This is a genomic window from Candidatus Benthicola sp. (assembly GCF_058719085.1).
The window spans coordinates 1-57,259 of sequence record NZ_JBZQEK010000138.1 but is presented as its reverse complement, the minus strand read 5'-3'; the positions used below and the strand labels follow the sequence as shown (position 1 = coordinate 57,259).

Below are 57,259 nucleotides of genomic sequence, written 5' to 3'. Positions count from 1 at the left end.
TCCGAGCCGTCGCGGATCTCGCCGGCCGCGTGCTCACGCGGGAGCGCCGCACGGGAGTCGACGTGCTTCCGGCAGGCGGGGAAGGCGTGCCCGCGCCGGCTCCGGGAGATCACCGGTGACCTTCGATCGATCGCGACCGCCCCGGCCCGCGGCTGCCTCCCCTCTGCCCGAGCACGCCCGGGTCCGCGGGGATCTCCCGAACGGAGTGGACCTCACGTACGTGCGTCGGGACACCCTGCCCGGAGTCATGCTGGCCCTGGCACTGCCCGCGGGGTCCGCATCGGTCGGGGTGGATCGCGCCGGTCTCGCGTCGTTGGTGGCGAAGGTGATCCCCGAGGGCGCCGGCGGACGCGACTCGCGGGAGATGGCCGAGTGGATCGATCGGCTCGGGGCGCAGCTCACGGTATCGGTCGGGTATGACTCGATGGTCTTCCGTCTTCACGCCCTGACGGAGACGCTCGAACCGGCGCTGGATGTCCTGGCTGCCGCCGTCCTGGCCCCCGACTTCCCGGAATCCGAGGTGGACCGCTGCCGGGCCGAGCGCCTCGACGCGATTCGACGGGCGAGGGACGAACCGTCGGACGTTTCGACCGACCTGCTCGCGGAGGTGCTGTTCGGCGACCATCCGTACGGTCGCCTGCCACGCGGCCGACGGAGCACGGTGGACGGTCTCGGACGAGCGGACCTGGTGACCTTTCACGCCGACCGTTTCGACCCGCGTTCTGCGACGCTGGTGGCGAGCGGTCGGGTGCCGCACGACTTCGAGGAGCGGGTGGCGGACCGGTTCGGATCGTGGTCCGGCGTCGGGGGCGAAAGCGTGCTGCCCGGGGACGTCGAGGGTGGCGATTCGGCGCGCATCGTGCTGGTGGACCGGCCCGGCAGCCGCCAGTCGGAGATCCGGATCGGGGGAATCGGTCTCCGGAGAGGCGACCCGGAAGAGGCTGCATTGCGGGTGGCCAACGCGATCCTCGGCGGCCTGTTCAACTCGCGTCTCAACCTGAATCTGCGGGAAGACAAGGGGTGGACCTACGGAGCGCGCTCGAGCCTTTCTCTGCGGAGGGCCCGAGGACCGATCGTTCTGAGCGCGGCGGTGGAGACGAGTATGACGGCGGCGGCCGTCCGCGAAATGCTCCGCGAGGCCGCGCGGATGGGCGATGCGCGGCCTTCCGCCGAGGAGATGCGGACCGCCGCAGGAGCGCTCACCCGATCGCTGCCGCTGCGCTTCGAGACCAGCGCCCAGATCGTGGGGCGCATCGTGGAGGAGAGAGTCTACGGACTGCCTTCCGACTACTGGCGTCGGTTTTCGGCGACGATCGAGGCCGTGACGCCGGAGCAGGTGCGAGACGTTTCATCTCGACTGTTGAATCCGGAGGCTTTTGCGGTGGTGGTCGTCGGCGACGCCGGGGTCGTACGTTCGGATCTGGAGTCGGTGGGCACGGTTCAGCTCCGCTCGGCACCTTGAGTTTCGGGGTGTTTTCGGTTATTTTTGGCTTGAATCCACGGTGATCGATTGAACGAATCAGGGTCGGACCGGGGGGCCGCGGCGCTGCGGAGGAGTCGTTCCGTGTTCCGCGGCCGCGTTCTCGATGTTCGGGAGGACACCGTGCGATTGCCCAACGGCAGCGAGGCGGTCCTCGAGGTCGTTCGGCACCGGGGCGCGGCCGCCGTGTTGCCCGTGTACCGTGCGGATGAGTGTCCTTCGGGAACCGGTCCGGACGTCGTATTGTTGAAGCAGTACCGATACGCGGCAGGTTCCACGCTCTGGGAGGTTCCGGCAGGCAAGCTGGATGACGGAGAGTCCCCGGAGCGTTGCGCGAGACGGGAGCTGGAGGAAGAGGCGGGAGTCGCGGCGGATCGGCTGATTCCGCTGATGCCGCTGCTGACCACGCCGGGCTTCTCGGACGAACGGGTCTACCTGTTCCTGGCCACCGGGCTCCGGGATGGCTTGCAGGAACTGGAGGAGCACGAGGTCATCGAGTGCCACCGCATGGCTCTCGCCACGGCGGTCTCGATGGTCGAGTCGGGCGAGATCGTGGACGCGAAGACGGTCTGCCTCGTGCTGATGGCGGCTCTCTCGCCGGAGTTGTGGCGCGACTGAAGGCGCGATGCGCCCGGAGGTCCCGCGCCGGCTCCGGCCGCAACAATCGAGTCGCGGCGGGTGTCAGAAGGACAGGGGAAAAGATCAGGGCCCGGTGATGACTGCGCCGGGAGATTCATAGAGAAGCGACAGACGATGGTGGAGTGGCCCGGCGGTGCTTTCGGGACCGTCCAGCGGTCGCTTCCGGGCGGAAGACCGGGGAATGCGGGAGGACACCATGATCAAGGCGAACCGATCCGTGGAGCTCGATAGATCTTCGTCGCGCGTCGAAAAGCGCGTCGTCCGCTCGGACCTGAGGGACATGGATGATGCGGCGCTGGTGGCCGAGTATCTCGGAGGCCGGCGGCACGCGTTCCACGAGCTCGCCGAGCGATACCACACGCGTCTCCTGAACTTCATCTATCGGACGATCGGAGACCGGGATCGGGCGGAGGACCTGGTCCAGGAGACCTTCGTGCGCGTGTACCGGCACCTTCACCGGTTCGATCCGACCAAGAAGTTCTCGACGTGGATCTATACGATCGCCAGCAACCTGGCCAAGAACGAGCTCAGAAACCGTTCCCGGAACCCGCTCGTGCTCTTCCAGGCGATCAAGAAGCACTGGGAGGCCGATCATCGGCCGCTGCAGTGGGAGGACAGCTCCTATTCGCCGGATGACCTGTTCCGGAAGCGCCATCTCAGGGAGCAGGTCGAGAAGGCGGTCACCGAGCTGCCGGAGCATCATCGGGTCGTGTTCGTGCTGCGCGAGATGGAAGGGAAGACGTACGAGGAAATCTCGGAGATCACCGGTGTCACCCTCGGGACGGTCAAGTCGAGGTTGAACCGGGCGCGCAACAAGTTCGCCCAGATCATAGGGCCGATGCTCGAGTAGGCGGGCCGTTCGGCATCCAACTCCAGCGCACGGCACAGAGGCGGCTCACGGGCCGCCTCTGTCGCATCCGGGAACCCCGCTTCGAATCCCGGGAACAACCCTTCCTCAGGCGCGTAGTAATCGCACGCTGGAGGCAATCGACCCGATCGGGTCGATGGGCGAAATCACAACGCAGCCGGGCGTTCAAGTATGTCGTGCGACGAGTTCATCGAAGCCTACACGGACTTCCGGGACGGTCTCCTGGATGTCGAAGCGCGGGAGCGGGCCGAGGCACACCTCGCGGCCTGCCCGTGCTGCACCCGTTACCACCGGGTCATGCAGCGCGGTCTCGATCTCCTCACCAGCATCCCGCCCGCCCAGAGCTCCGAAGACTTCATGCCGAGACTCCGTCACCGCCTCTACAACGTCGATTGTGGCGTCACGGAGGGCCGGCGGAGCTTCGGGGGAAGCGCAGCCCTGGTGGGCGTGGCGGCCGTCGGGCTGCTGGCTCTCTTCTGGCTTCCCTTCGCCGCCACGGTTCCTCTCGAGATGGAGTTGCCCGCGGTTTCGGCGCAGTACCCGCCCCCGGGCAGCGAGGACGTTCCGTCGCTCTTCCGCAGCGGTCCGTTCGTGAGTACCCTCCTCGTCGAAGAGCAATCGAATCGCGATGGATATCTCGCGGAGTACGAGTGGCCGCCTCGTCCACAACCCACGTCGGTAGCCATAGAAGCTTCCTACCTCAGGTCGGAGCCCGCGCTCTTCAGCCGCTGAGCCGCCCCATGTGTCTCTCTGAAAGCCCGCGGCGGGGGATCTCTTGAGTCTCGCAGCGGATCGCCGTCTGAGCGCGCTGGTGGACCGGGGCGAGGTGGAGGGCGTGTTCTTCTTCCACGGGGACGCGGAGCGACTGCGAGACGACGCGGCCCGGCTTCTCCTCGACGCGGCCGTCGAACCAGCCACCCGCGACTTCAACCTGGATGTGTACCGGGCCTCCGACGTCAGCCCGGAGACCCTCGCCGCCTCTCTCGCTATGCCGCCGGTGATGGCGCCGCGTCGCGTGGTCGGCGTCTTCGGCGCAGAGCGGCTGACGCCGACGGGCTGCGGCGTCGTCGAGGAAGTGCTGGAGCGGACGCCGCCCGATCTCACCCTCGTCGTCACCGCCTCCATCCCGAAGGGTTCTCGAAAGGCCTTCTATCGGAAGATGAAGAAGGGGGCCGTATCCCTGGAGTGGACCGCTCCCCGGGACGCAGAGATCCCGGGGTGGCTCATCGAGAGAGCCTCCGAGAAGCATGGGCTGACGATCGACGGACGGGCGGCGGAGGCGCTGGCTGCGGCAGTGGGGGCCGACCTGGGGGTTCTCGAGGCGGAGCTGGAGAAGCTCGCTTCCACGGGTGACGGCGGGACGATCACCGTAGAGCAGATCGCGGAGCTCGTGCCCAACGTGCGGCCCGTGAACCGGTGGGCATGGCTCGATGCGGTGGGCGGCCGGGACTACCGCGGGGCTCTGGCGGATCTTCCGGCTCTTCTTGCGGCGCCGGATTCCAACGCCGTGGGCCTGATCAACGCTATGACCGACCATCACCTGCTCCTCGGCCTGGCGGTCGAGGGGGGCGCCAGCCTCGTGGAGCGGACCCTCGTCGAAGTCGGCAAGCCGTACCTGAAGTTCAAGGTCCGCAGCTTCGTCGCGCAGGCACGCCGGTGGACCGGCGAGGAAGTCGATTCCGCCCTCCGGTTGCTCCGGCGGGCCGACGCTCGCGCGAAGACCACGGGAGGCAGGGACCAGGCCGTGCTCGAGGAACTGCTTCTCGGGCTCCAGACCGCTCGAGTGGCCGGGGTTCCGTGAGCGCCCGGGCGAGATTCAGCGCCGGGCAGCGGCGGCGCGCCCCGGCTTCGTGGCGTGTGGCTGCGGCGGTCCCGCTGCTCGCCGCGCTCGCTTCGGCGCCACCCGTTCACGCGCAATCCGGCGCCCTCCTCGACTCGGCCGAACAGGCGGCAGACCTCGGGAGAGTGGACGAGGCACGGGAGTTCCTCGATCGGTGGTTCGCCTCCTCCGAAGCGGCGGAACGCGAGGCCGACGTGGAGAGGGCACGCTTCCTGAGAGCCCGGCTCACGAGAGACCTGGACTCGGCGCGCGTGGACTATCTCTGGGTCGCGGTGCGAGGCGATGAGCGGTTCGGGGCCGCCGCCCGGCTCCGACTCGCTCAGCTCTACGTGGCCGAGGGCAGACCGGATCGCGCAGAGGAGAACCTCGAGCGGATGCGGGTCGACTATCCCGGAAGTCCGCTGACGTTCGAGTCCTGGTTGTGGACCGGCAACGCCAGGTGGGCGGCCGGTGATCGTGCCGGCGCTTGCGCCGCGTGGGAGCGGGCCGCCTCCGTTTCTTCCGGTCCGGGGGACGAATCGGGCCGGGCGCTCGTCCGATCCGCTCTCGAAGATTGCCGCGGGGCTGCCGGCGATCATGGCGGGGCGGAGTTCTTCTCCGTGCAGTTGGGGGCGTTCAGCTCCCGGGAGACGGCGGAAGAGCTGAGGAACCGGGTCGTCGCGTCGGGGCAGGCGGCGCGCGTACTCACGCCGGACGAGGCCGGTGGGCTGTACCGGGTCCGTTCCGGACGTTTTCAGGGCCGGGAGGAAGCGGCCCGCCATGCCGTCCGTCTGGCCGAAGAGGGGTTCGAGTCCATCGTGGTGCCGGAGGAGCGATGAGCCGGGCTGCGACGAACACTCCGCTCATCCAGCAGTACCTGGACATCAAGTCGCGTCACCCGGACTCGATCCTGTTCTTCCGGGTCGGAGACTTCTACGAGATGTTCTTCGAGGATGCCGAGGAGGGAAGTCGGCTCCTCGGGATCACCCTGACCTCCCGCAACAACGGCGGCTCGGGTGACGTTCCGCTGGCCGGAGTGCCGGCGAAGGCGATCGATGAGTACCTCCCCAAGCTGGTGCGGCAGGGTCGGCGCGTGGCGATCTGCGAGCAGGTCGAAGACGCATCCGAGGCGGACGGCATCGTGCGCAGGGAGGTCACGGAGATCGTCACACCCGGGGCCACGCTGGAGGATTCCCTGCTCAGCGCGGGGCGAAACAACTTCGTCGCGGCGATCGCCGGCGAGTCGATGCTGGCCATCGCCACGGCCGACCTGTCGACCGGAGAAGTGGAGGTCCGGGAGTGCGCCCCCGCGGCGCTGGCCGACGAGCTGACGAGGCTGGAGCCCGCGGAGGTGGTCACGGCGACCGGCACCGGCGAGCCGTCGAGCGGTCCGTGGATCGTGACGGAGCGGGAACCATGGCGATTCTCCACGGACGTGGCCTCGGAAGTCGTGAAGAGAGTCTACCGCGTACGCGACGTCGCCGGCTTCGGGCTCGACGGCGAAGAGGCCGGACACATGCTGAGCGCGGTGGGTGCGGTGCTCGGCTACCTGGAGGAAGTTCGGCCCGGCGGAACGGGTCATCTCAAGGTCCCTCGAGTGGAGCGTTCGGGTCATCACCTGCACCTCGACGAGATGACGCGCCGCAACCTCGAGGTGGTGGAGTCGATCCGCGGTGACGGGGGGTCGACCCTTCTCCAGGTGCTCGACCGGACTCGAACGCCGATGGGACGCCGGATGCTGCGTCGGCGTCTGCTGGCGCCCCTGGTGGATCTCGCCGAGATCGAAACGAGACTGGAAGCGGTCGACGAGCTTCACACATCTGCCGGGGACCGGCAGGCCATCCGGGAGGCGCTGAAGGACGTTCAGGACCTCGAGCGGCTGGCGGCCAAGATCGCCACCGGTCGGATCAACCCGCGTGAGCTGCTGGCCCTCGCGCGTTCGCTGCGTGTGCTTCCCCGCATCGTGGAGGCGATCGGGGAGCCCGGGGCGGTCCGCCTGCGTGACCTTCTCCAGGAATTCGACCTGCTGGACGATGTTCGGCAGGCGATCGAGACGGCGGTCCATCCCGAGGCTCCCTCTCTCCTTTCGGCGGGAGGCGTGATTCGCGCTGGCTACTCCGAGGAGCTGGACGAGCTTCGCGAGCTGCGGGATGGGGCGGTGACCTGGGTGGCCGGGCTCCAGCAGAGCGAGCGGGAGGCGACGGGGATCGAAAGCCTCAAGATCGGCTACAACAAGGTCTTCGGCTACTACATCGAGATCACCCGTGCGAACCTGGCCAGGGTACCCGAGCACTATATCCGTAAGCAGACGCTGACCAACGCCGAACGGTACGTCACCCCGGAGCTGAAGGAAGGCGAGGAACGGATCCTCGAGGCCGAGACGGGGATCGAGGCACTCGAAGCCCGGCTGTTCACGGAGCTTCGGGAGTCCCTCTTGTCCGCTACGGGGCGCCTGCAGGCCACGGCCGAGCGCGTGGCGGAGCTGGACGTGCACGCGGCGCTCGCCGAAGTGGCGGAACGGAACGGATATGCGAGGCCGCAGGTGCATGCCGGCTTCGGCTTCGACATTCGCGCGGGACGCCACCCGGTCGTCGAGGAGATGATCGCGCGGGAGGATTTCATCCCGAACGACCTGACGCTGGATCGGGATGCGTTCGCGATGATCCTCACGGGGCCGAACATGGCCGGCAAGTCCACCGTGCTGCGCCAGGTCGGCCTCATCGCGCTGATGGCCCAGAGCGGTTCGTTCGTGCCGGCGGATTCCGCCGCGCTCGGAGTGTGTGATCGGATCTTCACCCGGGTCGGCGCGAGCGACAGCCTCGCCCGGGGCCAGAGCACCTTCATGGTGGAGATGACCGAGACGGCCGCGATCCTCAGCGGGGCCACCGAGCGCAGCCTGATCCTGCTGGACGAGATCGGCCGGGGCACCTCGACCTACGACGGGGTGGCCATCGCCTGGGCGGTGACGGAGTACATCCACGACCGCGTCGGGGCGCGGACGATCTTCGCCACCCACTACCACGAGCTGGTCGAGCTCGCGGACCAGCTGGACGGCGTGACTGCGTGGAACGTGGCGGTGCGGGAGACGGGAGAAGACATCGTGTTCCTGCGCCGTCTCGAACCCGGAGGCTGCGATCGGTCGTACGGCGTGCACGTGGCCCGACTGGCCGGAGTCCCACGCGAGGTGATCGACCGCGCATTCACGGTTCTCCACGAGCTGGAGGACGGGCCCGGCGGAGGAACGCGACTCAGCCATCTCGGGGACAGGGAGCGCGGACAGCTGACGCTGTTCGACCTTCGGCCGTCGAGGGTCCGGGAGCGACTGTCGGAGCTGGACCCCGACCGCATGACCCCCATGCAGGCTCTCCTCGCCCTCGAGGAGCTTCGTCGTCTGGCGGCCGAAGAGGACGGCTCGTGAAGAGGCCCGATGGTGCGGTCCGGCTCTCCATGTCGCGCTGCGGCCTGGGCGCGGCGGGCATCGTCGTTGCGGCATCGCTCGCGGCCTGCGCCGACACGGTCAATCCGACCGCGGGCGGGCTGAAGCTCGGGGTTCAGAACGCTCCTCTCAGGCCGCCGGTGCGGATCGACTCGGCCCAGGTCTTCGAGTATCCCCGTACCGCCTGGTCCCATGGGGCCAGCGGGACTACGGTGCTCAAGATCCTCATCTCGGAGACCGGCGCCGTCGATTCCGCGTTCGTGCTCGAGTCGAGCGGCGACCCGGCGCTCGATTCGGCAGCGATCGCCAACTCGCGACGACTGGAGTGGGAGCCGGCCCGCCGCGGAGGTCGTCCCATCCCGATCTGGGGTCGACTGCCTGTCATCTACCCGCGACCGGAGGACCGTCCCGATGAGCCATAGGGCGCACCCGAAACCGTACGACGACGTGCTCGCGACGATCGGCTGGACACCCCTGATCCGCCTGAACCGGGTCGTCGATGGGGCCCGCACACCGGTGTTCGTGAAGGCCGAGTCGTTCAACCCCGGAGGCTCCGTGAAGGATCGAATCGGGGTCGCCCTGATCGAGGCGGCGGAGGAGGCCGGTCGGCTCGAGACGGGTGGGACGATCGTCGAGGGCACCTCCGGGAACACGGGGATCGGGCTCGCGGTGGCCGCGGCGGTCAAGGGCTATCGCTGCGTGTTCACGATTCCGGACAAGATGAGCGAGGAGAAGATCCGGCTGCTTCGGGCCTTCGGAGCCGAAGTGATCGTCACGCCGACGGTGGAGCCGGACCACCCGGAGTACTACGGGACGGTGGCCCGCCGGATCGCGGACGAGACGCCGGGGGCGTTCTTCGTCGATCAGTTCTACAACCCCGAGAACCCGGCCGCGCACTACCGTACCACCGGCCCCGAGATCTGGGAGCAGACCGACGGTCGGATCACCCATTTCGTGGCCTCCCCCGGCACCGGCGGCACGATCAGCGGAGCCGCCCGGTACCTCAAGGAGCAGAAGCCCTCCGTTCGGGTGATTGCCGGGGACCCGAGGGGATCGGTCTTCGCGGGCTACGCGGAAACGGGAGCGGTCGGGGAGGGAGACGCCTACAAGGTCGAGGGAATCGGGAACGACAAGCTGCCTGCGACGCTGCAGTTCGAATGGATCGACGAGTTCCGGACGGTCGACGATCGCACGGCCTTTCAGATGGCTCGCCGGATCACGCGCGAAGAAGGCCTGTTCGTGGGCGGATCCACCGGGCTGATCGTGCACGTGGCGGTGGAGGTGGCCCGCGAGGTGGATGACCCGGATGGCTGCGTCGTGGCCATCCTGTGTGACACCGGAGAACGGTACCTTTCGAAGGTGTTCAACGACGAGTGGCTGGAAGCGAACGGTCTGGGCGACCTGGTGGATGATGCGACCGCGAGAGCCGGAGCGCCTGCGGGGTCCACGGGTGAGTGACGCGATGAAGGTGGCCGTGGTGCTCGGGGGAACGAGCGAGGAGCGAGACGTTTCGCTCGCCACCGGACGCGCCGTGGTGGCCGCGCTGCGCGAGAAGGGCCACGAGGTCGTGGCCGTCGACCCGGCGCACGGCGTGGTTCCTCGAGAAGAGGAAGCGCGGATGTTCGGCGGCGCGGTCGGAGTGGATCCGCCGAGCGTGGACGCGCTGGCGGCGCTGGGCGGTTCGGCCGTGGGAGCGGCGCTCGCCGAGTTGCCCGCAGTGCGCCGCGCGGACGTCGTGTTTCTCGCTCTTCATGGCGAATTCGGAGAGGACGGAACGGTGCAGGGGCTCCTCGACCTGGCCGGCGTGCCGTACACGGGCAGCGGGTGCCTCGGGAGCGCCGTGGCCTTCGATAAGAGAATCTCCAAGGAGCTGTTCGAGCACGAGGGAGTGCCGACCCCCCGCTGGGCGGCGGAATCGGCCACGGCGGAGGAGATTCTGGCGACCGTGGAGCTTCCCCTCGTGGTGAAGCCCTCCTCCGGCGGGAGCACGGTCGGGCTCTCGATCGTGCGCCGGGCCGAGGAGCTGTCGGCAGCCCTCGATCTCGCGCTCCGGTACGATGACGACGCTCTGTGCGAAGCGTTCATTCCCGGCCGGGAGCTCACGGTGGCCGTCCTGGACGGAGAGCCCCTCCCGCCGGTCGAGATCATCCCGAGCCACGAGATCTATGACTACGAGTGCAAGTACTCCCCGGGACTGTCCCGGTACGAGACGCCGGCGGACCTGTCCGTGACCGAGACGGAGCAGATCCAGGAGCTGGCGGTGAAGGCGTACCGGGCCCTCCGGCAGGCCTCGTACAGCCGGGTCGACTTCCGCCTCTCGGAGGACGGAACGTTCTGGTGTCTGGAGGCCAACAGCCTGCCCGGGCTCACCTCCACCAGCCTGGTCCCGAAGGCCGCGGCGGCGGCCGGAATCCCGTTTCCGGATCTGTGTGACCGAATCGCGAAGTCCGCCGTCCGACGGGCGCGCGGCCGCCGGGACGCGGGCTGATGGGGTTTGCCGACCGGAGGTACGACGCGCGTCGGTCCGGAGGCTACGGGGACGGTGGATATGGATACGGAGGGGGCGGTGGCCTGTTCGGGTACGGTCTGACCCCCTGGGTCAAGCGTCTCCTGGCAGCCAACGTCGCGGTCTTCCTCGCGATCAACCTGCTCGGCCTGGTCTCCTTCGGGGGTGCCGTCGAGATGCTGGGCTTCTCGACCCCGGACCTCCTGCGCCACCCGTGGTCCCCGATCACCTACATGTTCCTCCATGCACCGGGGTTCGGGCACATCTTCTTCAACATGCTGATCCTGTTCTTCTTCGGCCCGCCGCTCGAGCGAGCGTGGGGCGGCCGGGAGTTCCTGAAGTTCTACCTCATCTGCGGGGTGGGCGCGGCCCTGACGTCGGTGCTGCTCTACCGCTGGATCGGTCCCGTCTCGGTGATCGGGGCGTCGGGGGCGCTGATGGGCGTCATGGTGGCCTTCGCTCTCCGGTGGCCGGACGCGCGCGTCCTCGTATGGTTCGTCCTTCCGGTCAAGGTCAAGTACCTCGTGGCCGTGATGATCGGCTTGGATCTCCTGGCCACCCGGTCGGCCATGGGCGGTACGGTCGGGGGCGGAGTGGCGACGTGGGCCCATCTCGGCGGTGCGGCCACGGCCTGGATCTACCTGCGATACGGATCGCGCATCGTCGCGACGCTCCGCCGGGTCGACCCGCGCCGAAGGAAGATCAGCGTAGACCGCGGGCGACCCTCGAGCAGGCCGGAACGCCCGGACAGGCGGCCGCGGCGCGACCGGGGGCTGCAGGGGGACGCCCTGGACGAGGTCGACCGCATCCTGGACAAGATCCGGGAGTCGGGGATCGAGTCCCTGACGGCGGAGGAAAAGGCCTATCTGGACGACATGAGCCGTCGATATCGGGGCACGGAATGATGCGCCCGCGGCCCCTTTCCACGAGACACGGGGTTCTCTACTATGTGGCCCCCTGCTTCTTGGCCCTTCACACTCCGTAGGGGCCTTTGGAGGTGACCCCCGAAAGGAGGTGAGGTACGATGGGTACCGAGTACGGTTCCTCCGACATCAGAAACGTCGCGGTCCTCGGGCATGGCGGCAGCGGTAAGACGACGCTGGTCGATGCCATGTGCTTCATAGCGGGCTCCACCACCCGGCGCGGCTCGGTCGAGAACGGCACCGCGCATACCGACTTCACTCCCGAAGAGCACGATCACGGTATCTCCATCAACCTGGCCGTCGGACGCGCCGAGTGGATGGGCGCCAAGATCAACCTCATCGACACGCCCGGATACCTCGACTTCTTCGGTGAAGTGGAGGCGGGGGTCCGGGTTGCCGACAGCGGCCTGGTCGTCGTGAGCGCGACGAACGGGGTCGAGGTGGGCACGGAGCGGGTGTGGGCCGCGTGCGCCCGACGCTCGCTGCCGCGCATGCTGTTCGTCTCGATGCTGGACCGGGAGAACGCGAGCTTCGAAAAGTGCTTTCACCAGATCCGCGACACCCTGTCGAGCGAGGCGATACCTGTCGAGGTGCCGATCGGCTCCGGGGACGGCTTTCGTGGCATCGTGAACCTGTTCTCCAACAAGGCTCACATCTACCGGGAAGGCTCGGACCGGGGGGAATACGATGAGACGGAGATCCCGGGAGAGCTGCTGGATACGGTCGAACGGTACCGGGAGCAGCTGATCGAGACGATCGCCACCACCGACGACGAGCTGCTGGAGGCCTATCTCGAAGGAGAGGAGCTGGACCGGGAAAAGGTCCTCTCTGCCATGTCCTCGGCGATGCGCCGTGGCGAGCTGTTCCCGATCTTCTGCGGTTCGGGGGACACGGGACGCGGGGTGCGCGCGGCGATGAACAAGCTCGTCGAGCTCATGCCCTCCCCGCTCGAGGCCGGACCCGTGGAGGTGTTCGACGCACAGGGAAACACCTCGGAGCTCGAGCCCTCCGATTCCTCTCCGCTCACGGCCATGGTGTTCAAGACGACCCAGGAGCCCCGGGTCGGCGAGCTCACCTACTTCCGTGTGTTCACCGGGAAGGTCAGCGGAGGCATGACCGTATCGAATCCCGGCCGCTCGATCACCGAGCGTCTTTCCCACCCGGCCGTTCCGGACGGCGAGGGTCGATCCGAGGTGGAGACCCTGCATGCTGGCGATATCGGCGTCATCGCGAAGCTGAAGGACACGCACACCGGGGATACGCTCTGCTCGCAGGGGAAGGACCTGAGGCTGCCGGCCATCCGGTGGCCGAAGCCCGATATCGCCATCGCCATCTTCCCGGCGTCGCGGGGCGAGGAGGACAAGCTCGCGAACGGTCTGAACCGCGTGCACGAGGAGGACCCCACGTTCGTGGCGGCGTTCGATCCCGAGCTCGGACAGACGATCGCACGCGGACTCGGCGAACTCCACCTCAACGTCGCCATGGAGCGGCTCGAGCGGAAGTTCGGCGTGCACGTGGAGACCGAGGCGCCGCGCATCGCGTACCGGGAGACCATCACACGGAAGGCCGAGGGACAGGGCCGGTACAAGAAGCAGACGGGAGGTCGTGGGCAGTACGGCGACTGCTGGCTCCGACTCTCTCCGCGCCCGCGGGGCGAGGGGTACGAGTTCGTCAACAAGATCGTCGGCGGGGTCATTCCGAGTAAGTTCGTGCCGGCGGTGGACAAGGGCGTGCAGGAGGCCGTCACGCGTGGCATCCTCGCCGGATACCCCGTCGTGGACGTGACCGTCGAGTGCTACGACGGTTCGTATCACTCCGTGGACAGCTCCGAGCAGGCTTTCAAGGTGGCGGGGTCGATGGCGTTCCAGAAGGTCGCCCGGGCCGCGAACCCGATCGTGCTCGAGCCCATCCTGGATGTCGAGGTGCGGACCCCCGAGGAATTCATGGGCGAGGTCATCGGAGACCTCAACCAGCGGCGTGGACGGATCATGGGCATGGATGCCGATGGGCACTGGCAGGTCGTGAAGGCGAAGGTCCCGGAGTCCGAGATGTACCGGTACTCCACGGCGCTTCGCTCCCTCACGCAGGGAAAGGGAGCGCACTCGAGGGAGCTGTCCGGATACGAACCTGCCCCGGCCGACGTGACCCAGAAGATCATCGCCGACGCCGAGGCCCGGAAGGAAGAAGAGCACCGCTGACCGCGGTGCTCCGGCACGGAGCGAAAACGCTTGGCAGGACACAGCAAGTGGGCCCAGATCAAGCGCCAGAAGGCGGCCAACGATCAGGCCCGCGGCAAACGATTCTCGAAGCTCGGGCGGGAGATCGCCGTGGCGGCCCGGCAGGGCGGTGGCGATCCCAACTTCAACCCGAGGCTCCGCACGGCGATCGCCAACGCCAAGGCGGAGAACATGCCGCAGTCGAACATCGACCGGGCCGTGCAGCGGGGCACGGGAGAACTTCCGGGCATGTCGTTCGAGGAGACCACCTACGAGGGATACGGGCCCGGAGGCGTGGCCATCTTTCTCGAATGCGTCACCGACAACACGAACCGCACGGTGGCGGAGATCCGGCACATCATGAGCAAGGGCGGGGGCAACCTCGGACAGAGCGGGTCGGTGGCCTGGATGTTCGAGAGGAAGGGGCAGATCTACCTCGATGCGCGGCGCTACGACGAGGAGACGGCCCTGGAATCCGCCCTCGGCGCGGGCGCGGAGGACATGACCACGGAGGAGGGACTGCACGTGCTCACCACGTCGGTCGCCGACTTCCACGTCGTACAGGACGGGCTGCGGGAGAGAGGCATCGAGTTCGAGGAAGCCGAGCTCGCGCTTCTTCCGAACGCGACGGTCGAGGTGGAGGGACGCGAGGCGGAGAAGCTTCTCCGGCTGGTCGCCGCGCTCGAGGAACAGGATGACGTGATCAAGCTGTACTCGAACTTCGAGGTGGATGACGAAGCGTTCGCGTCACTCGAGAGTTGAGCCCGTCCCGCCCGGGACCTGCCCGTTCGAAGCCGCGACTCCCGCGGTGACCTGATCCGTGCGCGTCCTCGGTATCGACCCCGGCTCTTCGGTGACTGGGTACGGCGTGGTCGAAGGGCGCGGCACCCAATGTCGGCTCGTCGAGTGCGGGGTCATCCGATCGCCTCGACGCCGGGATCTGGCCGTCCGGCTCCTTCACATCTACAGTGATCTGCAGGCCTTGATCGAGCGTCTCGAACCGGACTGCGTATCGGTGGAGGGCATCTTCTTCCGGGAAAACCCGCGCACCGCGGTCGTCCTCGCTCACGCGCGGGGCGTCGCACTGCTGGCGGGTGCGCAGAGCGGTCTGCCGGTCATCGAGTATCCGCCGGCGGAGATCAAGAAGGCGGTCGTCGGGACCGGACGAGCCACGAAGACACAGGTGGGTTTCATGGTGCAGAAGCTCCTCGGACTCGCGGAGCCGCCACGACCGGCGGATGCCTCGGATGGCTGCGCCGCCGCTCTGTGCCACATCCTCATCGGCACCGGTCCGCTGGCCCGGCGGAGGACGGACTCGTGATCAGCCGGGTCAGAGGGGAGCTGGCAGCCGTCCGCGGCGACCGGGTCGAGGTCCTGACCGTGGCCGGAGTGGGATACGAGGTCATCATCCCCTCGCGCCTGTTCGAGCGGCTTCCGCCTCCGGGGGGCGAAGTGGATCTGCACACGGCCCTGGTGTCCCGCGACGATGCGCTGGAGCTGTTCGGCTTCGAATCCGTGGTGGACCGGGAGCTCTTCCTGCGGCTTCAGGGGGCTTCGGGTGTCGGTCCGAGGCTGGCCCTGGCCATTCTCGGCACCCTGCCGTCACGGCGCATCGTGAGCGCGCTTCAGAGCCGAAGCCACGAGACGCTGCAGCTGGTGAGCGGCGTCGGTCGGAAGACGGCGGAGCGCCTCGCCCTCGAGCTCGCCGACAAGCTGGAGGACCTGGCGGTCTCGACCGGTGCCGGGCCCGCCGATGAGCCGCTCGAGGGCGGTGTGGCGGCGCTCGAAGCGCTGCGGGCGCTCGGGTTCTCGCACATCGAGAGCGAGGCCGCTCTGCACGCCGCGCGGCGCGAGACCGAAGGCGATGTCGGCACGGAGGAACTGATCCGTGCCGCATTGCGGCACCTGTAGAGCGAACCCCGGGAAGCCCATGTCCGAACGCGTGGAAGTCACGACGCCCCGGTCGCTGGAGGGAGAGATCGGCCAGGAGCGATCCCTGCGTCCCGATCGGCTGGCCGAGTTCGTGGGCCAGGCGAAGGTGAAGGAAGCCCTGGAGGTGTACATCCAGGCAGCCGTCCAGCGCGAGGAAGCCCTGGATCACACGCTCTTCTTCGGTCCGCCCGGACTCGGCAAGACGACCCTGGCGATCCTGATGGCCCGGGAGCTGGACGTGAACATCAAGATCACGTCCGGGCCGGTGCTCGAGAAGCCCGGCGACCTGGCCGGGCTTCTGACCAACCTCGAGCACGGGGACATCCTGTTCATCGATGAGATCCATCGTCTCCGCCCGGTGATCGAGGAATACCTCTATCCGGCCATGGAGGACTACCGGATCGAGATCCGTCTGAGCGAAGGCGCCCGGGCCCAGACGGTGTCGATGAAGATCGAGCGGTTCACCCTGATCGGGGCCACCACTCGTTTCGGGTTGCTCACCGCCCCGATGCGGGCCCGCTTCGGGGTGATCGAGCGGCTGAACTACTACCCCCCGGCGGAACTGCTCGAGATCGTGAAGCGCTCGGCGGAGATCTTCGGGGTCGAGGTCGATGAGGAAGGAGCCGACGAAATCGCGCGGCGTTCCCGGGGGACCCCGCGTATCGCCAACCGTCTGCTCCGCCGGGTCCGCGACTTCGCAGAGGTCCGGGCCGAAGGGCGCATCGATGGCGACACGGCCCGGCAGGCCCTCGAGATGCTGAACGTGGACGAGTACGGGCTCGATGAGATGGACTCGCGGATCCTCCGGGCGATCATCGAGGACTTCGGGGGCGGTCCGGTGGGCCTCGGGTCCCTCGCCGTGGCCGTGGGGGAGGACGCGTCGACCCTGGAGGAAGTCTACGAGCCCTACCTGATCCAGAACGGGTATCTTCACCGGACGGCGCGGGGTCGCGTCGCGACCCAGCGCGCCTTCCGACGCTTCGGGTACGCGGTTCCCGAAGATGGGGATTCCACCCAGGGCGGGCTGTTCGGGGATGAAGGCTGAGGCCGGGTCCGCGCTTCGCACGACCGATTTCGATTATCCGCTCCCGGAAGACCTGGTCGCGAGCCACCCCGCCGCGAAACGGGATGAAAGCCGCCTGCTGGTGATCGACCGCCGGGAGGGGTCCCTCGCCGACCGCCGGTTTCCCGACCTCCTGACCTATCTGAGCCCAGGCGATGCGCTGGTCGTCAACGACACCCGGGTGTTTCCGGCCCGACTCCGCGGCCGTAAGCCCACCGGAGCGCGAGCCGAGGTGCTCCTGCTTCGTCCGACCCCGGGAGAAGAGGGGGGGCGGACGTGGCAGGCCCTGGTTCGTCCCGGAGGGAAGCTGAAGCCGGGCCGCACGATCGAGATCGGGGAGGATCTGCTCATCCGGGTCGAGGATTCCCTCGAAGATGGCAGCCGGCGGGTCCGACTGGAGGGCGCCGGAGATCCGTGGGAGCTGATCGAACGCCACGGCGAGATCCCGCTTCCACCGTACATCAGGCGTTCCGAGGAAGACGCGGACCGGCACCGGTATCAGACGGTCTACGCCCGGCAGCGGGGCAGCGTGGCGGCGCCCACGGCCGGGCTTCACTTCACCCGGCGGCTGCTCGAGCGGATCGAGGAGCTGGGCGTCCGGGTGGTTCCCGTCACCCTCCACGTCGGAGTCGGGACCTTTCGGCCGGTCGACGTCGAGCGGCCGGAGGATCACCGGATGCACGCGGAGGCGTACGAGATCACCGGGGAATCGGCCCGGTCGCTGAATCAGACGCGCGCAGGGGGCGGGAAGGTGTGGGCCGTGGGCACCACCTCGGCGCGTACCCTGGAGAGCGCCGTGCGACCGGACGGGGCGTTCGAGGCGCGCCGTGCGTGGACGGAGCTGTTCATCTACCCTCCGTACCGGTTTCGCGCCGTCGACGGGCTGCTTACGAATTTCCACCTGCCGCGATCGAGCCTGCTGATGCTCGTGGCGGCCCTGGCGGGGCGTGAGCGGGTCCTGGAAGCGTACCGGCACGCGGTGCGGGAACGCTATCGATTCTACTCCTATGGCGACGCCATGCTGGTGATATGAACGACGAAGGCGCGGGAGACCGCTTCCGGATCGAAGGGGCGGACGGGTGCGCGAGAGCGGGTCTCCTGACTCTCGAGCGGGGCGAGGTGCCGACGCCGTGCTTCATGCCGGTGGGGACGCAGGGCACGGTGAAGTCTCTCACGCCCGGGGACCTGGAGGCGATCGGGTCCCGCATCATCCTGGCCAATACGTATCATCTCTACCTGCGGCCCGGCATGGAGGTGATGGCGGAGATGGGCGGCCTGCACCGGTTCATGCGCTGGTCCCGGCCGATCCTTACCGACTCGGGGGGGTTCCAGGTGTTCTCCCTCGCGCGCATCAACCGAGTGGAGGACGAAGGGGTCACCTTCCAGAGCCACATCGATGGATCCCGGCACCTGCTGACGCCGGAACGGGCCGTCGAGATCCAGTCCGTGCTCGGCTCCAACATCATGATGGCCCTGGACGAGTGCCCGCCGGGAGAATCGGACCGGGCCACGGCCCGGGGGGCGCTCGAGAGGACGCTCCACTGGCTCGAACGATGCCGCTCCCGGCATGCTTCCCTCCGGGCCGAGGGCGGGGCGCCGGGTCTGCTGTTTCCGATCGTCCAGGGTGCATCGTTCGGCGACCTGCGCGTGGAGTCGCTGCGGCGGACCCTGGACCTCGGGGACTGGTCCGGCGTGGGGATCGGAGGGCTGTCGGTCGGGGAGCCGAAGAGCGTCACGCTCGAGATGATCGAGGCCCTCGAGCCTCACCTTCCCGACGGCCTCCCGCGCTATCTGATGGGGGTGGGATACCCCGAAGACCTGGTGGAGTCCATTCGCCGGGGCGTCGACATGTTCGACTGCGTGGCGCCGACGCGGAACGGTAGAAACGGCACGGCGTTCACGCGCGACGGGCGGCTCAACGTGAAGCGGGCCGATCTGGCGCGCGACGGGCGGCCGCTGGATCCCGAGTGCCGCTGCGAGCTGTGTCGCCACTACACCCGCGCCTATCTGCGGCACCTCTTCGTGGCGGACGAGCTCCTCGGGCTGAGGCTGCTTTCCCTCCACAACCTCGCGTTCCTGATCGACCTGGCGGCGGATGCCCGGGCCGCCATCCTCGCATCACGGTTCGACGATTGGGCCGACCGGTGGCTGGAGCGATACCGGGCCGGAGCCGTTAAGTTATCTGGCTGAAACCCGACTGAAACCGGACAAGGGGGGCTCCGCCGCGGCGGGTCCCGATCACCAGGAGAAGACAAGTGCTGACCCTCACCCTCCTGCAGGCGCAGGCCCCGGCCGGACCGAACCCGTTCGGTACGGTGTTCATGTTCGGCGCCATCTTCCTGATCTTCTACTTCCTGCTCATCCGGCCGCAGCGGAAGCAGCAGAAAGCGCACGAGGAGATGGTGAAGACGCTGAGCCGCGGCGACGAGATCGTGACCATCGGCGGGATCGTCGGCCGGATCATCCACCTCACGGACGATCGAGTCACCATCAAGACGGCCGAGGACACGAGGCTGGAGATCGAGCGCTCGAAGGTGGGCCGCAAGGCCACCGGAGCGGGAGGAGACGACTGAGCGTGTGGCCATGGCTCCGGTCCGCCGGATGGACGCGGCTGGAGGAGCGCACGTGAGCGTGCGGCCATTGAGGTACCTGGGCGACCCGGTCCTCCGCGAGATGTGCCGCGAAGTCGAGGCCGTCGATGATGAGGTGCGATCTCTCGTCGATGATCTGTTGGAGACGATGTACGCGGCCGACGGGGTGGGCCTCGCGGCGCCGCAGATCGGAGTGCCGCTGCGCGTGTTCGTGTTCGACGTACGCGATGACGAGGTCGAGTCGGGAGCGATCGTGAACCCCCGCATCGTCGAGGCAAGCGGAACGCAGCGGGAGTCGGAGGGCTGTCTGAGCATTCCCGGTCTCGAGGACATCGTGGAGCGCAGCGAGCGCGTCGTGGTCGAAGGCCTCGACCGGAACGGGGATCCCGTTCGGATCGAAGCCGACGGATTGTTGAGCCGGTGCCTGCAGCACGAGCAGGACCATCTGGATGGGGTCCTGTTCATCGATCGGGTCAGCCCCCTGAAGCGGAGGATGTTGCTCAAGAAGTGGTCGAAAATGGAGCAGCCGGGATGATGGCCGGGATGCGTGGCGCGTTCCGACGGGCCGGGAGCGCGGGTTGAAGATCCTGTTCTGGGGCACGCCGGACTTCGGCGTTCCCTCTCTGCGGGCCCTCCAGGAAGAGGGACACGCCGTGGTCGCCGTGGTGACCCAGCCGGACCGCCCGTCCGGTCGGGGGCGAGTGGTGCGGCCCGGTGCGATCAAGGCGGTGGCGCAGGAGGAAGGGATCCCGGTGCTTCAGCCCGAGAAGCCCCGCGGCGAAGCGTTTCTCGCGCAGCTGCGGGAGCTGGAACCGGAGCTTTCGGTGGTGGCCGCCTACGGTGAGATCCTCACGACCGAGGTCCTCGATCTCCCGACCCAGGGGTCGGTCAACGTGCACGCGTCGCTGCTACCCGAGCTGCGAGGCGCGGCTCCCGTCAACTGGGCGATCATCCGGGGCCACAGGCACTCCGGGGTGACCATCATGCGGATGGTGCGGGAGCTCGACGCGGGGCCCGTCCTCTACCGGGTGGCCGTGGAGCTGCCGCCCGACGTGACGGCCGGCGAGCTCTACGAGATGCTCTCGGAGATCGGGGCCACGGCCCTCGTCGAGGCCCTCGCCCAGCTCGAGGCCGGCGTGCTCCGGGAGGAGCCACAGGTTCACGAGGAGGCGACGTACGCACCCAAGATGAGTCGGGAGGGGGCTCGGATCGACTGGCGTCTCCCGGCCATCGAGATCGATCGGTGGGTCCGGGGGTGCGATCCGTGGCCCGCCGCGTGGACCACGCTGAATGGACGCTCGATACAGATCTTCAGCCCGGAGATCGTCGGCGTGCAATGCGACGATCCGCCGGGCCAGGTGGTGGCCGCTGACGCGGACGGCCTCGTGGTGGCCACCGGGTCGGGAACCCTCCGACTTCGGGAGGTGAAGCCCGAAGGACGCGGCCGGATGCAGGCCGAGGCCTGGATCCACGGCCGAGGCGTCGAGGAGGGTCAGGCGTTCGAGTGAACCTGCCGGTGCTCCATGCCGTCGCGACGGATTCGATCGCGTCGGATCGGTCGTTCCCCGCCGTGGCGCGCGACCTTCTCTTCGCCGGTGGCTCCCGGGTCGCCGTTCACCTGCGGCTGAAACGCGTCCCGGCGCGAACGCTCTACGACCTGGCCCTCGATCTCGGCACCACGGCGAGCGAGACGGACGGGTGGTGCGTGGTGAACGGGCGGGTGGACGTGGCGCTGTGCGCAGGCGCGCAGGCGGTTCAACTTGGGGCGGGCGCGATGCCGATCCCGGCGGTCCGACGCCTCGGAGGCGACGGGCTCGCCATCGGAGCCTCGGTGCACTCGGGGGATGCGGCGCGCAGGCGGGTGGAGGAGGGGGCCGACTACCTTGTCGCGGGGTCGGTGTTCGACACGCCCACGCACCCGGGAGCCAGGCCGGCCGGATTGGAGCTGATTACCTCGTGCCGTCGTGCGGGGGTTCCGGTGATCGCGATCGGAGGCATTGGGCCGCCGAACGCGGAAGCCGTCATTCAGGCTGGCGCCTCGGGCATCGCGGTGGTGCGCGCGGTGTGGAGTTCGGCCGATCCGGTCGCGGCGGCCGCGAGGTTGCTGGAGCAGTTGCCCGAGCTCGGCGGACTCGAAGAGGGGACCCCGTCGACGACCGGGCGTCCGGTGCAGGGAGGAGTTTGAGCGTGGTCGAGATCGAGGTCAACGGAAAGAGCCGGGAGATTCCCGTCGGCCGGAGCGTCGCGGACCTTCTGCGCGACCTGGAGCTGGACGGTCGCCTCGTTGTCGTGGAGGTGAACCGGCAAATCGTCCGACGCAACGAGATCGAGGACGTCGCGCTCCAGGCGGGCGATCGCGTCGAGATCGTCCACTTCGTGGGCGGCGGATAACCATGGGCATGCACATCGAGTCACTATCATGAATACGAGTATGAAGGCGGAACCCGTCCCGGACCCGGCGCCGCTTACGATCGGCGGCCGGGTGTTCCAATCCAGATTGATCGTCGGGACCGGGAAGTACCGGGATGCCGCGCAGACCGTGGAGGCCCTCCGCGCGTCGGGTGCGGAGATGGTCACCGTCGCCGTGCGGAGGGTCGATCTGGATGCTTCGCGGGAGGAAAGCCTCCTGTATCACCTGAGCCCGGAGGAGTTCTTCCTCCTTCCGAACACGGCCGGCTGCTACACGGCCGAGGACGCGGTCCGCTACGCCCGGCTCGGACGCGAGGCGGGCCTCAGCGACTGGGTCAAGCTCGAGGTGATCGGAGACCAGGAGACGCTGCTTCCGGATACCGAGGCGCTTCTCGAAGCGACCCGGACGCTGGTGAAGGAGGGCTTCACGGTCCTGCCGTACACCAACGATGACCTGATCACGGCCCTGAAGCTGCAGGAGGCGGGGGCGGCGGCCGTCATGCCCCTCGCATCCCCGATCGGCAGCGGGCTCGGACTGCTGAACCCCTTGAACATCCGGCTCCTCAAGAGCCGCCTGGACGTACCCGTGATCGTGGATGCCGGCGTCGGCACGGCATCCGATGCATGCGCGACGATGGAACAGGGAGTGGACGGGATCCTCATGAACACCGCTCTCGCGGCGGCGGCGAGGCCGGTGCTGATGGCCCGGGCGATGCGCCAGGCGGTCGAGGCCGGCCGGGCTGCATGGCTTGCCGGCCGAATGCCGAGGCGCGAGTGGGCCGTTCCCTCGAGCCCGTCTACCGGCATGCTCGATTGAGGTCGGGGAAGGGACCGGTGGCCGCCGTGGACGATCCCCGGCTCGCCGCGTTTCACATTCTCGGCGACACTGCTCGCGGACAGTTCGCGGATCACGCAGCGGAGCGTCGCCTGCACGATCTGTCTCCGGCCGATCGGGCGCTCGGCCTCGAGCTGGCGTATGGGACGATCCGCCTTCGCGCCCGTCTCGACGCCGAGCTCGAGGGATTGCTGGACCGGCCCCTCCGGCGGCTGGACCCGGCGGTGATGCGGTGGCTCAGGCTCGGGCTGTACCAGCTTCGTGAGACCCGGATTCCGAATCACGCAGCGGTGGATCAGACGGTCCGAGGCCTGAAGCGAAGCGTCGGCCACGGACCGGCGGGCCTCGTGAACGCGGTGATGCGTCGGGCGGCTCGCGAGGGACGCCAGCCGGCTGCCTTTCCCGATCCGGAGGCCGAGCCGCTCGAGTGGCTGGTGACCTGGGGGTCGCACCCGGAGTGGCTGGTCCGCCGGTGGCTGCGACTCTGGCCGCTTGCCTCGGTTCGTCGTCTGGTGGAGAATGATAACCAGCCACCCCCGGTGACCGTTCGAGTCCTCGGCGATGACGGTCTCGAAGGCCCGGACCTGTCTTCCGACGAGGGCGTGAGGCTCGTCCGGGAGAGCGGCTGGAGAGGGATGTTCCGGGTGGTCGAGGGGAGACCGGATCAGGCGCTTCGGGCGTTCCCGAGCGTCGTGCAGGATCCCGCCGCCGCCGCCGTGGTAGACTACGTGGGAAGGCGGCTCGAGCCCCCCGTGCTCGACGCGTGCGCGGCGCCCGGTGGCAAGTCCGTCGGCCTCGCGTGGGCGAGCGGTGCGCGTCCGTTCGTGGCTGCGGATGTGAGCGGAACGCGGCTGAGCCGGCTTCGGGACACGGTGCGGAGACTGGGGCTGGACCTGTCGTTGATCGTGTCCGATGCCCGCGCCCCGGCGATCGAGGGGGCCGGCACGATCCTGCTCGACGCCCCGTGCAGTGGGACGGGAGTGCTCAGGCGGCGCCCGGACGCCCGGTGGCGGCTTCGAGAGGAAGGACTGCTGTCCCTGGTCGCCCTGCAGGGGCAGTTGCTGGCTGCTCTCGCCGAGCGCGTGCGGCCCGGGGGATTGCTGGTCTACGCCACGTGCTCACTGGAGCCGGAGGAGAACGAGGAGCAGGTGGACGGGTTTCTCGAGCGGTTTCCCGATTTTCGACGGGAGCCGCCCGAGGAGGGCCGGCTGAGAGCCGGCGCGATCGACGCCCGGGGCGACCTGCGCGTGACGCCGTGGCAGTGGGGCACCGACGGAGCCTTCGCGAGCCGGTTGCGGCGGCGGGAGGGCTGACGGGTCGTGGAAGAAAGGGGAACGAGAGGATGAGCTACAGACGGCGCCGCGGGTTGGGCGGCGGCAAGGGAGCCAGGGGAGACGACCGGGGGCGCGAGGCCCCGGCCGGCCGGCCCCCGACCTCCGCCGGTGCGGCGGATGGAGAGGCGGAGGATCGAACCGCCGCCGGCGCTGCGGAGCCACGCACGCCGACGCTCGAGGAGCTGTTCGCCCCGAGGACCGAGTCGGTGGAGGGACCGAAGCGGAGGCGACACGGAGGTCGCTGGGCCCTTTCGGCGGTCATCGCGGCCGCCTTCTTCGGCGGCGGCTACCTCGCGGCGGCCCAGTGGGTGTTCCCCGAAGGTCGACCCGCCGAGGATCCTTCGCTCGTGCAGGTGCCCGAGCTCGTGGGGCTGACCGAGGACGAGGCACAGGGCCGCTTGGACCGGATCGAGCTCGAGTACACGGTCCGTTCGGGCATCACCCACCCGTTGGCTCCCGAGGGAGCGGTGCTGGCCCAGGACCCCCTTCCCGGGCAGTACGCCAGGCCGGGCGCCCCGGTGTACGTGACCGTCAGTCGCGGGGCGGAATCGCACGTGCTGCCGGATGTCTCCGGGCTCTCCGAGCGCCAGGCGGCCATCGTTCTGGAGAGACTGGGCTACGGCGTCGCGGTGGAACGCATCACCCATACGCTCGAACCCGGCCGGGCGGTCACGACCCGCCCGGAGGCGGGCACGGACCTCGCCGTTCCGGCGGAGGTGACGCTCGTGATCAGTGAAGGCCGCCCCGTGGTCCAGGTCCCCGAGCTCGTCGGCCGACACATCGATGACGCCCAGAGCGCTCTCTCGAGCGCCGGCCTCGAGCTCGGAGCCATCACCTACGACCCCCAGGCCTTCGAGGCTCCCGGACGGATCGTGGGCCAGTATCCGCCGGCTGGATACAGCCTCAGGGAAGGAGAGAAGGTGGAGGTCCGGGTGGCAGGGGACGTCCAGCGCGTCGATCCCACCCGGCGCTGGTTCGAGCGCGAGACGCCGGAAGGGTGAGAACGGTGACGCATCCGTGAACTGGCAATCGATCGTCCGCGACCACTGGCCGTACAAGCTGGCCGCCTTCTTCATCGTCTTTCTCCTGTGGCTCGATCTGACGTCGGGCGAACGACAGTCGCAGGAGGTGGCGACCCGCCTGGTGATCGACGTGCAGGACTCGGCCTGGGTGCTGATCGACGCTCCGGAGGAGGTCATCACCACCTTCCAGGGACGGAACCGGGATCTGATGGCGGTCATCGGCGAGGGTCCGGAGGTCCGGGTGGCGATCCGCGAAGTTTCGGCCCCGTTGATGCGCGTGGCCCTCGAACCGGACCAGGTGGTGTACGATCGGGAGCTGGGGGTTCGGGCCACTCTGGTCGTGCCGACGTCCGTGGAGCTGCAGTTCGAGGAGCTGACCGAGCGTCGCGTCCCCGTCGTGCCGGATGTGCTCACGATGCCGGCCATGGGGTTCACCGTGCTGCGGCCGCTACTCGTGGAGCCCGACAGCGTGACGGTCCGCGGCGGGGCGTCCCACGTCGAGTCGATCCGACAGGTGGCCACACGCCAGGTGTCTCTCGAGGAGCTTCGTCATTCCGTCATGAGGGACATTCCGCTGGAAACCCCCGCTGGAGCGCCGGAAGTCGTGCTCGTTCCGCCGAGCGTCCTCGTCACGGTACCGGTGGACTCTCTGGTGGTGCGACAGGTACGCGTGCCCGTTCGTGCGCCGGCGTCGCTGCGCGGCGCCGTGCGGCTTCAGCCCGACTCGGTGGACGTCGTGGTACGGGGCGCGGCCGGCGCCGTCCAGAGGCAGATCGACACCATGACGGAGGTCACGGTGCGACTGGAATCGATTCCGGGCGCCCCACGGCTGGTCCCCGTCATCGTGGACCTCGCCGCGGAGGGATTCGTCTCGGCATCTCCGCGTCCCGAAGAGGTGACGGTCCGGCCAGCAGGACCCTGACCCGTGATCTTCACGGGGGGTCCGGTCCTCGGGATCGAGTCGTCGTGCGACGAGACGTCCGCGGCGGTGGTCGAACGGGGACAGGTTCGCGGCCACGTGATCCTCTCCCAGGACGCCCACGCGGTGTACGGCGGAGTCGTGCCCGAGATCGCGGCGCGACAACACCTCGCGCATATCGACGGGGTGGTGAGCCGCACGCTGTCCGACGCGGGCCTCCGCCCGGAGGAGATCTCCGGGGTGGGTGTCACAGCGGGACCCGGACTGATTGGAGCGCTGCTCGTCGGAACCAACTGGGCCAAGGGCTTCGGGTACGCCCTGGGCGTGCCGGTGATCGGGGTGCACCACATGGAGGCCCACCTCTTCGCCAACTCGCTCGATTCGCCGGAGGCAGCCCCTCCGTTCGTGGCACTGCTGATCTCGGGGGGCCACACACTGCTGCTGCATGCCGCGGCCTGGGGAGAATACTCGCTGCTCGGGAGCACGCGGGACGATGCGGTGGGAGAAGCCTTCGACAAGGTGGCGAGGCGTCTCGGACTGGGCTTTCCGGGCGGGCCCGAGATCGAGAGGTTGTCCCGGGAGGGGCGCGCGGGAACGTACCGCCTTCCGCGACCCATGCTGTCGACCGGGGATGGACCGGAGGACGCGGCGTACTTCGATTTCTCGTTCAGTGGTCTGAAGACGGCTGCGTCCCTGCTCATCGGCGAGCTCGAACGTGAGCCGGACGTCGATCTGGAAGCGGCGCGAGCCCACGTGGCGGCCGAGTTCCAGGAGTCCGTGGTCCAGGTGCTCGTCGAGAAGACGATACGGGCCGTGGAGCACACGGGATGCCGGCGGGTGCTGCTCGGGGGCGGGGTCGCTCGCAACGGCGTGCTTCGGGATCGTCTCGCGGCGGCCCTGGACCCGGATGGGGAGCTGTTCGCTCCCTCTCCCCGTCTGGCGACCGACAACGCCGCCATGGTCGCCCGACTGGCGGAACACAGGCTGAAGGTCGGCGAGATCGCCGGGCTGGATCTGAATGCGGATCCGGCGCTCCCGTTTCCGGGCCTCACCTAGCGCGAGGAAAGGCACCGCATGTTTCCCGAATTGATCACGCTGGATCTGCCCGTCCTCGGCCGCTTCACCATTACGTCGTTCGGCGTGATGATGGCGGCCGCCTTCCTGGGCGGGTACCAGGTGATTCGCCTCGAGCTTCGACGGCGGGGGAAGGACGAGCAGCTGGCCGGAGACATCCTCCTCGGTGCGCTGGTGGGAGGAATCCTCGGAGCCAAGATCTACTACGTGCTCCTGAACTGGCCTCTGACGGTCCGGGACCCCCTCGGGATGCTCTTGAGCCGCGCCGGGCTGGTCTGGTACGGCGGCCTGATCGGCGGCTCGCTCGGCGTCATCTGGATGATCCGCCGCAGAGGTCAGCGAGTGGCGGAGATGGCCGACGTGGTCGCACCGGCCCTGGCGCTCTCTTACGCGCTGGGCCGCCTCGGTTGCTTCCTGGTCGGCGATGACTACGGCCGTCCCACGGAAAGCTGGGTCGGCATCGCCTTCCCGGAGGGGTCGCCGCCATCCACGGCCGGAAACCTGCGCCGAGCGTTCGGCGTCGAGATACCGGCCAGTATTCCCGACGGTCAGGTGCTCGCGGTCTATCCGACGCAGCTGTTCGAGGTCGGCATGTCCCTGCTGATCTTCTTCGTCCTGTGGCGCCTGAGGTTCCGCGACCGGGCCGCGGGATGGCTCTTCTCCCTGTGGCTCGTGCTGGCCGGCGCCGAGAGGCTGTTCGTCGAGTTCTTCCGCGCCAAGGACGATCGTTTCTTCGGTTCTCTTTCGCTCGCCCAGGTCCTGAGCATCGGGCTGATCGCGCTCGGGGCGTGGCTGATGGTCCGGCTCGGAGGCGGCGGGAAGGAGCCTGCACGGACGTGAGATCCGTCCGGCGCGCGGTCGTGGCGGCCGTCGCCCTGGTCGCGATGGTGTCGAGTCAGGCCACCGCCCAGTCCTTTTCGGATCCGGAGGTCACGAAGATCGACTTCCGGGGCAATGAAGCCTTCTCGGACCGCGAGCTGCGTGATGCGATTCTGACCTCGGCGACGCACTGCCGTACGTTTCTCTTCATCTTTCCGATTCCTCTCTGCCCGCTGACGGACTGGGGCATGGCTCACGTGCGCGAGTACCTGGACGAGGGCGAGCTGCCCCGGGACGTCCTCCGCCTCCGCCTGTTCTACCGGCAGCGCGGATTCCGCTCCTCGACCGTGGACACGGCCGTCGTCCGGCAGGACGAACGCGTGAGCATCGAGTTCGACATCGTGGAGGGTGAGCCGACCCGGATCCGTGAGCTCTCCGTCGTCGGGGGGGATGATCTCGTCGACTCGGCCACGGTCGCGTCGGATCTCGACATGCAGGTGGGGGATCCGCTGGACCTGGTGGCGCTGGGGGAGGGGGAGAGGCGACTCGCCGAGCGCCTCCGGAAGGAAGGGTACGTCAACGCGCAGGTTCTCCGGGAGTACTTCATCCCCGCCGACAGCCGCGAAGCGGACCTCCGGCTGCGCATCGAGCCGGGCCCGAGGGTGCGGATCGGCAACGTGTCCATCGTCGGCTCGGGACCGGTGGGAGACGGGGTGATTCGGGAGCTCCTCCGGTTCGAGCCCGGTGAGTGGTTCAACGAGGACCGGATCGTGGAGAGCCAGAGGAGCCTGTACGGCCTCGCCGCCCTGAGGTGGGCCAACATTTCCTCCGAGAGGCGTCCCGATACGGACACCCTCATCGACCTCCGGGTCGAAGTCGCTCCGGCCCCCAAGCGCTCCCTCCAGACCGGAGTGGGGCTGCAGACCGACGAGTGCGTGCAGGCACAGGCACGTCTCACCTACCGCAACTTCCTCGGGGACGCGCGCATCCTGCGGTTCACCGGACGCGTATCCAACGTGCTCGCCTCCGAGCTCCAGGGCGAGTTTCCCTGCACCGACGTGAGCCCCGAGGAGGTCTATCAGAAGCTGGACTATCTGGCCGAGGTCGGGTTCGAGCAGCCCGTGTTCTCGGACGGTCGAAACAACCTGCGTGCGAGCGTCTACACGGAGCGGGAGACCGTCCCGGATCTATACGTGCGCAACGCGACCGGCGGGCAGCTGTGGTTCAGCCGCCGACTCCAGAGCACCATGCAGCTCACCCTCGGCTATCAGCCCGCGCTCACCTCCTTCGATACCGAGTCGGCCGACATCTACTTCTGCGTCAGCTTCGGCGTTTGCGACCCCGTCGACATCGAAGTGCTCACGGCCGCGAACTGGCTGTCCCCCGTGACGGCCCTGTGGACGTTCGATCGGACCGATGATCCGTTCGCCGCCACGCGTGGAGGGTACCTGGCGGTCGAGGTGGAACAGGCCGGAGATCTCACCCTGTCCGACTACCAGTACACCCGGGGGACCATCGACGGAGCGTTCTTCCGGCGATTGAGCTCCACCGTCGTCGGTGGCCTCCACGTCCGGACGGGCGCCCTCCTGCCCTACATCGGCAACCTCCTGGATGACGATGCGAGCACCAACGACCCGGTGGTGCATCCCCAGAAGCGCTTCTTCGCCGGTGGTCCGCAGAGCGTTCGCGGCTTCGCCACCAACCTCCTCGGTCCGACGGTCCTGGTGCTCAACGACCAGGATTGCCAGGGATACGTCGACTTCCAGCAGTGCGCCGCCGACGTGCCGCCGACCACGTTCAGCGAGCGGCCGCTCGGCGGTAACGCCGTGTTCGAGGGGAGCCTGGAAGCCCGACTCCGGGTGGGACGACAGTGGACCCTCGCGGCCTTCCTGGACTTCGGCCAGGTGTGGGAAGACATCGATTCGCGGACCCCGATCGTGGCCACTCCCGGAGCGGGCGTTCGCTTCCGGAGTCCGGTGGGCCCGTTGAGACTGGACATCGGGTACAATACGACCGGCACCACCCTGAAGCCGGTGGTGGTAGTGCTGGACGACGGCTCGATCGTGGAGATCGAAGGCGCGGTGGAGTACAACCCGTTCACGTACGACGACCCTTCTCTCGTCACGGAGGTGTGGCGCCGGATGCGGCTCCAGTTCTCCATCGGCGAGGCGTTCTGATGGAGGCGCCGGCATGAGGCCGCGGAGGGATCGTCCGGTCGGGAGGGACCTGGGCCTGCATGGACCTCTGGGCATGCCGCGTCGATTGTGGCACGCGCTCAAGGTACTCGGTCGGTCTCTCGCCCTCTTCATCGGACTCGCCAGCCTCACCTCGGCGGGCGCCGTGCTGTGGCTCAGCCAGACCGTGGTCGGGCGGGCCGTGGTCGCCGAGCGGATCGAGGGCCTTCTCTCCGGAGTTGTGAACGGCGAGGTGCGGGTGGGCCCGATTCTCGGCGGGAACATGCTCACCCGGGCGCACCTGGCCCACTTCGAGATCCTCGAGTCGGACGGTACGCCGTTCGTCAGCCTGGACAGCGTGAGGGTTCAATACAATCCGCTCGGCTTTCTCGTGGGGGCGTACCGCTTCCACGAAGTCGACGCCGTTCGAGCACGGATATCGTTGATCCAGGCAGAGGACGGCGAGTGGAACTTCGATCGCCTGTTCGGCGACGACTCGTCGCAGCCGGACGCCGGGGAAGAACCAGCCGCTCCCGCCGATTCGACCGAATCGCCGGGTCGCACCCGCGTGTTGCTCACCGACCTCAACATCGGAGACGGAACGCTTCGGGTGACCACTCCGTGGGCGGCCGATCTGTCGGGGGCCGCGAGGGACTCGGCCGTCGCCCAGGGCCTTCGCGGCGACCGGCTGTGGCGCATTCGGAGGGCCGGCCCGGAGCGGTGGGTGAGACAGATCGAGCTCGACTCGCTGTCGGGGGGCTTCCCGCTGCTCCGCCTGGTCGATCCGGTACGTCCCTTCCGGATCGAGGCCGCCGGTGTCGCCACCTCGGCCGCCGTCGTGACCCAGACCCTGGCCGTGTCGCAGTTCGATGGCAGTGCCACCTTCCGCGATACGATCGCCGTCGAGATCGACCGTTTGCGGACCTCCGACAGCGATTTCTCGGGGTCCGGATGGATCGTCCCCTCGTCCCCCGAGCAGTTCCGCTTCGGACTCGAGGCGGATCCGCTCAGCTTCTCGGACCTCCGTTGGATTCCCGTGCCGATGCCCGCGGAGGGGGGTGGACCGGCACGCCTGGATCTGTGGACGCGGGGCGAGGTGATCGTCGTGGACGTGTCGGGCGCCGATGCGCGCTCCGGGGACTCGCGTCTCCGGGGCTCGTTCGTCATCGCCCTGGAAGAAACGCCACGGTTCGAGAGTCTCGACGTCCTCCTGCAGCCCCTCCGGGTTCGCCTGGTGGACGAAGTGCTGGGGCGGGAGTCCCTGATCGACGGCTACATCAACGGCGCGGTCACCGGAGAGGGGCCGCTGGACCTCGTCCAGTTGCAGGCGGATCTGACGCTGACCGACGTGGCCGGCACCGCGGCCCCGTCCTTCGTCACGGCGTCGGGGGGTCTGGCGATCGTGGAGCCGCGGGACATGGAGGATCTGGAGCTCACCTTCCTCGAGTTCGAGCCCCGCTGGACGGAGATCGTCGGGATCACGCACGAGGCGACGGGCCGTCTGGAGGGCAGGCTGAGGCTCACGGGCACCGTGGGACAGTGGTTCGACTTCGACGCCGACCTGATGCACCAGCTTCGGACCGGATCCGCCTCCCACGTCAGCGGGTCCGGTAGCGTCGTGCTCGGGGACGAGCCCGGAGTTACGGTCGATTTCATGGCCGACCCGCTCTCGCTCGCCGTGCTCCAGCCGTACGCCCCTCCCGAGGTGGACCTCGTGGGCGATGTACGGGGCCCCGTCTCGGCGAGGGGACTATTTTCGGACCTGCGCATCATCGCCGACCTTCGGACGCCCCGGGGGCTGCTGAACTTCGACGGACGCTTCGACCTGATGTCTGAAAGGCGGCGCTACGACGCCCGGCTCACGGCGCGCGACATCCAGCTGCGGCAATGGGTCGAGCAGGGCCCCTCCACCCGGCTCGCCGTAGAGGGGAGGGTCCAGGGTGTGGGCACGGATCCGGCCTCGCTCGAAGCCACCTTCGACCTCACCATCCTGCGCTCGCTCGTCGAAGGGGCCCGGGTGGACTCGAGCCTGCTGCGTTTCACGCTGTCCGAGGGGCTGGCGGTGGCCGACACGTTCGCCATCCAGACGGACGCGGGACGCATCCGCGGGCGGGGCAGCTTCGGCCTCACCGAAGAGACGAGCGGTTCCCTGATCCTCGACGTCAGCGCCGGCGATCTGTCGTCCTGGAATCGATGGCTCGTGCCCGGACGAAATCCGGCCCGGCAGGACACGAGCCTCGAGAGCCTGTTCGCGGCGTTCCCGGGAGCCGAGGAAGAGGCCGCGGGAGGGGAGATCGCGGGCGTGGCCGAGGCTCCGGACACGCTCGCCGGTTCCGCCCGCGCCCTCGGCGTCCTGTACGGGAACATGCACGATTTCTCGTTCGGTGGCCGCCTGTGGGGAGGGAGCATCGAGTACGGCGATCTCGAGGCGGACTCGGTGCTGCTCACGGTGGACATCGAAGATCCGCGCAGACCGGATCGACTGGAGGCCAGCGCCGTGCTGTGGCGCCTCTCCGGCGCCGGGACGACGCTGGATACCGTTTCCCTTCGCTGGTCGAAGTTCGATTCCGTTCGGAGCGACGTCGACCTGTACGCGCGCCGGGGGCAGGACTTGGAGATCGACACCCGCGCCCGGATCGAGTGGGAGGAGGACGAGCGCCGCCTCGAGTTCGAGAGACTGGCTCTCGGCGTGGCCGGGCAGCAGCTGAACCTCGAGGGACCCGCGGCGCTGAGGTGGGGAGATCGGGGCTTCGCCGCCTCGGGCGTACGTCTGACGGGAAGGGATGGGTCCGGTCTGATTCTGGAGGGTACCGTACCGGACAGCGGAGCGGTGTCTCTCGACGTTCAGGTTCGATCGCTCGACCTGTCCGCCATATTCCTGACCCCGGACGAACCGCTCCCGTACCGCGGCATCCTGGATGCCGAAGGGCGGTTGCGCGGTACGGCCGATCAGCCCACCTGGACGCTCGTCTTCGATGTGGCCGACCCGGACATCCGGGGGCTGGAGTACGGACGTATCACGGGCGATGCCGACTATGCGGACGGCCGGATGACTCTGGGCGTCAGCCTGCATGACAACGGCATGCAGCTCGGGCGCCTGGACGGCTCGATCCTCGTGAATCTGAGCCTCAGACGGGTGGAGCAGCGCCTGGCTCCGGAGCCCCTGAACCTGGTTCTCGAGGCGGACAGTCTGCCGGTTCAGCCTTTGGGGCTCGCCTTCGAGAGTCTTCGCGACGTGGAAGGCTTCGGGGCCGGTCGAATCGAGTTCACCGGGGAACCGGGGGCGCTGCAGCTTCAGGGAGCCGCCACGCTGGGGGCGGCCGCCGCGACCGTCCCATACCTCGGCGTGCGGTTCACGGACGTGACGGCTTCGCTGTCCTTCGACGGAACCCGGGCGGAAGTGGAAGCCGGAAGGCTGTCCTCCAGCGCCGGAGGCTCCGCCTCCGTAACCGGTTGGATCGACACCGGCGAGATCACCGATCTGGGGTTCGATCTCACGATCACCATGGATCGACTCCGGGCCATGGATCGACGCATGGCCACCTTCCTGCTCGACGGGACGGCCTACCTCCGCGGCTCGTATCTGTCGCCCGACCTGAGCGGGGCGTTCCGCATCTCCGATGGGCAGGTCCGGGCGGAGCGCTTCCTCCGCTCGCGGCGGGCCGTGGATCTGACCGATCCGACGGTGACGGCCCTGATCGATACGACGCTCGTCATGGAGCAGAGGCTGTTCGAACGGGCCCAGAACCCGTTCATGCAGAACCTACGCATGGACGCGGACATCACCCTCGGTCCGGACCTGTGGCTGCGCTCCGACTTCCTCGAGGTGGAGCTCGCCGGCACGCTGAACGTGAGGATGGACAGGGCCCAGGGAGACCTGGTGGCCTTCGGCACCGTGAACCTGCCACGGGGCAAGTATCGCTACGTCTCGGGGTCCGGCACGGACCTCTCGGGGCTCTATTCGCGTCAGCTGCAGATCGCCTCCGGGACCCTGACCTTCACCGGTGCGCCGGGCATGGACCCGAACCTGGACATCCAGGCGCAGTACCAGACCCGCTCCGATCTCGGTCCCGTCACCATCACGGTCGATGTGGGGGGCACGGCCGCGGCGCCGACGCTGCAGACGTCCAGCAATCCGCCGCTACCCCAGGCGGACGAGGTCTGCTACCTGCTGTTCTCCACGGCCTGCCTCGGGGCGGGCCAGCAGGGTGGGGAGTTCGCCGCCTCCCTGGTGCGTGAGAGCCTGCTCGGAACGGTGAGCAACCAGTTCTCCCAGGTTCTGGTGAGCGGCGTCGGGATCGTCGATTACTTCGACATCCGGTCCACCGGGCAGGCGGGTCCGCTCGAGACCGGAAGCACGACGAACCTCCTGTACGGAACGGAGCTGGAGATCGGGAGGTACCTTACCCCCGACGTGTTCGTTCGGGCGACGCAGCCCCTCGGCGGCGAGCTTCCGGGTTTCGGCGTGGAGTGGTCGTTCTCCGAGCACTGGCGCCTGGAGTTCGTGACGGAGGACCGCTTCAAGCGGTATGCGTCCTATGGCTATTCGTTCAGCTCGTACAGTCAACGGACCTACGGGCTGATGCTCTTCCGGGACTGGAACTTCTGACCGTACATTCCGGCCTCGGGAGGAGAGATCATGAGCTACGTGAAGACATTCGGGCTGATGGCCCTGATGACGGCCCTGTTCGTCGGAATCGCCGGGTGGTTCGGCGGCCGGACCGCGATGTACGCGGCTCTCGGCTTCGCGGCCCTGTTCAACTTCGGATCCTACTGGTTTTCGGACCGAGTCGTGCTCCGCATGTACCGGGCCCGGCCCCTCGAACGGAGCGAAGCGCCGGGTCTCTACGACATGGTGGACGATCTGAGGAAGCGGGCCGGGCTCCCCATGCCCGCCGTCGCCATCTCGGCTTCGCCACAGCCCAACGCCTTCGCTACCGGCCGCGATCCCGAACACGCGGTGGTGTGCGTGACGCAGGGGATGCTCGGCGTCGCCGATGCGGACGAGCTGGCGGGTGTGATCGGCCACGAGCTCGCCCACATCAAGAACCGTGACATGCTCATCGGCACCGTGGCGGCAACGCTGGCCGCCGCGGTCGTCATGCTGGCACGGCTCGGCTTCTGGTTCGGGGGCGATGAGAACCGCGGCGGCGCGATCGGCGGTCTCCTGATGCTCGTCCTCGCGCCCCTGGCCGCCATGCTCATCCAGATGGCGATCAGCCGCGCGGGGGAGTACAGGGCGGATCGCGTCGGGGCGGAGATCTCCGGACGGCCCTCGTCTCTCGCCTCCGCGCTCCGGAAGCTGGAAGCCGAGGCTCGCCGGAAGCCGATGGAGCTGAACCCGACGGCCGCGCACCTCGCGATCGTCAATCCGCTGAGATCCGGCGGCCTGAGCGGCCTGTTCCGCACCCATCCACCGACCGAGGAGCGGGTGCGGCGCCTCGAGGAAATGGCTCGCCGTGGCCTCTGAGTATCCGATCCCGGATTCCGACCGGTACCTCGTCCTCCTCAACCCCAACGCGGCGGGAGGGCAGCCGGAGGTCCTGCGCCGGCGCATCGCGGGGGCGATGGCATCGCATCGGGTGCCGTTCGACATCGTGGAGTCGACGAGCGTCGAGGACGGACTGCGAATCGTGCGAGCCGCGGTGGAGGCCGGGTGCAAGGCGGTCGTCGCCGCGGGTGGCGACGGCACCATCGCCCTGGCCCTTCGGGGCACGGCGGGTAGCGAGGTTCCGGTGGCCCTGCTCCCGTTCGGCACCGGCAACCAGCTGGCTCTCAATTTCGGCGTTCCGGTGTCGCTCGAGGACAGCGTCCGGGTGGCGATCGAGGGGGTCGTCGAGCCGATCGATCTGGGCCGTATCGGCGACGAGTACTTCGCGCTCATCGCCGGCGCGGGGCTGGATGCCGAGGTCATGGCCAGCGCCACGTCCGAGCTGAAGAGCCGTCTCGGGGTGCTCGCCTACTTCGTCGGAGGCCTGAAGCACGTGTTCACGCCGAGCCGGACGCGCTACCGGATCGTGGCCGACGACGAGGAGATCGAGATGGAGGCCTCGATGGTGCTGCTGGCGAACGCCGGCATCATCGGAGCCGGAGGGCTGCCCGTGGAGCTGAAGGTGGCCCCGCGAACGTCGTTTCAGGACGGACTCCTGGACGTGGCCATCTTCTCGCCCCGTCATCTGCCGGACATGGCCGCCATGCTCACGAAGGTGGCGTTTCAGCGCTACTCCGGCGACGACCGGATGATCTTCCTGCAAGCTCGCCGCATCACCGTCGAATCGGATCCGCCCGTGGCGGCGCAGATCGACGGCGAGCCCCGCGGGGAAACGCCGATCGAGGCGGAGATCGAACCGCTGGCCGGCCGCATCCTCGTTCCTCGTTGATCTCCGCATCCGGGCCCGGCCCGGATCGACCCGTACCCCGAGCGCCATGCATACCGTACGAACCGAATCGAATCTCGACCGTCAGGTCCTCTCCGACATAGCCCGTGAACAGGGTACCCCCGTCTACGTCTACGACGGACGCGTGCTGGATGCAGCGATTCGCCGTTGGATCGAGGCGGTCGGGGATGCAGCGCGGGTGTGCTACGCCGTGAAGGCCAACTACAATCTCGGCGTCCTGGCGCGCCTGGCGGGGCACGGAATCGGTTTCGAGGCCTCCACGCCCGGAGAGGTGGCGAGAGCCCTCGCCGCGGGCGTGCCGCCGGACCGCGTGGTGCTCGGGGGGGTCCCGAAGACGCCGATCGCGGTCGAGGAGGGGGTCCGGGGCGGCCTCGACCTGGTGGTCCTCCAGGCACGGCACGAGGTGGACGCGGCCATCCGCGCCGGCAGGGACCTCGAAGGGCCCGCTGCGCACGTCGGGCTGCGCGTCCGTCCGGGCATACGGGCCGGGGCCCACCCGTCGCTCGAGACCGGCCGAACCGATGCGAAGTTCGGCTTCGGGCCGGAAGAGATCGCCGACCGGTGGGAAGAGCTCGCCTCCGCACCGGGCGTCACGCCCACCACGCTGGCCGTCCACCTCGGATCCGGCCTCGACAGCCTGCAACCGTACGAGGGCGCGGTCGACGTGCTTCTCGACCTCGCGGAACGCCTCGAAGAGGCCGGTCACCCGGTGCACGAGCTCGACATCGGAGGCGGTCTGGGAGTGGCGTACGACGGAGACGAGGGCGACCTGGAGCCCGCGGATCTGGTTCAGCTCGTGCGCTCGCGGGTCGGCGACGCGGCCCTGCGGGTGCGCTACGAACCCGGCCGCTCGGTCGCCGCGCGGGCAGGGACCCTGGTGACGCGGGTGCTCTACCGACGGGAGCGCGACGGACATCCGGCCCTCGTGTGCGACGGGGGCTTCACGGACTTCGGTCGCTACGCCCTGTACGGGGCCCAGCATCGCATCGAGCCTCTCCACGGAAGCCTGGAGGGACCGCCCACGGTCGAGGTGCTCGGGCCTACGTGCGAGTCCGGCGACAAGCTGGGCACGGAACGCCGACTGCACGGGGCGCAGCCCGGAGACCTGCTGGCGGTGCGCGACGTGGGCGCGTACGGATTCGTCATGGCATCGCACTACAACGCCCGGCCCAGACCTGCCGAGGTCCTGGTGGACGATTCGGGCTGGCGCGTCGTTCGCACGCGAGAGACGCTCGAGGATCTGTGGAGGGGAGAGACCGCAGGGTGAGCTCCAGGGATGCCGGCCAGCTCGTGGTGCGCGGCGCCCGCGAGCACAACCTGCGTGACGTGGACGTCGCCATCCCCCGGAACCGGCTGACCGTGGTGACCGGCCTTTCGGGATCCGGGAAGTCCTCCCTTGCCTTCGACACGATCTACGCCGAGGGACAGCGCCGGTACGTCGAGTCGCTCTCGGCCTACGCGCGCCAATTCCTGGGCGTGATGGAGAAGCCGGACGTCGACCAGATCGAGGGCCTGTCGCCCGCGATCGCCATCGAGCAGCGGACCGCGGCGCGCAATCCCCGCAGCACCGTCGGGACGGTGACGGAGATCTACGACTACCTGAGGTTGCTCTGGGCCCGGGCGGGCACGCCTCACTGCCCGGAGTGCGGCCGGCCCGTCCGTCGCCAGTCGGCCACCCAGATCGCGGCTCGCGTGTCCCGGTGGTCCGTAGGCACACGCATCGAGATCCTGGCGCCCCTGATCCGGGGCCGGAAGGGGGAATTCAGGGACCTGTTCGACGAGGCTCTGCAGGAGGGCTTCGTTCGGGCACGCGTCGACGGAGAGCTGGTCGACCTGTCCGATCCGCCGCAGCTCAACCGCCGTCTCAACCACGACATCTCGGTCGTCGTCGACCGGCTGGTCCTCCGGGCCGAAGAGCGGGCCCGCGTCGCGGATTCGATCGAAACGGCGCTCCGCATGGCGTCCGGGACCGTGGAGGTGTGGGAGTATCCGATCGAGGACGCTTCGAACGGGGCGGCGCCCGAGCGCCACCTGTTCAGCGAGCACTACGCCTGCGCCGACTGCGGCGTCAGCATTCCCGAGCTCGAGCCGCGCCAGTTCTCGTTCAACTCCCCGTACGGCGCCTGTCCGGCCTGCGATGGTCTCGGCGTGCGCCTCGAACCGAACCGGGAGCTGTCGGTCGGGGATCCGCGGATCTCGATTCTGGAGGGGGTGATCCTTCCGTGGGGCGTTCCGGCCGGGCGATGGGCGAAGAAGTACCTGCCGCCCCTGGCGGAGAAGCACGGCTTCGACCTCAACCGTCCCTGGGGCGATCTCACGGAGGAGCAGAGGACGGCCGTCCTCGACGGGGACCCGGAGCTCGAATGGGAGGGGGCCCTGTCGCTCATCCGCCGCCAGTACCACGAGACGGACAGCGACACGGTGCGGAAGAACCTTCACGAGTACATGACCGCCCGCGTGTGCTCGGAATGCGGCGGCGGCCGGCTGCGGGCGGAAAGCCGCGCGGTGACGGTGGATGGCCATCGACTCACCGAAGTGGTGGACCTGTCGGTGGATGAGGCGCTTGCGCTCTTCGAGGCCCTGCGGGAAGGGACGGCCGAGGAGCCGCTCGAGGAGGAGATCGCCGGACCGATCCTCAAGGAAGTCTGCGAGCGGCTTCATTTCATGGCCCAGGTCGGTCTCGGCTACCTGACGCTCGGGCGTTCGGCCGACTCGCTCGCCGGGGGAGAGGCGCAGCGCATCCGCCTCGCCACGCAGATCGGGAGCCGCCTCGTCGGCGTTCTCTATGTGCTGGATGAGCCGAGCATCGGTCTCCACCCGAGGGATAATCGCCGTCTGCTCGACACCCTCCTTCAGCTTCGCGACCTGGGCAACACGGTGCTCGTGGTGGAACACGACGAGGAGACGGTCCGGGCCGCCGATCACGTGGTGGACATGGGACCCGGGGCCGGCCGGCACGGAGGTCGGATCCTGGTCTCGGGGGATCTGGAGCAGCTGCTCGATTCCGAGGAGTCGCTGACGGCGGCGTACCTGCGCGGCGACCGCCGGATCCCCGTCCCGGACGAGCGGCGGGACGGAGATGAGGAAGCCGCGCTCGTCGTGAGGGGCGCCAGGGAGCACAATCTGCAGGATATCGATGTGCGCTTTCCGCTCGGCCGGTTCATCGCCGTCACGGGGGTGTCCGGGTCGGGCAAGTCCACGCTCGTGGAGGATGTGCTGTACCGGCGCGTGGCCCGGGAGCTTCACCGCGCCCGCACCGTTCCCGGGGCGCACGACTCGGTCGAAGGCCTCGAGCGGGTCGACAAGGTGATCGATGTGGACCAGAGCCCGATCGGTCGGACGCCCCGTTCGAACCCCGCCACCTACACGGGTGTGTTCACACCCATCCGCCAGCTCTTCTCCCGGCTGCCGGAGGCCCGCATCCGGGGCTACGGTCCGGGCCGCTTCAGCTTCAACGTCAAGGGCGGTCGGTGCGAGGCGTGCCGGGGCGACGGTCTGGTGAAGATCGAGATGCATTTCCTGCCCGACGTATACGTTCCGTGCGACGTGTGCCGGGGACGCCGATACAATCGCGAGACCCTCGAGGTGCTGTACAAGGGAAAGAGCATCGCCGACGTCCTGGACATGACGGTGGACGAGGCGCTGGAGTTCTTCGATCCGGTGCCGCGCATCCGGCGCCACCTGGCGACCCTGTCGGACGTCGGTCTCGGATACATCCACCTCGGGCAGTCCGCCACCACCCTGTCCGGAGGGGAGGCGCAACGCGTCAAGCTCGCGTCGGAGCTCTCCAAGCGGGCGACGGGAAGCACCCTGTACATCCTGGACGAGCCGACGACCGGGCTCCACTTCGAGGACGTCCGCATCCTCCTCGAGGTGCTGCACCGGCTCGTCGAGCTCGGAAACACGGTGCTGGTGATCGAGCACCACGTGGACGTGGTGAAGACGGCCGACTGGGTCATCGATCTCGGCCCGGAGGGAGGGGCGGGAGGTGGCCGGGTCGTCGTCGCCGGAACGCCCGAGGCCGTGGCCACCCACCCGGAGAGCCATACCGGACGGTACCTGCGCGACGTTCTCTGATCGCTCGTTGAACACGGCCCGCCGCAGCGTTAACGTAACGGACTCGAGTGCCATCTCCGGGCATGGACGAAACCACCACCGCCCGGCGACCGTAAAGCGAGTATCGAACCGGCGAGCGGGAGCGCCAGTCACACGTGAACGTCTTCGTGCTGATCATCCTGCTGTTCTTCGTGGTCGTGCCCATCGGGCAGGCGATCGCGAAGGCGATCGAGACGAAGGCGGCGCGCGACGCTCTGCCGAAGGAACCGGAGCCGTCCGGTCGGCTCGAGGAGCTCGAGCGACAGGTGTCGTACCTCGTGGAGCAGATGGAGGGACTTCAGGAGAACCAGGAGTTTCTGACCCGCCTGCTCGAGCACCGACCGACGCGCACCACGCACAGTGAGGAAGGGTGACATGATCAGCCGCGAAGACCTTGAGAGCTTCCTGATCCGGACCGAGATGGATCACCGGGAGATCGGGGAGGGGATGTGGCTCGTGGATCCTGTGAAGGACTCCGAGGAGGACCACCCGGCCGTCGTCGTCAGCCTGTCCCCGCCGCTGGTGATCCTGCGCGTGAGCATCGGGGAGGTGCCCGAGGGAGAGCACGCCCGCCTCAAGCTGTTCCAGAACCTGCTGGAGCTCAACGCCTCCGACCTCGTACACGGGGCGTACGGTCTCGAGGGGGACGAGGTGATCCTCGTCGACGCTCTCGAGCTCCAGGACCTCGATTACTCGGAGTTTCTCGCGTCCCTGGAGAGCCTCTCTCTGGCCGTGACGTCGCACGTAAAGCAACTCGCACTGGACTGAAGCCGCCATGGGTATCTTCGATAGACTCTCCCGCCTCGTGCGGTCGAACATCAATGACCTGATCGCCCGGGCCGAGAACCCGGAGAAGATGCTGGTCCAGGTCATCGAGGACATGCGCAAGCAGCTCGCGCAGGCCAAGCAGGAGGTGGCCGTCGCCATCGCCGACGAGCGCAAGCTGAGGGCGCAGCTGGAGGAAGAGCGGAAGCAGGCCCAGGAGTGGGAGCGACGTGCCCGGCTCGCCATCCGGGAAGGACGCGACGACCTCGCCAAGCAGGCGCTGATGCGTGGCCAGGAGCACGCGAACAACGCAGCCGAGATGGAAGAGCAGTGGGAGAAGCACCGGGCCGAGACGGAGAGGCTCAAGGATTCCCTGCGGCAGCTCAACTCCAAGATCGAAGAAGCGAAGCGCAAGAAGAACCTCCTGATCGCCAAGCAGAAGCGGGCGCAGGCGCAGAAGCGCATCCACGAGACGATGGCGGGAATGCAGGACAAGAGCGCGTTCCGCGCCTTCGATCAGATGGTGGAGAAGGTGGAGGAGAGCGAGCGGAAGGCGCTCGCCGCTGCCGAGGTGACCGAAGAGCTGGAGGGCGACGACCTCACCCGCCAGTTCGCCCTGCTGGAGGGCACGGAGAGCGGCACCGACGTGGATGCGAAGCTCCTCGCCCTGAAGCGCGACATGGGTCTGCTCGCGCCGGGCGAAGACGAGGAAGAGCCCAAGGCCCTCGGCGCGGGGGAGGTCGAGGTGGCCGAGGCGGAGGTCGTCCTGGAGGAGGACGACGAGCCGGCGTCGGAAGAGGGGAGCGGCGACGCGGAGGAAGCGCCGAAGGCCTGAGGCGACCCCGGTCCGTCCGAACCCTCCGGCCACTCCGACTCGCATGAATCGACCCGTCTTCGTCGTGCTGGCGGAGGGCAAGCTGGGGCTCGAGACGAGCAAGACGGCTGCCAGCGTCGTGCGCTACCTTCCGGAGCGCGTCGCGGCCCTGATCGACTCGAGACACGCTGGGAGCACGGCCTCAGACGTGCTCGGCTACGGGGGCGACATCCCCGTAGCCGCTTCCTTTTCCGAGGCGCTGGCCGCCGCCCGGAGGCCGCCCGACGCCCTGCTGGTCGGGATCGCCAACCGGGGCGGTCACCTCCCGCCGGAACTCCGCGCCGTGCTCATCGCCGCCGTGGACGCCGGGCTCGACGTGTGGAGCGGGCTCCACGACCGACTCACGGCCGATCCCCGGCTCGCGGCCCTGGCCGAGGCCCGGGGCGTCCGGCTGGTGGATCTGCGCGACCCCCCGGCCGGTCTTCCGGTGGGAACCGGCCTCGCACTGGGCACGAGCGCGTTCCGTGTCCTGACCGTCGGGACCGACTGCAACGTCGGCAAGATGACGGCGAGCCTGGAGCTCCGGCGTACTCTGCAGGCCCGGGGCGTCCAGGCCCGCTTCGCCGGCACGGGACAGAGCGGGATCGTGATCGATGGCACGGGATTGCCCGTCGACGCCGTGGTGGCGGACTTCGTGGCCGGTGCGACCGAGCGGGTCACGCTCGAGGCGGCCCGCGACGCCGACGTCGTGCTGATCGAGGGGCAGGGATCCCTGTTTCACCCCGGGTATTCCGGCGTGACGCTGGGGCTTCTCCACGGGTGCATGCCGCACGCCATGATCCTCTGCTGGATGCCGGGGCGCCGCCGTGTCTACGGGGGCGGCTACGACTGGCTCGAGATTCCGAGCCCGGAGCGGGCCATCGCGGCGTACGAGGAAGCGATGCGCTGGGCGGCACCGCAATTGGACAGCCGGGTGATCGCACTGTCGGCCAACACCTGGGACCTTCCGGAAGACGAGGCGCGTCGCCGGGTGGAGGAGGCCGGCCGGGCCACCGGGCTTCCGTCCACCGATCCGGTCCGCTTCGGCACCGGACCGCTGGCGGACGCGGTGGAGGCGGCCCGGGTCGCCGGAGCTTCCGCCTCCGCCGACTCGCGGTGAGCGGAGGTCAGTCTCCGGAGTAGGTGCACCCCGAGGTACAGGTCTCCTGGATCTCCACCCGGCTCAATCCGGGGAGCCCTGGCTGGAGACGCCGCCAGATCCACCGTGCCAGCACCTCCGCGGTGGGGTTCTCGAGCCCTTCGATGTCGTTCAGGTAGTAATGATCCAGCCGCTTCAGGATCGGCTCGAAGGCGGCTCGGATGTCGGCGAAGTCCACGATCCAGCCCACGCGTTCATCCGGCTCGCCGGCCACGTACACCCGCACCGTGTAGGTATGGCCGTGCAGGCGCCGGCACTTGTGGCCTTCGGGCACGTTGGGCAGCACGTGCGCCGCGTCGAATGAGAATTCCTTCCAGATCTCCATCCGGCCTCACTCAGTCGATGCCGATGTACTTGTGCGTCTGAAGGCTCAGGCGCCACTGCGGGTGCGCCAGACAGTACTCGATCGCCAGGCGCGTGTTGCGCTCGCGTTCCGGTCCGTCCATCGGTTGCAGGGAGAACACGTCGAAGGCGAGGTCCGCGTACGCCTCCGGAGGAGCGCCGTCCTGCGGGAACACCAGCTTGAGCTCGTTTCCCGCCCTCTGCACCAGCTCGGCTCCCGCCTTCGGGCTCACGCAGATCCAGTCCAGTCCGGCAGGGGCGGCAACGGTGCCGTTCGTCTCCACGGCCACCTCGAACCCCGCCTCGTGCAGGGCAGCCACCGCTTCTCGATCGAGCTGCAGCAGCGGCTCGCCCCCCGTGCATACGACCAGCGGCAGCCCTCGCCCACCCGGCTCCCCCAACCGGTGCGGCCACGCGTCGGACACGCTTCGGGCCAGATCGTGGGCGGTCGAGAACCTGCCTCCGCTGGGACCGTCCGTGCCGACGAAATCCGTGTCGCAGAACGGACAGGTGGCTGCCGCGCGGTCCCTCTCGTGGCCGGACCACAGGTTGCAGCCCGCGAATCGACAGAACACGGCCGGGCGACCGGCCTGGGCGCCTTCCCCCTGCAGGGTGAAATAGATCTCCTTCACCGAATAGGCCATGCGGAGAAGTTAGACCGACCGCCCGGGCCTCACCACTCCGGCCGACCGGGTGTTTGACGGGCGAGCGAGAGGTCGGGTAGGCTGTCGATCATGTGTGGAATCGCGGGAATCGTCGGCGGGAGGCCGGATCGTTCGGTCGTCGATCGAATGGTCCGGAGCCTGGCGCACCGCGGACCGGACGACTCGGGCGTCTGGGACGGCGAGGGTGCGTGCCTCGGCCACACGCGTCTGTCGATCCTCGATCTCTCCTCCGCCGGACACCAGCCCATGGCGAGGGGCGATCGGGTGGTGGTCTACAATGGCGAGATCTACAACTTCCGAGACCTCCGTCGCGAGCTCCCCGGCCCCTTCGTTTCCCGCACCGACACCGAGGTGCTTCTGCACCTGTACGAGCGTGATGGGCCCGCGATGGTACGGAGGCTCCGGGGAATGTTCGCGTTCGCGATCTGGGATGCCCGAGAGCGGAGTCTCTTCGCGGCGAGAGATCGCCTGGGCATCAAGCCGTTCTTCTATCGTCCGCTCCCGGACGGTTTCGCGTTCGGCTCGGAGATCAAGGCCTTGCTGGAAATGGGCCGTCCGGAGTGGAATCCCGCTGCGGTGAGCGACTTCTTCTCGTACAAGTACGTTCCGCATCCGAAGACGGCCTATCAGGGAATCCATCGCCTGCCTCCGGCGCACACGCTGACGTGGAGAGGAGGCCGGATGAGCCTCCACCGGTACTGGGAGCCCGAGGCCGAGACACGAATCACCGACATGTCCGAGGCGGCCGCCCGCCTCGGAGAGCTTCTCGATCGCGTCGTCCCGGAGCACACACTGTCCGATGTTCCGGTCGGGCTCTTTCTGAGCGGCGGTGTGGATTCGACCACTCTCGCCGCTCACCTGGAGAATCCCCGCACGTTCACGCTCGCGGTGGATTCCGGCCGGTTCAACGAGGCGGAGGCCGCTCGTGCGGTGGCGAGCCACTTCGGGACCGATCACGTGGAGGAACCGGTTTCCGCCGTCGACTTCGCCGAGGCGATCCGAACGATTCCCCGCCTCTACGATGAGCCGTTCGGTGACAGCGCGGCCTGGTCGGCGTGGCTGGTTTCCCGTATGGCGGCGCGTCACGTGAAAGTGGCTCTGACGGGAGAGGGTGGCGACGAGCTGTTTCTGGGCTACCGCTACTACGACAAGATCCCCACCTATCGATCGACTCCGTGGATCCGGTGGCTCGCGGGAGTGTTGCCCCCCTTCGGTCGCGCGGGGCGGTCGGCGGGCCGCCGCGCCGCGCTCGGCCTCGATCGGTACGGGGTGTTCCTTCCAGCCTTCACGCCGCGGCAGAAACGAGCGCTGCTCTCCCCCGATCTGGTCCCGCCGGACTACGACCACCTGTGGCACGTGCGACGCTTCTGGAGAGACGATCTCGAGCTTCTGAAGAGGGTGCAGTGGGTCGACCTTCACGCTCACCTGCCCGGAGGTCTCCTGACGAAGGTCGACCGGGCCAGCATGGCGCACTCGCTCGAAGCGCGGCCTCCCTTGCTCGATCACCGGCTGGTCGAGTTCGCCCTGTCGCTCGATCCGCGCCTGCTTCGGGATCCGGAGAGACGGGAGGGGAAACGGGTGGTCCGGGTGCTCATGGAGGATCGGGTCCCGGCTGGGCTGTTCGATCGCCCGAAGAAGGGCTTCGGGCTTCCGATCCGGGAGTGGTCCCGGCGCGAGCCGGAGCGGTTGAAGAGCGCGCTCGGCCGCCTGAACCGGGCGGGCATCCTGCGCACCCGTCGGGCTCCTTCGCTCGACCACGACCAGACCTGGTCCATGCTGGTCCTCGACGCATGGATGGATCAGGCCGGTTTCTACTAGGCGGGGACGGTCGGGCCGTCAGCCCGGAAGACCACCCGTGACCAGCGTCCGAAATTCCCGGAGCAGCGTGCCGTTCGATCCGAGAAACGCCCCCGGGGCGAGCCCCGAAGGCATTCGGTCGGGCGGATATCGTTCCGATTCGCGGTCCAGGCCGGAGACCTCGAGCGGTTCGAAGGTTCCTCCCGCCTCTCTGACCACGAGCGCTCCCGCCGCCACATCCCACGGCATGAGCCAGTACTCCCAGAACGCATCCAGACGACCGCAGGCCAGATCGCACAGGTCGAGCGCCGCCGCCCCGGCTCTCCGGATGCCGGCCGTCGCCCGAAGAACGCGGCTCAGCGTCTCGAGATACGAGGGGAGTACGTTCAGCTTCTTGAACGGAAAGCCCGTTCCGACGAGCGCGAGGTCGAGATCATCCAGGTCCGAAACGTGGATCGGACTGCCATCCCGGCTCGCGCCTTCTCCGCGTGCGGCCTCGAAGAGCTCGCCCGTGGCCGAGTTGAGGACGACCCCGACCCGCAGCCCGTCCTCGTCCTCCGCGGCGATCGAGACCGCGTACTCCGGGTAGCCGTGCAACCAGTTGGTGGTGCCGTCCAGCGGATCCACGATCCAGCGCACGGACGGGCTACCGCGTCTCGAACCGGGGTCGCCCGTTCCCTCCTCGGCCAGGAACCCGTGATTCGGAAAGCTCTCCCGGATCGTGTCCACGATCACCCGTTCCGACTCGACGTCCACCTCGGTGACGAAATCGGACCGTCCCTTCTCCGACCATCGGGATGGGTCCAGCCTGCCACGGGCTTCGCCCTGCACGTCGGCGGCTCGAGCCGCGGCAAGACGCGCCGTTTCGAGGAGATCCGAGGTCTCGAGGTTCGTCGGGTCAGCGTCGGCTGGGGTCAACTTTCACTCGCTTGCTCGCTGTTTCGGCCGCGGCTACGTTCCGGCGTCCCGCCGGGGGGTGCCCAGATTCCGCATCATCCGGGCATGTTCACACGAATCAGACAGTCCTCCATGACTCAGGGCAAGAGCCGCGTCTTCAGCGGGATCCAGCCGTCAGGCGAGCTCCACATCGGAAACTACCTGGGAGCGATCCAGAACTGGGTCGCCCTCACGGAGACCTACGACTGCATCTACTGCATCGTGGACCTGCACGCCGTCACGGTACCGTATGATCCTTCAAGCCTCCAGGAGCGCATCCGCGATCTCGCCATCGGGCTCCTGGCATCCGGCCTCGATCCCGAGAGGTGCACTCTCTTCGTGCAGTCGGCCGTGCCCGAGCACGCCGAGCTCCAGTGGCTTCTGAATACGGTGACTCCACTCGGCGAGCTCTCCCGGATGACGCAGTTCAAGGACAAGTCGGACCGGGTGGACACGGTCAACGCGGGCCTGCTCAACTACCCCGTCCTGCAGGCGGCCGACATCCTGCTCTACCTGGCGGACCGGGTGCCCGTCGGAGAGGACCAGGCCCAGCACCTCGAGCTCACCCGGGAGATCGCGCGACGGTGGAACGGCCGCTTCGGTGAGTATTTCCCGGAGCCACAGGCCCTGATCGGTGGTGGTAAGCGCATCCTCGGGATCGATGGGGAGTCGAAGATGTCCAAGTCCCAGGACAACACGATCCCGCTTCTGGGAGACGAAGAGGAGCTGTGGTCCGTCATCCGGATGGCGGTGACCGATCCGGCCCGGATCCGCCGCGACGACCCGGGCAATCCCGACGTATGCAACGTGTTTTCGCTCCACAAGTTCTTCACGCCCGAGGAAGAGCTCCAGTCGATCGATCATCGGTGCCGCACGGCCGGCATCGGGTGCGTCGATTGCAAGAAGCGGCTGACGGCGAACATGGCCGCGGAGCTGGCCCCCATCCGCGAACGGGCCGCCGAGCTGCGGGCGCACCCGGAGCGTGTGACGGAGATCCTTCGCGACGGAGCTCGGAGGGCGCGCTCGATCGCGCGAGTGACGCTCGCCGAGGTGTACGAGCGGATGGGGCTGGCGCGCCAGGATTCCTGACGACAGGTGGCGGCCGCGCGGCATGAGATTCGACCGATGAGCGATGCGCTTCGCAAGCTGGTCGCGTGGATGCACTCGGACCGGTATCCGACCTGGTCGATGCCGGATTCGACCGTCGACGCGCTGCAGGAGGCCCTCGGGCCCGGCTGGCTCGTGCAGGTCGTTCGGGAGCCGACGTGGGCCGGGGGCGACGGGAGCCGGGAGGTGCCCGACGCCGTGCTCGACGCGGTGACCGATGCGGAGATCTACGTGGGCTTCGGCATCTCGCGGCAGCTGTTCACCCGCGCCCCGCACCTGCGGTGGGTGCACTCCGCGGCTGCCGGCGCCCGGGCCTCCCTGTTCGCGGAGATGAGGGACGGCGAGGTCCTATTCACCAATTCGGCCGGAATCTACGGCGAACCGCTGGCCGACTGGGCTCTCGCCGCCATGCTCTACTTCGCCCGAGGATTCGACCTCGCTCTCCGCGGTAAGCGGGAGCGCCGGTGGCCCTACGAGGAAATGGCCGGCTTCGGCCATCCGCAGCGCGAACTGGCGGGGAGCACGATCGGAGTGGTGGGTTACGGCGGTATCGGGCGGGCCATCGGGCGCCGGGCCCGTGCTCTCGGCATGCGTGTGCTGGCCCTCCGGTCGCGAGACCGCTCCGCCTCGCCACCGGAGGTCGAGGCGGCGTTCGGGCCGGACGGTCTGAACGAGGTCCTGGCTCGCAGCGATTACCTGGTTCTGAGTCTCCCAGAAACGGCCTCTTCAAGCGGGCTGATCGGGGCCGCGGCGTTGGCGCGGATGGGGCCCGGGAGTGTCTTGTTGAACCTGTCCCGAGGTGGCATAGTGGACGAGGAAGCGCTCGTCCGTGCCCTCGAATCGGGGAGCATTCGAGGCGCGGCTCTCGACGTGTTCCAGAGCGAGCCGCTCCCGGCCGAAAGTCCGCTCTGGACCCTCGACAACGTGCTGATCACGCCCCACGCCGGCGCGATCTCGCCCCGGTTCTGGGAGCGGGAGACGGACCTGATCGTGCGGAACATCGGCCACTATCTGGCCGGGGGACGGATGGAGAACCTGGTGGACAAGACACGGGGCTACTGAGTGCAGAGACTGATCCAGGCGGCCGTCGACCGGGGTGCGAGCGTCATTCACATCAAGGCCGGTGACGTGCTGCGAGCCCGGATCGAGGGCAAGATCGTGAAGCTCTCGAACCAGGTCTTCACCGAGGAAGAGACCGAGAAGATCGCTCTGAAGCTGGTGTCGAGCGACAAGGATCGGGAGCGCTTCGACGAGATCAGGGACTACGACACGTCGTGGGGACTGAAGGGCGTCGGCCGGTTCCGGATCAATATCTCGCGCCAGCGCGGCTCCGTCATGGTGGTCATGCGGGTGATTCCTCTCAACGTTCCGACTCTCGAGGAGCTCTTTCTTCCGAAGGTCCTGGGAGAGATCGCCGAGACGGAACACGGACTGGTCCTGGTCACCGGGGCGGTGGGCACCGGGAAGAGCACCACGCAGGCCGCCATGCTCCAGTGGATCAACGAGCGGCAGAAGAAGCACATCGTGACGCTCGAGGACCCGATCGAGTACCTGCACAGCGACGACGCGAGCACGATCTCCCAGCGGGAGGTGGGCGTAGACACGGCCTCCTTCCATTCCGGACTGCGCGCGGCCCTCCGGCAGGACCCGGACGTGCTGCTGGTCGGCGAGATGCGGGACCGGGCGACGATCGCCACCGCGCTCCGGGCCGCCGAGCTCGGCCAGCTCGTGATTTCGACGCTGCCCACGCCGACGGCGATCGGGGCGATCAACTACGTCCTCGCGGCGTTCCCCGAGGAGGAACGGGAGATGGCCCGGATGCGGCTGGCGGACGCCCTGCGGGCGGTCATCGCCCAGCGCCTTCTCCCCCGCAAGGATGGCGACCGGATGATCCCTGCCGTGGAGATTCTCCGCGTCACCGGTGCGATCCGCGACTGCATTCTCACGCTGAGCCCGATCGAGAAGATTCACGACCTGATGGAATCCGGCCGGGAGGCGTACGGCATGCAGACCTTCCAGCAGCACCTCCAGGAGCTGGTGCAGTCCGGCATGGTGGAGTACGAAGTTGCCCGGTCCGCGGCTCCGAGCCCGAGCGATTTCGAGCTGGCGATGCAGACGCTGGGTGGCGCCGTGCCCGAACCTCTTCGCGGGGACGTGCAGCTGTGAACCTCGAAGGAGTCCACCTTCCGGTCACCACGCCTTTCGATCCCGCGAGCGGGGAGGTCGACCTCGAGGGGTTCGCTGCGAACGTGGCCAAGTGGTGCACCCATCCGATCGCCGGCCTGGTGGTGGGAGGGTCGACGGGTGAGTTGGCGCTCCTGGAGGAGGAGGAGCTCTTCGCCCTGGTGGCGAGGGCCGCCCGCGTCCGTCGGGACGGAACCGCCCTGATCGTCGGGACCGGGATGGAATCCACCCGGGCCACGATACGGCGCTGCGTGAAGGCCGCGGCGGAGGGAGCGGACGCCGTGCTCGTCAAGCCGCCCTCCTATTATCGCGGACGGATGTCCCCGGAGGCGCTGCACGGCTTCTTCGCGTCGGTGGCCGACGCGTCGCCCGTTCCCGTGGTGATGTACCACGTGCCGAAGTTCGTGCCGGTCGACGTCGTGCCCGATCTCGCGGGAGAGCTGGCTCGGCACCCGAACATCGCGGGCATCAAGGACTCCTCGGCCGACATGCACAACCTCGGCGCCCTGTGCGAGGCGATCGGCGATCGGGGAACCGTGGTGGTGGGGGCGGGAACGCTCCTCTACCCGGGACTCGAGATCGGGGCGCGCGGTGGGATCATCGCCGTAGGGTTGCTCGCGGCCGCCGCGGCCTGCGAGCTCTACCGGGCGTTCATGGCGGGCCGGTCGGCCGAGGCGGGTCGCCTCCAGGAGCGCATCGGCCCGTTGCACAAGAAGGTGGTCGCCGGGACCGGAGTGCCCGGCGTCAAGTACGGACTCGATCGGCTCGGGTTCGTCGGCGGCCCCCCCCGGCCGCCGTTGCTCCCGCCGACGGGCCGGGAGCAGGATGAGGTCGAAGCGGCCCTCGCGGCTGCCGGCCTCCTGTAGAGTTCACCACGAGAGATCTGACCAGCCAGCCCGGTCGGGCGGGGAGCAAGAATTGTTCGACGACGAGACTCGGTGTGTTGTGCTCGTGGGCGTCCAGTGGGGCGACGAGGGCAAGGGCAAGATCACGGACGTGCTGGCGGAGCAGGCGACCCTCGTGGCACGCTACCAGGGAGGCGCCAACGCCGGGCACACGGTCCTCGTGGGGGACGAGGAGTTCATCCTGCACCTGATTCCGTCGGGCGCCCTGTATCCGCACGCCCGGTGCGTGCTCGGCAACGGGGTCGTGCTCGATCCGCATACGCTGATCGACGAGATCGAGATGCTCGAGTCCCGGGGTGTCGCGATCGAGGATCGCCTCGGCGTGTCGCGCAGGGCTCACCTGGTGCTTCCCTATCACAAGCAGCTGGATGGAGCTCGGGAAGCCGCCAGGGGAGCGGCCGGCATCGGGACGACGAAGCGCGGCATCGGACCCGCCTACCGGGACAAGATCTCGCGGAGCGGACTTCGCGTGTGCGATCTCGAGGATCCGGACTACTGCTGGGCCGTGGTACGTGAGGGCGCGGCCACCGCGAACGTCCTGCTCGACAGCTATGGAGTGGCCGACCGGGCCGACGCCGATGCCATCATGTCGGAGCTCGAGTCCGTGACGGCCCGGATCGTGGCTCTGGGCACGGACAGCGGCGCCGAGATCCGGGCCGAGCTCGCCCGAGGGGGAAAGGTCCTTCTCGAGGGCGCCCAGGGGTCGCTCCTGGACGTGGATCACGGCACGTATCCGTTCGTCACTTCGTCCAACACGACCGCGGGCGGGGCCGCCGCTGGCGTGGGGATCGGTCCCACTCTCATCGACGAGGTCCTCGGGGTGGTCAAGGCCTACACGACCCGGGTCGGCGCGGGACCGTTTCCGACCGAGCTCCAGGGCGATGAGGCGGAGCGGCTGCGCCGGCTGGGCGCGGAATTCGGGGCCACGACCGGCCGTCCGCGAAGGCCGGGGTGGTTCGACGGCGTAGTCGTTCGACACGCCGCGGGCGTGAACGGTCTCACCGGTTTGGCCGTGACGAAGCTCGACGTCCTCGACGCGTTCGAGGACTTGCAGCTCGGGATCGGGTACGAGCTCGATGGCGCGACGACGGCCAGCTTCCCGGAGCGGGCGAGTGCGATCGAGAGGGTGCGTCCGGTGTACGAGACGGCGGAAGGGTGGCTCTCTGAAACAGGTGAATGTCGGTCGTGGGAAGAGCTTCCGGAGTCGGCGCGCCACTATTTGAAGCGCATCGAAGCGGTGGCCGAGGTGCCGATCCGGATGGTGTCGGTCGGTTCGGCCAGGAGCCAGATCATCCGGGTCCGCTGATCCGTCACGTCAAGCCGCGTTCCCCGCGGCACTTCGGACGACGGCGGCGAGCCTGCTGCCTGGCGGTGGGCCTGCTCGGGGTGCTGGCGGCGTCCCCTCTGGCCGGGCAGCCAGCGTCGGACACACGGCTCACGGTGCGCATCACGGGCATCCGGGACTCGCTGCTCACCAACGTCGAGAGCCTCACAGAAATCGTCGCTCTGTCGCGCCAGAGGACCGTGCGTCCGGGTCACGTCTACCGGCTGTACGATCGGGCCCCCGAGCAGATCCGTCGGGCCCTCCAGCCCTTCGGCTACTACCAGCCAACGATCGAGTCGTCGCTGGACACGGAAGGGTCCCCGTGGGTCGCCGTGTTCCAGATCGATCCGGGTCCGCCCACGCTGGTCGATCGACTCGACGTCCGCGTGCTGGGTCCAGCCGGTTCGGACAGCGCGTTCCAGGCGGCCCTCCGCCGACTGCCGCTCCAGGAGGGCAGGCGCCTGTCTCACCCGGCCTACGAGCAGGCGAAGACATCTCTCGAGTTCCTCGCGGCCGACCGCGGCTATCTGGAGGCCGAATGGGACTCGGTCGGGGTCCTCGTGGACCTGACGACGAACCGCAGCGAAATCACGATGCGGATGACCTCGGGGCCCCGCTTCCGTTTCGGGCCCGTGTCGCTGGACTACGAGTGGGTGAATGAGGACATCCTGGCGCCCTACGTCGGCTTCGAGACCGGCGACCCGTACGACGCTTCGGTTCTGCGCGACCTGCAGTCCGGGCTCTCGGGAACCACCTACTTCGCCAACGTCGAGATCGTTCCGCGTCTGGATCTCGCCGACGACGAGCTGCGCGTTCCGATCGAGGTCCACACCACGCCACGGAAGACGCAGCGGTGGGAGGTGGGGGTCGGATACGGCACCGACACCGGTCCGCGCATTCGGTTCGCCGCGGAGTTCCGTCGTCTCAACCGCCGCGGGCACTACGCGGACGGGGAGGTTCGGCTGTCCATGACGGAACAGAGCATCACGGCTCGTTACAACATCCCGGTCGGTCTTCCGAACCCCTCCCTGTGGACTCTCACCGGGCGATACGGCCGCATCGAATGGGTCACCAGCAAGACGGTCCAGGGGCTGGGCGGGGTGAGCTTCGCGCACATGCGCGGGCCGGTTCGCGAGGTGTTCTCGCTACTGTACCAGCACGACGACTTCTCCGTGGCCAGCGATACGGCGGTGTCCGGTCTCACTCAGCCGGTGGCCGCGTGGACCTATTCCCGGGCCGACAATTTCCTGTTCGCCACGCGCGGAATCGGGACCACCCTCGAGCTCCGGGGCGCTGCCCAGGGCTTCGGCTCCACGGCGGATTTCTTCCGGGCCTGGACGTCGGCGAAGGTCATCCGGGGAGTGACTCCGAAGCTCCGCGCCATCGTCCGGGCCGACGTCGGCTGGCTCACCACCCACCAGTTCGCGGGGCTTCCGCCCTCCACCCGGTTCTTCGCCGGGGGGGACCGCAGCATCCGGGGATACGACTACCAGTCTCTGGGTCCCGAGGACGAGACCGGGGCGGTGACGGGCGGTAATTCCCTCGCCGTGGGAAGCCTCGAGCTCGACTACCGGTTCCTCGAGAAGTGGGCCGTGGCCGTGTTCCTCGACGCCGGGAACGCGCTACGGGACTTCAGCGGTGATGTCGCGATTGGAACCGGGTTCGGGGCCCGCTGGATCTCGCCGGTCGGCATGGTCCGGGTCGACCTCGGGTTCGGGCTCGACAAGGAGGGCAGCCCCCTCCGACTCCATCTCTCGATCGGACCGGACTTCTGATGGCGACGCGACGCGCTCGATCGAGATGGCGCAGGCCACGGTGGTGGCTGGGAGGGCTGGTCGTCGTTCTCCTGCTGGGATTCGCGGGTGTCGCGTTCGTGGTCGGCACGACGGCCGGTGGACGCGTCGCACTCTCGGTCGCCACCCGCTGGCTACCCGATGCCGTGCAGGTCACGGTGGTGGAGTTCTCCGGGCGCCTGGCGGATCGGTTCGAGCTGAACTCGGTGCACCTTCGCTTGCCGGACGCCGAAGTGGAGGTGGAGCGGGTCTCCGTCGAATGGCGTCTCGTGGACCTTCTGCGGCGCCAGGTGCACATCCGTTCGATCCGGGTCGAGCGGGTGAACGTACGGTTGCTCGACGAGGCGGCCAGTGCGTCCGCCCGTCCGAGTGCGGCTGCGGACTCCGCGGAGTCGGCCGGACCTCCGTTCGCGGACCTGCCCGTGCACGTCTCCGCGGATGCGATCACCCTCGGTTCCGTGACCGTCCGCCGCGGCGACTCGGTGTGGGTGGAGGATGGGGCCGTGAGGGCGAGCGGAACTCCCGGCGACTACAACCTCGAGCTTGCGGCAACCGCCACGCTTCCCGGGCTTCCGGCCGCGCCGGTGTATGCCAGCGGGCGCGGCTCGAATCAGGCCCTGCACATCGATTCGATGACCGTCCACGCGTTGGAGGGCAGTGTCCGTGTGGAGGGAACCGTTTCCTGGTGGCCGGAGGTCGGCTGGGACGTCTCCGCCCGAGTCGACACGGTGCGCCCGGCCGGGCTGCTGTCGAATCCGGATGAATGGACCGGCGCCCTCTCGTCGCGAATGTCGGCGGTCGGCGGCCTGACCGCCTCCGGCAGCCTGGAAACCGACGTGGCCGTGGACACCGTGTACGGCGTCCTGCGCGGCGAGCCCGTGGAGGCCGCCCTGTCGATTCGCGCAGAGGGCAAGGATCTGGACATCCGGGACGCGAACCTCGCCTGGGGCCCGGCGCAGCTTCGAGCGAGCGGGAAGGCCGCCGACTCGCTGGACCTGTCATTCGAACTTCGAATCCCCGATCTCGGACTGCTGGTGCCCGGCGCGGCCGGCCTCGTGACCGCGAGCGGCCGGGCCGCCGGAACCCGCGCGACGCCCCGGATCCAGACGGTCTTCGAGGCTCAGATGGTACGCTTCGAGGATGCGGAGATCGAGATCGCGAGCGGAGAAGCGGAGCTCGACCTGGCGGGTCCGTTGCGTGGATCGATCGAGTCGCGGGGGCTCCGCCTGGCGGGCTACGAGGCGGATTCCGCCACCCTCGTCCTCACCGGGCGCCGGAGCGACCACCGGCTGGAAGCGTGGGCACGGGGTGCGCGCGTCGAGCTCGAGGTGGCGGCTGCGGGAAGTCTGAATCCGGACAACGTCTGGTCCGGTACGGTCCAGAGCTTCCGATTCGCTGCCGACACCGTGGGCTCCTGGGTTCTCGCGGACCCGGCATCCGTTCGGTTGGGAGGTGGGGAGATACGCCTGGTTGGAGCCTGCCTCGACTCTCCGCCGACCCGGGTATGCGCCGAGGGCGAATACGGCGACGGTAGCTTCCGGGGGGCCGCGACGGTGGACTCCCTCGATCTCGGTACCTTCGATCGCTTCCTGCCGGACGGTCTGTCGGTGCACACGGTCGTCGATGCGGAAGCTCGGGTGGACTTCGGGCCCGAGGATGGACTGCTCGGCGCGGTCGAAATCCGGACGAGCTCCGGCGAGCTGACTCGCGCCGCGCAGAGTCGCGCCCGGACCCTCCGATTCGCTCCCGTCGTGCTCACGGCGGAGGCCGGGCCCGAGGGGGTACGGGCGGAGTTCGATCTCCACCTGACGGACACGGTCTCCGTTCGCCTGCTCGACGCGAGCGGATCGCTCGAGATTCCGTCGGTGATTCGTTCCACGGCGGACCTGACCGCCCTTCGCGGGCAAGCCATTTCGATACACGCGCAGATCGGTTCCGAGGACCTTTCCTTTCTATCGAAGGAGATTCTGCCGCGGTGGGATGTGGAGGGACGGTTCGAGGCCAATGCGGATCTCGACGTCACGCCCGACGGCGGACTGGACGGACGGGTGGCGGCGACCACGGAGGGTCTGACGCTGCGTAACACGGCCCGGGCTCAGGGGTGGGTCCTCACCGTGGATCCGGCGAGACTCGAGCTCGAGGTCGGGGCCGAAGGTCTGTCGGGAACGACGGACATGATCATCTCATCACCGCAGGATGGCGAGCTTCTCACCGCGGTCGGTTACGTCCGCATGCCGAGCCTCACGAATATCTCGTTCGATCCGGCCCGGCAGCCACTGGAGGGGAGTCTGGAAGTCCGCCTCGGCAGCCTCGAAATCCTTCCGGCGTTGATGCTCGATGTCGCCGAGGCGCGGGGCAGCTTTCTCCTGACGACGCGACTGGGCGGAACCCTGGCGGAGATCACCGTGGACGGGGAGGCCAGCCTGTCCGATGGATACGCGCTCGTGCCGCTGCTCGGACTCGAACTGCAGGACATCGGCTTCCACGCGGAAGGCCGTCCGGATGGCCGGATCGAAGTGAGCGGTCAGCTTCGGTCGGGAGAGGGGCTCCTGACCCTTTCAGGACGCTCCGAGCGCTATCCTTCCGCCGAGACGCCGACCGTGTTTCAGGTGCGTGGGGACCGGGTCCAGGTCCTGGACATCCCGGAAGTGAACGTACTCGCCTCACCACAGCTCGATCTGGCGTTCAATGGCTCGCGCGCCGATATCACCGGCCAGGTGTTGATCCCCCGCGCACGACTCGGGTTTCCAGAGATTCCTCCGTCCGCCGTCGTCCCCTCCGATGACGTCGTGATCGTGGGCGATACCGCTACGCAGAGGCAGCCTCCCGTCCCGGTGACGGCCAACATTCAGGTCTCGCTGGGCGACGACGTCACGT

50 protein-coding genes are annotated in these 57,259 nt (G+C 68.4%); 47 read left to right on the top strand and 3 right to left on the bottom strand.

Going from position 1 to position 57,259, the window contains the following annotated elements; genetic code table 11:
* Positions 1–115 precede the first annotated feature (115 nt).
* From AC36XV_RS10670 to AC36XV_RS10480, 39 genes are all read left to right on the top strand, one after another.
* Positions 116–1,462, top strand: a complete 1,347-nt coding sequence (locus AC36XV_RS10670) for a M16 family metallopeptidase (RefSeq protein WP_492203666.1) — start codon at positions 116–118, stop codon at positions 1,460–1,462.
* Positions 1,463–1,564: 102 nt separating this feature from the next.
* Complete coding sequence (locus AC36XV_RS10665; RefSeq protein WP_492203665.1) at positions 1,565–2,098, top strand: NUDIX hydrolase; 534 nt, start codon at positions 1,565–1,567, stop codon at positions 2,096–2,098.
* A gap of 217 nt (positions 2,099–2,315) precedes the next feature.
* A complete protein-coding gene (locus AC36XV_RS10660) occupies positions 2,316–2,969 on the top strand; it encodes a sigma-70 family RNA polymerase sigma factor (protein ID WP_492203664.1) in 654 nt (217 codons plus the stop codon).
* Positions 2,970–3,158: 189 nt separating this feature from the next.
* Positions 3,159–3,719, top strand: a complete 561-nt coding sequence (locus tag AC36XV_RS10655; RefSeq protein WP_492203663.1) for an anti-sigma factor family protein — start codon at positions 3,159–3,161, stop codon at positions 3,717–3,719.
* A gap of 43 nt (positions 3,720–3,762) precedes the next feature.
* Positions 3,763–4,788 (top strand): DNA polymerase III subunit delta, encoded by a 1,026-nt coding sequence (holA, locus tag AC36XV_RS10650; RefSeq protein ID WP_492203662.1) that lies wholly within the window; start codon positions 3,763–3,765, stop codon positions 4,786–4,788.
* Positions 4,785–5,645: an SPOR domain-containing protein gene (locus AC36XV_RS10645; protein ID WP_492203661.1), complete on the top strand. Its 861-nt coding sequence runs from the start codon at positions 4,785–4,787 to the stop codon at positions 5,643–5,645. Before holA ends, AC36XV_RS10645 begins: the two co-directional genes overlap by 4 nt.
* Positions 5,642–8,224 carry a DNA mismatch repair protein MutS gene (gene mutS, locus AC36XV_RS10640; protein WP_492203660.1) on the top strand — a complete coding sequence of 861 codons (2,583 nt, stop codon included), beginning with the start codon at positions 5,642–5,644 and terminating at the stop codon, positions 8,222–8,224. The genes AC36XV_RS10645 and mutS overlap by 4 nt, the downstream gene beginning before the upstream one ends.
* Complete coding sequence (locus AC36XV_RS10635; RefSeq protein WP_492203659.1) at positions 8,221–8,664, top strand: energy transducer TonB; 444 nt, start codon at positions 8,221–8,223, stop codon at positions 8,662–8,664. Before mutS ends, AC36XV_RS10635 begins: the two co-directional genes overlap by 4 nt.
* Positions 8,654–9,700: a PLP-dependent cysteine synthase family protein gene (locus tag AC36XV_RS10630; RefSeq protein WP_492203658.1), complete on the top strand. Its 1,047-nt coding sequence runs from the start codon at positions 8,654–8,656 to the stop codon at positions 9,698–9,700. Before AC36XV_RS10635 ends, AC36XV_RS10630 begins: the two co-directional genes overlap by 11 nt.
* A 4-nt stretch (positions 9,701–9,704) precedes the next feature.
* Entirely contained in the window at positions 9,705–10,730 is a 1,026-nt protein-coding gene (locus tag AC36XV_RS10625; protein WP_492203667.1) for a D-alanine--D-alanine ligase family protein, read from the top strand.
* Positions 10,730–11,653, top strand: a complete 924-nt coding sequence (locus AC36XV_RS10620; RefSeq protein WP_492203657.1) for a rhomboid family intramembrane serine protease — start codon at positions 10,730–10,732, stop codon at positions 11,651–11,653. The genes AC36XV_RS10625 and AC36XV_RS10620 overlap by 1 nt, the downstream gene beginning before the upstream one ends.
* Before the next feature lie 119 nt (positions 11,654–11,772).
* Entirely contained in the window at positions 11,773–13,869 is a 2,097-nt protein-coding gene (gene fusA, locus AC36XV_RS10615) for an elongation factor G (protein WP_492203656.1), read from the top strand.
* Between the two features lie 30 nt (positions 13,870–13,899).
* A complete protein-coding gene (locus tag AC36XV_RS10610) occupies positions 13,900–14,649 on the top strand; it encodes a YebC/PmpR family DNA-binding transcriptional regulator (protein WP_492203655.1) in 750 nt (249 codons plus the stop codon).
* A gap of 58 nt (positions 14,650–14,707) precedes the next feature.
* Positions 14,708–15,208 (top strand): crossover junction endodeoxyribonuclease RuvC, encoded by a 501-nt coding sequence (ruvC, locus tag AC36XV_RS10605; RefSeq protein WP_492203654.1) that lies wholly within the window; start codon positions 14,708–14,710, stop codon positions 15,206–15,208.
* Positions 15,205–15,798, top strand: coding sequence for a Holliday junction branch migration protein RuvA (ruvA, locus tag AC36XV_RS10600; RefSeq protein ID WP_492203653.1), 594 nt, complete (start codon positions 15,205–15,207; stop codon positions 15,796–15,798). The genes ruvC and ruvA overlap by 4 nt, the downstream gene beginning before the upstream one ends.
* Positions 15,799–15,817: 19 nt before the next feature.
* Complete coding sequence (gene ruvB / locus AC36XV_RS10595; protein WP_492203652.1) at positions 15,818–16,864, top strand: Holliday junction branch migration DNA helicase RuvB; 1,047 nt, start codon at positions 15,818–15,820, stop codon at positions 16,862–16,864.
* Entirely contained in the window at positions 16,854–17,915 is a 1,062-nt protein-coding gene (gene queA / locus AC36XV_RS10590) for a tRNA preQ1(34) S-adenosylmethionine ribosyltransferase-isomerase QueA (protein ID WP_492203651.1), read from the top strand. The genes ruvB and queA overlap by 11 nt, the downstream gene beginning before the upstream one ends.
* The gene (gene tgt, locus AC36XV_RS10585; RefSeq protein WP_492203650.1) at positions 17,912–19,072 is read left to right on the top strand and encodes a tRNA guanosine(34) transglycosylase Tgt; all 1,161 of its coding nucleotides are present in this window, start codon (positions 17,912–17,914) and stop codon (positions 19,070–19,072) included. The genes queA and tgt overlap by 4 nt, the downstream gene beginning before the upstream one ends.
* Positions 19,073–19,137: 65 nt before the next feature.
* Positions 19,138–19,455 carry a preprotein translocase subunit YajC gene (gene yajC / locus AC36XV_RS10580; RefSeq protein WP_492203649.1) on the top strand — a complete coding sequence of 106 codons (318 nt, stop codon included), beginning with the start codon at positions 19,138–19,140 and terminating at the stop codon, positions 19,453–19,455.
* A 52-nt stretch (positions 19,456–19,507) separates the two neighbouring features.
* On the top strand, positions 19,508–20,008 hold the full coding sequence (gene def, locus AC36XV_RS10575) for a peptide deformylase (protein WP_492203648.1): 501 nt from the start codon (positions 19,508–19,510) through the stop codon (positions 20,006–20,008).
* 43 nt (positions 20,009–20,051) lie between these two features.
* Positions 20,052–20,981, top strand: coding sequence for a methionyl-tRNA formyltransferase (fmt, locus tag AC36XV_RS10570; RefSeq protein ID WP_492203647.1), 930 nt, complete (start codon positions 20,052–20,054; stop codon positions 20,979–20,981).
* Entirely contained in the window at positions 20,978–21,658 is a 681-nt protein-coding gene (locus AC36XV_RS10565; RefSeq protein ID WP_492203646.1) for a thiamine phosphate synthase, read from the top strand. Before fmt ends, AC36XV_RS10565 begins: the two co-directional genes overlap by 4 nt.
* Positions 21,655–21,864: a sulfur carrier protein ThiS gene (thiS, locus tag AC36XV_RS10560; RefSeq protein ID WP_492203645.1), complete on the top strand. Its 210-nt coding sequence runs from the start codon at positions 21,655–21,657 to the stop codon at positions 21,862–21,864. The genes AC36XV_RS10565 and thiS overlap by 4 nt, the downstream gene beginning before the upstream one ends.
* A 28-nt stretch (positions 21,865–21,892) precedes the next feature.
* Positions 21,893–22,699 (top strand): thiazole synthase, encoded by an 807-nt coding sequence (locus AC36XV_RS10555; protein ID WP_492203644.1) that lies wholly within the window; start codon positions 21,893–21,895, stop codon positions 22,697–22,699.
* Positions 22,657–24,030 (top strand): RsmB/NOP family class I SAM-dependent RNA methyltransferase, encoded by a 1,374-nt coding sequence (locus AC36XV_RS10550; protein WP_492203643.1) that lies wholly within the window; start codon positions 22,657–22,659, stop codon positions 24,028–24,030. The genes AC36XV_RS10555 and AC36XV_RS10550 overlap by 43 nt, the downstream gene beginning before the upstream one ends.
* Before the next feature lie 29 nt (positions 24,031–24,059).
* A complete protein-coding gene (locus AC36XV_RS10545; protein ID WP_492203642.1) occupies positions 24,060–25,052 on the top strand; it encodes a PASTA domain-containing protein in 993 nt (330 codons plus the stop codon).
* A 16-nt stretch (positions 25,053–25,068) separates the two neighbouring features.
* Positions 25,069–25,995 (top strand): CdaR family protein, encoded by a 927-nt coding sequence (locus AC36XV_RS10540; protein ID WP_492203641.1) that lies wholly within the window; start codon positions 25,069–25,071, stop codon positions 25,993–25,995.
* A 3-nt stretch (positions 25,996–25,998) separates the two neighbouring features.
* Entirely contained in the window at positions 25,999–27,048 is a 1,050-nt protein-coding gene (gene tsaD, locus AC36XV_RS10535; protein ID WP_492203640.1) for a tRNA (adenosine(37)-N6)-threonylcarbamoyltransferase complex transferase subunit TsaD, read from the top strand.
* An 18-nt stretch (positions 27,049–27,066) separates the two neighbouring features.
* Positions 27,067–27,906 carry a prolipoprotein diacylglyceryl transferase gene (locus tag AC36XV_RS10530; RefSeq protein ID WP_492203639.1) on the top strand — a complete coding sequence of 280 codons (840 nt, stop codon included), beginning with the start codon at positions 27,067–27,069 and terminating at the stop codon, positions 27,904–27,906.
* A complete protein-coding gene (locus AC36XV_RS10525; protein WP_492203638.1) occupies positions 27,903–30,062 on the top strand; it encodes a BamA/OMP85 family outer membrane protein in 2,160 nt (719 codons plus the stop codon). Before AC36XV_RS10530 ends, AC36XV_RS10525 begins: the two co-directional genes overlap by 4 nt.
* A 13-nt stretch (positions 30,063–30,075) precedes the next feature.
* Positions 30,076–34,668, top strand: a complete 4,593-nt coding sequence (locus tag AC36XV_RS10520; protein WP_492203637.1) for a translocation/assembly module TamB domain-containing protein — start codon at positions 30,076–30,078, stop codon at positions 34,666–34,668.
* Positions 34,669–34,698: 30 nt separating this feature from the next.
* Positions 34,699–35,529: a zinc metalloprotease HtpX gene (locus AC36XV_RS10515; RefSeq protein ID WP_492203636.1), complete on the top strand. Its 831-nt coding sequence runs from the start codon at positions 34,699–34,701 to the stop codon at positions 35,527–35,529.
* Positions 35,519–36,439, top strand: a complete 921-nt coding sequence (locus AC36XV_RS10510; RefSeq protein ID WP_492203635.1) for a diacylglycerol/lipid kinase family protein — start codon at positions 35,519–35,521, stop codon at positions 36,437–36,439. The genes AC36XV_RS10515 and AC36XV_RS10510 overlap by 11 nt, the downstream gene beginning before the upstream one ends.
* A 46-nt stretch (positions 36,440–36,485) precedes the next feature.
* Entirely contained in the window at positions 36,486–37,724 is a 1,239-nt protein-coding gene (gene lysA, locus AC36XV_RS10505; RefSeq protein ID WP_492203634.1) for a diaminopimelate decarboxylase, read from the top strand.
* Positions 37,721–40,534, top strand: coding sequence for an excinuclease ABC subunit UvrA (gene uvrA, locus AC36XV_RS10500; RefSeq protein ID WP_492203633.1), 2,814 nt, complete (start codon positions 37,721–37,723; stop codon positions 40,532–40,534). The genes lysA and uvrA overlap by 4 nt, the downstream gene beginning before the upstream one ends.
* Before the next feature lie 134 nt (positions 40,535–40,668).
* Positions 40,669–40,926, top strand: a complete 258-nt coding sequence (locus tag AC36XV_RS10495; protein WP_492203632.1) for a hypothetical protein — start codon at positions 40,669–40,671, stop codon at positions 40,924–40,926.
* Between the two features lies 1 nt (position 40,927).
* A complete protein-coding gene (locus tag AC36XV_RS10490; protein ID WP_492203631.1) occupies positions 40,928–41,320 on the top strand; it encodes a type III secretion system chaperone family protein in 393 nt (130 codons plus the stop codon).
* Positions 41,321–41,327: 7 nt separating this feature from the next.
* The gene (locus AC36XV_RS10485) at positions 41,328–42,152 is read left to right on the top strand and encodes a PspA/IM30 family protein (RefSeq protein WP_492203630.1); all 825 of its coding nucleotides are present in this window, start codon (positions 41,328–41,330) and stop codon (positions 42,150–42,152) included.
* 43 nt (positions 42,153–42,195) lie between these two features.
* Entirely contained in the window at positions 42,196–43,290 is a 1,095-nt protein-coding gene (locus AC36XV_RS10480) for an N-acetyltransferase DgcN family protein (protein WP_492203629.1), read from the top strand.
* A gap of 7 nt (positions 43,291–43,297) precedes the next feature.
* On the opposite strand, the gene queD is transcribed toward AC36XV_RS10480, so the two are convergent.
* Positions 43,298–43,654, bottom strand: coding sequence for a 6-carboxytetrahydropterin synthase QueD (gene queD / locus AC36XV_RS10475; protein ID WP_492203628.1), 357 nt, complete (start codon positions 43,652–43,654; stop codon positions 43,298–43,300).
* Positions 43,655–43,664: 10 nt separating this feature from the next.
* A complete protein-coding gene (queE, locus tag AC36XV_RS10470; protein WP_492203627.1) occupies positions 43,665–44,315 on the bottom strand; it encodes a 7-carboxy-7-deazaguanine synthase in 651 nt (216 codons plus the stop codon).
* Between the two features lie 90 nt (positions 44,316–44,405).
* On the opposite strand from queE, the gene asnB reads away from it, so the two are divergent.
* Positions 44,406–46,154: an asparagine synthase (glutamine-hydrolyzing) gene (gene asnB / locus AC36XV_RS10465; RefSeq protein ID WP_492203626.1), complete on the top strand. Its 1,749-nt coding sequence runs from the start codon at positions 44,406–44,408 to the stop codon at positions 46,152–46,154.
* Between the two features lie 18 nt (positions 46,155–46,172).
* Here the strand turns inward: asnB and AC36XV_RS10460 are convergent, their stop codons facing one another.
* A complete protein-coding gene (locus AC36XV_RS10460) occupies positions 46,173–47,051 on the bottom strand; it encodes an inositol monophosphatase family protein (protein ID WP_492203625.1) in 879 nt (292 codons plus the stop codon).
* Between the two features lie 111 nt (positions 47,052–47,162).
* On the opposite strand from AC36XV_RS10460, the gene trpS reads away from it, so the two are divergent.
* From trpS to AC36XV_RS10425, 7 genes are all read left to right on the top strand, one after another.
* Positions 47,163–48,158 (top strand): tryptophan--tRNA ligase, encoded by a 996-nt coding sequence (gene trpS, locus AC36XV_RS10455; RefSeq protein ID WP_492203624.1) that lies wholly within the window; start codon positions 47,163–47,165, stop codon positions 48,156–48,158.
* Positions 48,159–48,194: 36 nt separating this feature from the next.
* The gene (locus AC36XV_RS10450) at positions 48,195–49,238 is read left to right on the top strand and encodes a D-2-hydroxyacid dehydrogenase (protein WP_492203623.1); all 1,044 of its coding nucleotides are present in this window, start codon (positions 48,195–48,197) and stop codon (positions 49,236–49,238) included.
* Entirely contained in the window at positions 49,239–50,342 is a 1,104-nt protein-coding gene (locus AC36XV_RS10445; RefSeq protein ID WP_492203622.1) for a type IV pilus twitching motility protein PilT, read from the top strand. It begins immediately after the preceding gene.
* Positions 50,339–51,226, top strand: coding sequence for a dihydrodipicolinate synthase family protein (locus AC36XV_RS10440; RefSeq protein ID WP_492203621.1), 888 nt, complete (start codon positions 50,339–50,341; stop codon positions 51,224–51,226). Before AC36XV_RS10445 ends, AC36XV_RS10440 begins: the two co-directional genes overlap by 4 nt.
* A gap of 52 nt (positions 51,227–51,278) precedes the next feature.
* Positions 51,279–52,571: an adenylosuccinate synthase gene (locus tag AC36XV_RS10435; protein ID WP_492203620.1), complete on the top strand. Its 1,293-nt coding sequence runs from the start codon at positions 51,279–51,281 to the stop codon at positions 52,569–52,571.
* Between the two features lie 65 nt (positions 52,572–52,636).
* Positions 52,637–54,364, top strand: a complete 1,728-nt coding sequence (locus tag AC36XV_RS10430; RefSeq protein ID WP_492203619.1) for an autotransporter assembly complex protein TamA — start codon at positions 52,637–52,639, stop codon at positions 54,362–54,364.
* Positions 54,364–57,259: translocation/assembly module TamB domain-containing protein (locus AC36XV_RS10425; RefSeq protein ID WP_492203618.1), on the top strand; the 2,896-nt coding region annotated here is incomplete at its 3' end. The genes AC36XV_RS10430 and AC36XV_RS10425, both read left to right, overlap by 1 nt.

Excerpts from the sequence above, each read along its gene's own strand:
- AC36XV_RS10660 (WP_492203664.1), top strand. The coding sequence starts at position 2,316 with ATGATCAAGGCGAACCGATCCGTGGAGCTCGATAGATCTTCGTCGCGC.
- AC36XV_RS10655 (WP_492203663.1), top strand. The coding sequence starts at position 3,159 with ATGTCGTGCGACGAGTTCATCGAAGCCTACACGGACTTCCGGGACGGT.
- mutS (WP_492203660.1), top strand. The coding sequence starts at position 5,642 with ATGAGCCGGGCTGCGACGAACACTCCGCTCATCCAGCAGTACCTGGAC.
- AC36XV_RS10630 (WP_492203658.1), top strand. The coding sequence starts at position 8,654 with ATGAGCCATAGGGCGCACCCGAAACCGTACGACGACGTGCTCGCGACG.
- AC36XV_RS10625 (WP_492203667.1), top strand. The coding sequence starts at position 9,705 with ATGAAGGTGGCCGTGGTGCTCGGGGGAACGAGCGAGGAGCGAGACGTT.
- AC36XV_RS10620 (WP_492203657.1), top strand. The coding sequence starts at position 10,730 with ATGGGGTTTGCCGACCGGAGGTACGACGCGCGTCGGTCCGGAGGCTAC.
- fusA (WP_492203656.1), top strand. The coding sequence starts at position 11,773 with ATGGGTACCGAGTACGGTTCCTCCGACATCAGAAACGTCGCGGTCCTC.
- ruvB (WP_492203652.1), top strand. The coding sequence starts at position 15,818 with ATGTCCGAACGCGTGGAAGTCACGACGCCCCGGTCGCTGGAGGGAGAG.
- queA (WP_492203651.1), top strand. The coding sequence starts at position 16,854 with ATGAAGGCTGAGGCCGGGTCCGCGCTTCGCACGACCGATTTCGATTAT.
- tgt (WP_492203650.1), top strand. The coding sequence starts at position 17,912 with ATGAACGACGAAGGCGCGGGAGACCGCTTCCGGATCGAAGGGGCGGAC.
- AC36XV_RS10555 (WP_492203644.1), top strand. The coding sequence starts at position 21,893 with ATGAATACGAGTATGAAGGCGGAACCCGTCCCGGACCCGGCGCCGCTT.
- AC36XV_RS10545 (WP_492203642.1), top strand. The coding sequence starts at position 24,060 with ATGAGCTACAGACGGCGCCGCGGGTTGGGCGGCGGCAAGGGAGCCAGG.
- AC36XV_RS10530 (WP_492203639.1), top strand. The coding sequence starts at position 27,067 with ATGTTTCCCGAATTGATCACGCTGGATCTGCCCGTCCTCGGCCGCTTC.
- AC36XV_RS10520 (WP_492203637.1), top strand. The coding sequence starts at position 30,076 with ATGAGGCCGCGGAGGGATCGTCCGGTCGGGAGGGACCTGGGCCTGCAT.
- AC36XV_RS10515 (WP_492203636.1), top strand. The coding sequence starts at position 34,699 with ATGAGCTACGTGAAGACATTCGGGCTGATGGCCCTGATGACGGCCCTG.
- lysA (WP_492203634.1), top strand. The coding sequence starts at position 36,486 with ATGCATACCGTACGAACCGAATCGAATCTCGACCGTCAGGTCCTCTCC.
- AC36XV_RS10490 (WP_492203631.1), top strand. The coding sequence starts at position 40,928 with ATGATCAGCCGCGAAGACCTTGAGAGCTTCCTGATCCGGACCGAGATG.
- AC36XV_RS10485 (WP_492203630.1), top strand. The coding sequence starts at position 41,328 with ATGGGTATCTTCGATAGACTCTCCCGCCTCGTGCGGTCGAACATCAAT.
- AC36XV_RS10480 (WP_492203629.1), top strand. The coding sequence starts at position 42,196 with ATGAATCGACCCGTCTTCGTCGTGCTGGCGGAGGGCAAGCTGGGGCTC.
- queD (WP_492203628.1), bottom strand. The coding sequence starts at position 43,654 with ATGGAGATCTGGAAGGAATTCTCATTCGACGCGGCGCACGTGCTGCCC.
- queE (WP_492203627.1), bottom strand. The coding sequence starts at position 44,315 with ATGGCCTATTCGGTGAAGGAGATCTATTTCACCCTGCAGGGGGAAGGC.
- asnB (WP_492203626.1), top strand. The coding sequence starts at position 44,406 with ATGTGTGGAATCGCGGGAATCGTCGGCGGGAGGCCGGATCGTTCGGTC.
- trpS (WP_492203624.1), top strand. The coding sequence starts at position 47,163 with ATGACTCAGGGCAAGAGCCGCGTCTTCAGCGGGATCCAGCCGTCAGGC.
- AC36XV_RS10450 (WP_492203623.1), top strand. The coding sequence starts at position 48,195 with ATGAGCGATGCGCTTCGCAAGCTGGTCGCGTGGATGCACTCGGACCGG.